At 67.8% G+C, this 52,966-nt stretch carries 46 protein-coding genes and 2 tRNA genes (1 of these 48 running past the window's edge); 35 read left to right on the top strand and 13 right to left on the bottom strand.

Annotated elements, in window-relative coordinates:
- Positions 1 to 228 precede the first annotated feature (228 nt).
- The 3 genes from AB0M01_RS32120 to AB0M01_RS32110 all read right to left on the bottom strand — a co-directional run bounded on the left by AB0M01_RS32120 (position 229) and on the right by AB0M01_RS32110 (position 6,895).
- Positions 229 to 2,121: an ABC transporter ATP-binding protein gene (locus AB0M01_RS32120; protein ID WP_363676211.1), complete on the bottom strand. Its 1,893-nt coding sequence runs from the start codon at positions 2,119 to 2,121 to the stop codon at positions 229 to 231.
- Positions 2,118 to 3,782, bottom strand: coding sequence for an ABC transporter ATP-binding protein (locus tag AB0M01_RS32115; RefSeq protein WP_363676209.1), 1,665 nt, complete (start codon positions 3,780 to 3,782; stop codon positions 2,118 to 2,120). The genes AB0M01_RS32120 and AB0M01_RS32115 overlap by 4 nt, the downstream gene beginning before the upstream one ends.
- A 320-nt stretch (positions 3,783 to 4,102) precedes the next feature.
- Positions 4,103 to 6,895: a hypothetical protein gene (locus AB0M01_RS32110; protein WP_363676207.1), complete on the bottom strand. Its 2,793-nt coding sequence runs from the start codon at positions 6,893 to 6,895 to the stop codon at positions 4,103 to 4,105.
- Positions 6,896 to 7,063: 168 nt separating this feature from the next.
- On the opposite strand from AB0M01_RS32110, the gene AB0M01_RS32105 reads away from it, so the two are divergent.
- The 3 genes from AB0M01_RS32105 (at position 7,064) to AB0M01_RS32095 (ending at position 10,434) form a co-directional block, all read left to right on the top strand.
- A complete protein-coding gene (locus AB0M01_RS32105; RefSeq protein WP_363676205.1) occupies positions 7,064 to 8,125 on the top strand; it encodes a MoxR family ATPase in 1,062 nt (353 codons plus the stop codon).
- Between the two features lie 3 nt (positions 8,126 to 8,128).
- Positions 8,129 to 9,904: a hypothetical protein gene (locus AB0M01_RS32100; protein ID WP_363676203.1), complete on the top strand. Its 1,776-nt coding sequence runs from the start codon at positions 8,129 to 8,131 to the stop codon at positions 9,902 to 9,904.
- A gap of 68 nt (positions 9,905 to 9,972) precedes the next feature.
- The gene (locus AB0M01_RS32095; RefSeq protein ID WP_363676201.1) at positions 9,973 to 10,434 is read left to right on the top strand and encodes an NUDIX hydrolase; all 462 of its coding nucleotides are present in this window, start codon (positions 9,973 to 9,975) and stop codon (positions 10,432 to 10,434) included.
- Here AB0M01_RS32095 and AB0M01_RS32090 read toward each other — a convergent pair.
- Entirely contained in the window at positions 10,431 to 10,733 is a 303-nt protein-coding gene (locus AB0M01_RS32090; protein ID WP_363676199.1) for a hypothetical protein, read from the bottom strand. The genes AB0M01_RS32095 and AB0M01_RS32090 overlap by 4 nt on opposite strands.
- 57 nt (positions 10,734 to 10,790) lie before the next feature.
- Between AB0M01_RS32090 and AB0M01_RS32085 the strand changes: the two genes are divergently transcribed.
- The 4 genes from AB0M01_RS32085 (at position 10,791) to AB0M01_RS32070 (ending at position 12,591) form a co-directional block, all read left to right on the top strand.
- Complete coding sequence (locus AB0M01_RS32085; RefSeq protein ID WP_363676197.1) at positions 10,791 to 11,060, top strand: hypothetical protein; 270 nt, start codon at positions 10,791 to 10,793, stop codon at positions 11,058 to 11,060.
- Positions 11,061 to 11,076: 16 nt separating this feature from the next.
- Positions 11,077 to 11,580, top strand: coding sequence for an NUDIX hydrolase (locus AB0M01_RS32080; RefSeq protein WP_363676195.1), 504 nt, complete (start codon positions 11,077 to 11,079; stop codon positions 11,578 to 11,580).
- 174 nt (positions 11,581 to 11,754) lie between these two features.
- Positions 11,755 to 11,886, top strand: a complete 132-nt coding sequence (locus AB0M01_RS32075) for a hypothetical protein (protein ID WP_363676193.1) — start codon at positions 11,755 to 11,757, stop codon at positions 11,884 to 11,886.
- A gap of 288 nt (positions 11,887 to 12,174) precedes the next feature.
- Entirely contained in the window at positions 12,175 to 12,591 is a 417-nt protein-coding gene (locus AB0M01_RS32070; RefSeq protein ID WP_363676191.1) for a nuclear transport factor 2 family protein, read from the top strand.
- Between the two features lie 187 nt (positions 12,592 to 12,778).
- Here AB0M01_RS32070 and AB0M01_RS32065 read toward each other — a convergent pair whose 3' ends face one another.
- Positions 12,779 to 13,882 carry a tyrosine-type recombinase/integrase gene (locus AB0M01_RS32065; protein ID WP_363676189.1) on the bottom strand — a complete coding sequence of 368 codons (1,104 nt, stop codon included), beginning with the start codon at positions 13,880 to 13,882 and terminating at the stop codon, positions 12,779 to 12,781.
- 290 nt (positions 13,883 to 14,172) lie between these two features.
- Between AB0M01_RS32065 and AB0M01_RS32060 the strand changes: the two genes are divergently transcribed.
- The 18 genes from AB0M01_RS32060 to AB0M01_RS31975 all read left to right on the top strand — a co-directional run bounded on the left by AB0M01_RS32060 (position 14,173) and on the right by AB0M01_RS31975 (position 31,269).
- Entirely contained in the window at positions 14,173 to 14,361 is a 189-nt protein-coding gene (locus AB0M01_RS32060) for a helix-turn-helix domain-containing protein (RefSeq protein WP_363676187.1), read from the top strand.
- A 38-nt stretch (positions 14,362 to 14,399) separates the two neighbouring features.
- Positions 14,400 to 16,604, top strand: coding sequence for a DUF3854 domain-containing protein (locus AB0M01_RS32055; RefSeq protein ID WP_363676185.1), 2,205 nt, complete (start codon positions 14,400 to 14,402; stop codon positions 16,602 to 16,604).
- Between the two features lie 264 nt (positions 16,605 to 16,868).
- Positions 16,869 to 17,144: a hypothetical protein gene (locus AB0M01_RS32050; RefSeq protein WP_363676183.1), complete on the top strand. Its 276-nt coding sequence runs from the start codon at positions 16,869 to 16,871 to the stop codon at positions 17,142 to 17,144.
- A 262-nt stretch (positions 17,145 to 17,406) separates the two neighbouring features.
- On the top strand, positions 17,407 to 19,122 hold the full coding sequence (locus AB0M01_RS32045) for an HNH endonuclease (protein WP_363676181.1): 1,716 nt from the start codon (positions 17,407 to 17,409) through the stop codon (positions 19,120 to 19,122).
- 56 nt (positions 19,123 to 19,178) lie between these two features.
- Positions 19,179 to 20,402 carry a phage portal protein gene (locus AB0M01_RS32040; protein ID WP_363676179.1) on the top strand — a complete coding sequence of 408 codons (1,224 nt, stop codon included), beginning with the start codon at positions 19,179 to 19,181 and terminating at the stop codon, positions 20,400 to 20,402.
- A complete protein-coding gene (locus AB0M01_RS32035; RefSeq protein WP_363676177.1) occupies positions 20,395 to 22,104 on the top strand; it encodes a hypothetical protein in 1,710 nt (569 codons plus the stop codon). The genes AB0M01_RS32040 and AB0M01_RS32035 overlap by 8 nt, the downstream gene beginning before the upstream one ends.
- Before the next feature lie 14 nt (positions 22,105 to 22,118).
- Positions 22,119 to 22,448 (top strand): SAP domain-containing protein, encoded by a 330-nt coding sequence (locus AB0M01_RS32030; protein WP_363676175.1) that lies wholly within the window; start codon positions 22,119 to 22,121, stop codon positions 22,446 to 22,448.
- A 44-nt stretch (positions 22,449 to 22,492) separates the two neighbouring features.
- Complete coding sequence (locus AB0M01_RS32025) at positions 22,493 to 22,813, top strand: hypothetical protein (RefSeq protein WP_363676173.1); 321 nt, start codon at positions 22,493 to 22,495, stop codon at positions 22,811 to 22,813.
- A complete protein-coding gene (locus tag AB0M01_RS32020; protein WP_363676171.1) occupies positions 22,813 to 23,151 on the top strand; it encodes a hypothetical protein in 339 nt (112 codons plus the stop codon). Before AB0M01_RS32025 ends, AB0M01_RS32020 begins: the two co-directional genes overlap by 1 nt.
- Positions 23,151 to 23,558, top strand: coding sequence for a hypothetical protein (locus AB0M01_RS32015; protein WP_363676169.1), 408 nt, complete (start codon positions 23,151 to 23,153; stop codon positions 23,556 to 23,558). Before AB0M01_RS32020 ends, AB0M01_RS32015 begins: the two co-directional genes overlap by 1 nt.
- A 7-nt stretch (positions 23,559 to 23,565) precedes the next feature.
- Positions 23,566 to 23,919 (top strand): hypothetical protein, encoded by a 354-nt coding sequence (locus AB0M01_RS32010; RefSeq protein WP_363676167.1) that lies wholly within the window; start codon positions 23,566 to 23,568, stop codon positions 23,917 to 23,919.
- 100 nt (positions 23,920 to 24,019) lie between these two features.
- Positions 24,020 to 24,442 carry a hypothetical protein gene (locus AB0M01_RS32005; protein ID WP_363676165.1) on the top strand — a complete coding sequence of 141 codons (423 nt, stop codon included), beginning with the start codon at positions 24,020 to 24,022 and terminating at the stop codon, positions 24,440 to 24,442.
- A complete protein-coding gene (locus AB0M01_RS32000; RefSeq protein WP_363676163.1) occupies positions 24,435 to 26,447 on the top strand; it encodes a hypothetical protein in 2,013 nt (670 codons plus the stop codon). Before AB0M01_RS32005 ends, AB0M01_RS32000 begins: the two co-directional genes overlap by 8 nt.
- Positions 26,448 to 27,248 carry a hypothetical protein gene (locus AB0M01_RS31995; RefSeq protein WP_363676161.1) on the top strand — a complete coding sequence of 267 codons (801 nt, stop codon included), beginning with the start codon at positions 26,448 to 26,450 and terminating at the stop codon, positions 27,246 to 27,248.
- Positions 27,245 to 28,390, top strand: a complete 1,146-nt coding sequence (locus AB0M01_RS31990) for a DUF5047 domain-containing protein (protein WP_363676159.1) — start codon at positions 27,245 to 27,247, stop codon at positions 28,388 to 28,390. The genes AB0M01_RS31995 and AB0M01_RS31990 overlap by 4 nt, the downstream gene beginning before the upstream one ends.
- A gap of 56 nt (positions 28,391 to 28,446) precedes the next feature.
- Positions 28,447 to 30,141, top strand: coding sequence for a hypothetical protein (locus tag AB0M01_RS31985; RefSeq protein WP_363676157.1), 1,695 nt, complete (start codon positions 28,447 to 28,449; stop codon positions 30,139 to 30,141).
- Positions 30,142 to 30,151: 10 nt separating this feature from the next.
- Positions 30,152 to 30,796, top strand: a complete 645-nt coding sequence (locus AB0M01_RS31980; protein ID WP_363676155.1) for a hypothetical protein — start codon at positions 30,152 to 30,154, stop codon at positions 30,794 to 30,796.
- Positions 30,796 to 31,269 carry a hypothetical protein gene (locus tag AB0M01_RS31975; RefSeq protein WP_363676153.1) on the top strand — a complete coding sequence of 158 codons (474 nt, stop codon included), beginning with the start codon at positions 30,796 to 30,798 and terminating at the stop codon, positions 31,267 to 31,269. The genes AB0M01_RS31980 and AB0M01_RS31975 overlap by 1 nt, the downstream gene beginning before the upstream one ends.
- 401 nt (positions 31,270 to 31,670) lie before the next feature.
- Here AB0M01_RS31975 and AB0M01_RS31970 read toward each other — a convergent pair.
- Positions 31,671 to 31,744: transfer RNA gene (locus tag AB0M01_RS31970), tRNA-Gly, on the bottom strand.
- A gap of 157 nt (positions 31,745 to 31,901) precedes the next feature.
- Here AB0M01_RS31970 and AB0M01_RS31965 point away from each other — a divergent pair.
- Positions 31,902 to 31,974, top strand: a tRNA-Pro gene (locus AB0M01_RS31965).
- Positions 31,975 to 32,049: 75 nt separating this feature from the next.
- Positions 32,050 to 33,435, top strand: coding sequence for a trigger factor (tig, locus tag AB0M01_RS31960; protein WP_363676151.1), 1,386 nt, complete (start codon positions 32,050 to 32,052; stop codon positions 33,433 to 33,435).
- Positions 33,436 to 33,493: 58 nt separating this feature from the next.
- Here the strand turns inward: tig and AB0M01_RS31955 are convergent, their stop codons facing one another.
- On the bottom strand, positions 33,494 to 33,958 hold the full coding sequence (locus AB0M01_RS31955) for a GNAT family N-acetyltransferase (RefSeq protein ID WP_363676149.1): 465 nt from the start codon (positions 33,956 to 33,958) through the stop codon (positions 33,494 to 33,496).
- A 118-nt stretch (positions 33,959 to 34,076) separates the two neighbouring features.
- Here AB0M01_RS31955 and AB0M01_RS31950 point away from each other — a divergent pair, with 118 nt between their 5' ends.
- The 4 genes from AB0M01_RS31950 to AB0M01_RS31935 all read left to right on the top strand — a co-directional run bounded on the left by AB0M01_RS31950 (position 34,077) and on the right by AB0M01_RS31935 (position 38,800).
- Positions 34,077 to 34,700, top strand: a complete 624-nt coding sequence (locus AB0M01_RS31950; RefSeq protein ID WP_077012984.1) for an ATP-dependent Clp protease proteolytic subunit — start codon at positions 34,077 to 34,079, stop codon at positions 34,698 to 34,700.
- 31 nt (positions 34,701 to 34,731) lie between these two features.
- Positions 34,732 to 35,343: an ATP-dependent Clp protease proteolytic subunit gene (locus tag AB0M01_RS31945; RefSeq protein WP_363676147.1), complete on the top strand. Its 612-nt coding sequence runs from the start codon at positions 34,732 to 34,734 to the stop codon at positions 35,341 to 35,343.
- 228 nt (positions 35,344 to 35,571) lie between these two features.
- The gene (gene clpX / locus AB0M01_RS31940) at positions 35,572 to 36,867 is read left to right on the top strand and encodes an ATP-dependent Clp protease ATP-binding subunit ClpX (protein ID WP_363676145.1); all 1,296 of its coding nucleotides are present in this window, start codon (positions 35,572 to 35,574) and stop codon (positions 36,865 to 36,867) included.
- A gap of 178 nt (positions 36,868 to 37,045) precedes the next feature.
- Complete coding sequence (locus tag AB0M01_RS31935) at positions 37,046 to 38,800, top strand: alpha/beta hydrolase (RefSeq protein ID WP_363676143.1); 1,755 nt, start codon at positions 37,046 to 37,048, stop codon at positions 38,798 to 38,800.
- A 57-nt stretch (positions 38,801 to 38,857) separates the two neighbouring features.
- On the opposite strand, the gene AB0M01_RS31930 is transcribed toward AB0M01_RS31935, so the two are convergent.
- The 3 genes from AB0M01_RS31930 to valS form a co-directional block, all read right to left on the bottom strand.
- Positions 38,858 to 39,358, bottom strand: coding sequence for a hypothetical protein (locus tag AB0M01_RS31930; protein WP_363676141.1), 501 nt, complete (start codon positions 39,356 to 39,358; stop codon positions 38,858 to 38,860).
- A complete protein-coding gene (locus AB0M01_RS31925; protein ID WP_363676139.1) occupies positions 39,355 to 40,185 on the bottom strand; it encodes a hypothetical protein in 831 nt (276 codons plus the stop codon). Before AB0M01_RS31925 ends, AB0M01_RS31930 begins: the two co-directional genes overlap by 4 nt.
- A 1,542-nt stretch (positions 40,186 to 41,727) precedes the next feature.
- The gene (gene valS, locus AB0M01_RS31920; protein ID WP_363676137.1) at positions 41,728 to 44,271 is read right to left on the bottom strand and encodes a valine--tRNA ligase; all 2,544 of its coding nucleotides are present in this window, start codon (positions 44,269 to 44,271) and stop codon (positions 41,728 to 41,730) included.
- A gap of 235 nt (positions 44,272 to 44,506) precedes the next feature.
- Between valS and AB0M01_RS31915 the strand changes: the two genes are divergently transcribed.
- Genes AB0M01_RS31915 through ndk form a run of 3 tightly spaced genes read left to right on the top strand, consistent with a single transcriptional unit; the run spans position 44,507 to position 46,658 of the window.
- Positions 44,507 to 45,865 carry a folylpolyglutamate synthase/dihydrofolate synthase family protein gene (locus AB0M01_RS31915; RefSeq protein WP_363676135.1) on the top strand — a complete coding sequence of 453 codons (1,359 nt, stop codon included), beginning with the start codon at positions 44,507 to 44,509 and terminating at the stop codon, positions 45,863 to 45,865.
- Positions 45,862 to 46,197, top strand: a complete 336-nt coding sequence (locus tag AB0M01_RS31910; protein WP_363676133.1) for a DUF4233 domain-containing protein — start codon at positions 45,862 to 45,864, stop codon at positions 46,195 to 46,197. Before AB0M01_RS31915 ends, AB0M01_RS31910 begins: the two co-directional genes overlap by 4 nt.
- 50 nt (positions 46,198 to 46,247) lie before the next feature.
- Positions 46,248 to 46,658, top strand: a complete 411-nt coding sequence (gene ndk, locus AB0M01_RS31905) for a nucleoside-diphosphate kinase (protein ID WP_363676131.1) — start codon at positions 46,248 to 46,250, stop codon at positions 46,656 to 46,658.
- 66 nt (positions 46,659 to 46,724) lie between these two features.
- Here ndk and AB0M01_RS31900 read toward each other — a convergent pair whose 3' ends face one another.
- The 3 genes from AB0M01_RS31900 to AB0M01_RS31890 form a co-directional block, all read right to left on the bottom strand.
- A complete protein-coding gene (locus tag AB0M01_RS31900) occupies positions 46,725 to 47,813 on the bottom strand; it encodes a hypothetical protein (RefSeq protein ID WP_363676129.1) in 1,089 nt (362 codons plus the stop codon).
- A 12-nt stretch (positions 47,814 to 47,825) separates the two neighbouring features.
- Complete coding sequence (locus AB0M01_RS31895; protein WP_363676127.1) at positions 47,826 to 49,244, bottom strand: MBOAT family protein; 1,419 nt, start codon at positions 49,242 to 49,244, stop codon at positions 47,826 to 47,828.
- A 110-nt stretch (positions 49,245 to 49,354) separates the two neighbouring features.
- Positions 49,355 to 52,063: a BTAD domain-containing putative transcriptional regulator gene (locus tag AB0M01_RS31890; RefSeq protein WP_363676125.1), complete on the bottom strand. Its 2,709-nt coding sequence runs from the start codon at positions 52,061 to 52,063 to the stop codon at positions 49,355 to 49,357.
- A gap of 368 nt (positions 52,064 to 52,431) precedes the next feature.
- Between AB0M01_RS31890 and AB0M01_RS31885 the strand changes: the two genes are divergently transcribed.
- A protein-coding gene (locus AB0M01_RS31885; RefSeq protein WP_273481446.1) for a rod shape-determining protein crosses the window boundary here: on the top strand, positions 52,432 to 52,966 show its 5' portion. It continues 494 nt past the right edge of the window; only the first 535 of its 1,029 coding nucleotides appear in the window; the start codon lies at positions 52,432 to 52,434; its stop codon lies off the right edge, out of view.

Genomic DNA, 52,966 nt, shown 5'->3' with positions numbered 1-52,966 from the left:
GCCAGCGTCTCGGCCTTCACCTGCTCGGGCCGGCGCCAGCGTCTCGGCCTTCACCTGCTCAGTCCGGCGCCAGCGCCTCGGCCTTCACCTGCTCAGTCCGGCGCCAGCGCCTCGGCCTTCACCTGCTCAGTCCGGCGCCAGCGCCTTGACCTTCACCTGCTCAGTCCGGCGCCAGCGCCTCGACCTTCACCTGCTCAGTCCGGCGCCAGCGCCTCGACCTTCACCTGCTCAGGCCAGCGAGTCCTCCCATGCCTGGTGCAGTCCCGCGTAGTGCCCGCCGTGCGTGATCAGCGAGTCCGGTGAGCCGTCCTCGATGATGCGCCCGTGCTCCAGCACGATCACCCGGTCCGCGGTTTCCACCGTGGACAGCCGGTGCGCGATCACGATCGCGGTCCGGTCGGCGAGGATCGTGCGCAGCGCGCGCTGGATCAGCCGCTCGCTGGGGATGTCGAGGCTTGAGGTCGCCTCGTCCAGGATCAGCACCGCCGGGTCGGCCAGGAACGCCCTGGCGAAGGCGACCAACTGCCGCTGACCAGCCGACAACCGCGAGCCGCGCTTCTCGACCGCGGTCTCGTACCCGTCCGGCAGCCGCACGATGAAGTCGTGGGCGCCGATCACCTTGGCGGCCTCGACGATCTCGTCCATGGTCGCGTCCGGCTTGCCGAAGCGGATGTTGTCGGCGACCGTGCCGGTGAACAGGAAGTTCTCCTGGGTCACCATCACCACCCGCTCGCGCAGGTCGTCCTCGGTGAGTTTGCGCAGGTCGATGCCGTCGAGCACGACCTGGCCGCCGGTCGGGTCGTAGAACCGGGCGACCAGCTTGGCGATCGTCGTCTTGCCGGCGCCCGTCGTACCGACCAGGGCGAGGGTCTGCCCGGCCGGGACGTCGAGGTCGAGCCCGGGCAGGACCGCCACGCCGTCGACGTACGAGAACTTCACGTCCCGCAGCTCCAGGTGTCCGCTCGCCTTGCGGGCCGGCTTGGCCGGGTCCTTCGGCTCGGGGACGTCGGGAGACTCGTTGAGCACGCCGGACAGCTTCTCCAGCGCGGCGCTCGCGGACAGGAACGTGTTGTAGAACTGCGAGATGTCCTGCAGCGGCTCGAAGAACTGCCGCAGGTAGAGCAGGAACGCGGTCAGCACCCCGACGGTGACGTGCCCGTGGTAGGCCTGCCAGCCGCCGTAGGCGAGGATCGCGACGATGGTGATGTTGCCGACGCCCTTGATCGACGGCATGAAGATCGCGTTGATCCGGAACGACTCCAGGTTCGCTTCCCGGTAGCGGTCGTTGACCCCGTGGAAGATCTCCTCGTTGCGCGGTTCGCGGCGGAACGCCTGGACCGCGCGGATCCCGGTCATCGACTCGACGAAGTGCACGATGACCAGCGCGACCGCTTCGCGGCTGCGCCGGTAGACCAGCTGCGACCGGCGCCGGAACCAGGTGGTGAGGAAGAACAGCATTGGGAACGACAGCAGCGCGAGCAGGCCGAGCTTCACGTCGAGCGTGAGCAGCAGCACCGCCGTACCGATCAGGGTCAGCAGCGCCGTCACCAGACCGTCGAACCCGGTCTCGAGCATCTCGTCGATCACGTCCACGTCGGAGGTCAGCCGCGAGATCACCCGGCCCGAGGTGTAGCGGTCGTGGAACGACGGGCTGAGCCGCTGGAAGTGGTCGAAGACCCGGCGGCGCAGCCCGAGCAGGATGGTCTGGCCGAGCCGGCCGGACCGCATCAGGAACACCTGCCGGGCGAACGCCTGGATCAGCGCCGACGCGAGCACCGCCGCGACCACGGTCAGCAGGGTCGTGTTGCCCTCACCGGCCAGGATCGGCGGGATGCCCTTGTCGATGCCGAGGTGGACCAGGTACGGCACGGCGAGCCGGGCCGCGTTCTCGACGACGACGATCGCGACCAGCAGCCAGATCAGCTTCTGGTACGGGCGGAGCAGCTCGCCGAGGAGCTTGCGGGACTGCTCCTTGAGCCGCACGGTGGTGGCCCGGGACAGCTCGTCGTCGCCCTGCTCGGCGTACCCGCGCCAGGACTCCTCGCGGTCGATGATCTGTTCGGGGCTCCGGGTCTCCTCGGGATCCGGCTGAGGCTGAGATGCCTGTTGCGCCGTGCTCATGCGTGCACCTCTTCCTCTTCCGCCGCGAGCAGCTGCCGGTACGCCGGGACCGTCGCCAGCAGCTCGTGGTGCGTGCCGACGTGGGTGATCGTGCCGTCCTCGAGCAGTGCGACCTGGTCGGCGAGCATCACCGTCGACGCCCGGTGCGCGACGACGATGCCGGTGGTCGCGGAGAGCACGTTGCGCAGCGCCTCCTCGACCAGGGCCTCGGTGTGCACGTCGAGCGCGGACAGCGTGTCGTCGAGCACCAATACGGCGGGCTTGGCGAGCACCGCGCGGGCCAGGGCCAGGCGCTGCCGCTGACCGCCGGACAGGGACATGCCCTGCTCACCGACCCGGGTCTCCAGCCCCCAGGGCAGGTCGTTCGCGAAGGTCGCCTGGGCGATCTCCAGCGCCTGCTGGACGTCGGCGTCACTCGCGTCCGGGCGGCCGAGGGTGATGTTCTCCCGGACCGACATCGAGAACAGCGTCGGGTCGTCGAACGCGGAAGCGACCGCGCTGCGCAGGGAGCGCAGGTCGAGGTCACGGACGTCGTGCCCGTCGATGGTGATCCGGCCGCCGGTCACGTCGTACAGCCGGGGGACCAGTGCGGTGAGTGTGGTCTTGCCCGACCCGGTGGCGCCGACCAGGGCCAGCGTCGTCCCGGGGGTGAGGTCGAGGTTGATGTCGTGCAGCACGTCGGCGGAGTCCGGCGAGAACCGGAAGCTGACGTTCTCGAACCGCAGGTGACCCTGCGGGTTCTCGAGCTGCTCCGGCCCGGACTCGATCGACGACTTCGTGTCGAGGATCTCGCTGATCCGGTCCGCCGACGTCATCGCTTCCTGCGCCATCGCGAGGATGGTGCCGAGCGACTCGACCGGCCAGATCAGCGACAGCATCAGCGTGATGAACGCGACCAGGGTGCCGAGCGTGATTGCGTTCCGGCCGACGGCGAGCGCGCCGAGCAGCAGCACGATCACCAGCGTCAGGTTCGGGATCACTTCGAGGAAGGTCCAGAACCGCGACGCCAGCCGGACCTTCTCCACCGAGGTGCCGTAGAGCTTGACCGCGCCGTCGTTGAACTGCGCCTTGACGTGCTCACGCCGGCCGAAGGCCTTGATCACCCGGAAGCCGAGCGCGGACTCCTCGATCGAGGTGGCCAGGTCGCCCTGCTGGTCCTGCACGCGGCGCGAGATCGCCAGGTACTTCTTCTCGAACTTCAGCGACACCATGATGATCGGCACCGCGGCCGCCAGCACGACGACGCCGAGCGGCCAGTACAACCGCAGCAGCAGGATGGTGACGACGACCAGTTGCAGGATGTTGATCACCAGGAACAGCAGGCCGAAGCCCATGAACCGGCGGATCGTCGACAGGTCGACGGTGACCCGGGACAGCAGCTGACCGCTCTGCCAGCGGTTGTGGAACTCCATCGGCAGCGTCTGCAGCCGGACGTACAGGTCGTGGCGCAGGGTCGCTTCGAGGTCGCTGACGGTCCGGGACTGGGCCCAGCGGCGCATCCAGACCAGCAGGACCTCGCTGATGCTGAGCCCGAGGGCGAGGAGGGCGAGCGGGACCAGGAGGCTGAGCTCGCGGCGGGTGACCGGACCGTCGATGATGGCCCGGGTGACGAGGGGAACGCTGAGGCTGACGCCGACACCGAGGACGGCCGTGGAGAACATGATCGCCAGGCGGTGCCGGTGGGGGCGGAGGTAGGGCCGTAGCCGCCACAGATTGTGACTGCGGGCGGGGGCTCGGGTCGAGGGGGGTGCGATCGACGGCGCTTGGGCAGGGTGCTCTGAGGGCATCTGGAGGGGCGCACTTCCCAACATGCTCGGCAGTGAGTGGGGTTGGCTAACCGGAAAACGGCGCGATTTCCAGTATCACCCAGGGCTCAGCGCTTGTCCTGGCAATTCCATTCCCCGGTGATGTAACTGCTGCTACCTGCAATGACCGGGCCCCGGTACTGCGCGGTGACGGGGCTCACAGTCATTGCGGTTCGTTATGGATTGGCCCGGAGAAATGCGATCCCGTCGACCGTGGCCGGGGCTGTGGAAGTCGAGACGATGCGGACTTCGCCGCTCCGGTACGCCGTGACCGGCAGGTAGGTGACCTTCCGGGTCTGGGTGGTCGCGGCCAGCGAGACGGTGGCGATCTTGACGCCCGCGTGGAACACGTCGACCGAGCCCTGACCGGGTCCGTTGAGCGTGACGAGCGCGATCCGGACCCCGGACTCGCCGGTCTTGGTCAGCGCCGTGCCCTTCGCGTTCAGCGTCGAGGTGGTGCCGAGGAACGCTAGTGGGCTGCTGCCGCGGGTCACCGAGCCGACCGAGGTCAGCGCCCGGTCGTCCTGCGGGTACACCGAGCAGGTCTGCGGCGACCAGCCCGACACGTTCCCGATCACGTCCCTGGCGCGGACCTGGAAGCAGCGGTCGGACCCGGCGTTCGCGCCCCAGGCGACCGAGGTGTCCTGCAGCGTCTGCCAGGCCGCCGGGTACACCCACGCGCCGAGCGCTTGACCGGGCGCGGCGTTGCGGTAGGCGACGTCGTACGCGACCGGGTCGAGGTTGTCGGTGAACTGGTAGCTGTACGCCTGCGCCGGAGTCAGGATCACGCGGTCGCCGGGCCGGCTGCTGACGTGCACGGGGGCGGTGCCGTCGGTCTCGCTGCAGTACGACGCGCTCCAGGCGCTCAGGTTGAGCGCGAAGTCGCGGGACCGGACCTGCCAGCAGGTGTCGATCCCCGGGTTCGCGGTCAGGCTGACCTCGGTGATCTTGATGCCCTGCCACCCGGCGATCTCGCGCCAGGCGCCGTACGGGGAGGTCGGGGTCGGGCGCTGCTGGATCCGGAGGTCGTAGCTCAGGACACCGGACGCCGGCTCGTGCGGGTCGTCGGCCGGGTCGCGGAAGGTCCAGTAGAAGCGCGAGGTGGTGAAGTCGCGGATCCGGTCCCCGGCGCTGGCCTCGGTCAGCACCGGCGGGGTCCGGTCGGCGCGCTGCTGCGGATCGGGCTTCAGCCAGTCGAGCGTGATCACCCGGGGCCGCGCGGTCGGGTCGGCGTAGACCAGCTTCGGCTGCCCCGACCCGTCGGCCCGGAAGGTTGCCGGGTGCAACTGCCCGAGCACCGGCCCGTACCGCCGCTGCCCAAGCGCGGGGTCGTTCAGATCGGTGACGAGCAGGTCCTTGGCGCCGACCGCCGCAGCGTTCGTTGCGCCGTCGGCCGATGCGGGAGCGCCGGCGGCGCTGGACTCACCGTCGACGAGCTGGGCGACGAAGCCGTTGCCCAGTTGGGCATCGGCGGGGACGGTGAGATTGCGCGGAGCCTCCGGGCCGGAGATGTCGACGACCTGGTTGCCGCCGGCGCAGCCGGTGAGCAGGGCCCAGCGGCCGTTCGCCGCGTTCGGGCCGACCGTGCACCCACTGGCGACGGTGATCGTCTTGCTGGTCCCCGCGGTGACGTCCTGCCCACGCAGTACGCCGGGCTCGGTCACCTTCCACGCAGTGCTGCCCACGAGCGCGAACGGCGGTTGCAGATCGAGGACCTTCGCCTTGGTCGCGACGTCGTAGATCTCTCCGTTGTGAGCGACGAACTTGCCGCCCTTGCCGAGCACGACGTCGTCGGCCGCCGGGAAGGTCAGCTCACCGACGCGGGCCTGGGTCCCGTCGAAGGTGAGCAGGCTCGACCCTTCGAGCTGGAACGGCTTGCCGGAGCTGCTGCCACCGGTCGCCGTCCAGGCTGCGCCGTTGTTGCTCGTCTCGTACAGCGAGTGCGCAGGTTGCTGGTCTGAGGCAACCACGCGGGAACCCGACAGCCCGACGTACTGCACCTGGGCGTTGAACGCGGGGGTCGCCTTGACGGTCTGGAGCACACCGTCCGAGCCGACCGACGCGATCTTGCTCTGCGCACTGACCAGCAGCCGCCCAGTGGTGAGGTCCGCGGCATCGTGCACCCCGGTAACGAACGGGCGCGTGACCGTCCCGGCGCCGGTGACCTTCACCAGCTCCGACCCGATCCGGACAGCGACGTCGTCGCCGAGCGGCAGGATCGGTTCGCCGTACGGGACTTGGATCGTTCCGGTCGTCGCCGAGGTGCGTTGTTTCCAGGCCAGTGAACGGGTCGTCTCCGTCGCGGCGGTCTGCCACAGGACGCGGTTCGGTGTGAGCTGCGCCCATGCTGGATTCGCGGGCAGCGTCGTCACGGCGGTCCCCGCCCCGGTCGCGAGATCCACGACCGCGATCCGCCCGGACATTCCGAGCAGCAGCGAGGAGTCGTCGCTGTCCAGGATCGTCGGATCGCCGGCGGCGTTGGTGACGGTCTTCTCGGTGTTCCCGATCGCCCGCAACGACATCGTCGACCCGCGGCGCAGCAGGACGCCGCCGGGATAGACGCCCTCGTACACAGCGCCCTCGGGCACGCTCACCTGACTCGTCGCGTCCGTCCCCAGATCGCGAAAGCTGACGACACCGGCGCCGACTTGGACGGCATACTGCCCGAGCAGCGTCGGCGCCTGATCCAGCTGCCCCGGTGGCCTGTCGACCGTTCTCGCAGTCGTCCCGTCGGTCGTGCGCTGGATCTCCCAGGGCTCGGGCGACCGGTCGTCGGGCTGGGCGTACGAAGTCACGTAGTACCGACTCGTCACCGCTCGTAGCCTGTACGGCGGATCGGCCACCACCCGGTTCCCGACGGCCTGCCCCTCGCCGAGGTGCGGTGGCGGCTCCGCGGCCGTCGCTCGCCCGGCGCCCAACGGCAGCAGAACCAGTGCAATCCCGGCCGCGACCAGTCGATTCCTGTTCACTCCAAGCCCCCTCACGAAGTTCGGCACGCTAGTCGTTTTCGACGAGCAAAGGAAGTATGCAGTCGGAATGCGGTGACGCTGCGTGCTCGTTGTCCGCTGTGGAAAACCCGGTGACAAGGCTGTGCAGGCTGCGGGACCCTCGAATCCCGAACCGCGAGAAAGGACCCGATGCAGGCTGCAGTCACCGTGACGCCGAAGCAGTTGCCCGAGGTGTTGCTGCACGTCGCCGTCGTCCGCCCGGTCTTCCTCTGGGGAGCGCCCGGGATCGGCAAGTCCAGCCTGGTGCGCGCGTTCGCGGACTCGCTCGGCCTGGAGTGCGTCACGCTGCTCGGGACCCAGCTCGCGCCGGAGGACCTGATCGGCGTACCGCAGATCGTCGACGGCCGGAGCCGGTTCGCGCCGCCGATGAGCATCGCCCGGGACGCGCCGTACTGCCTGTTCCTGGACGAGCTGAACGCGTCCTCGCCGGAGGTGCAGAAGGCGTTCTACTCGCTGATCCTGGACCGCCGGATCGGCGAGTACGAGCTGCCTGAGGGATCGGTCGTGATCGGCGCCGGCAACCGGGCCACCGACAACGCGCTGGCCCGCCCGATGGCGTCCGCGCTGCTGAACCGCCTGGTGCACGTTCACCTGCGCGCTTCGGCCAGCGACTGGCTGACCTGGGCCGGCGGCGCCGGGATCCACCCGTGGATCCTCGACTACCTGCGCAACCGCCCGGACCACCTGTGGACCGCGCCGCCAAAGACCGAGGAGCCGTTCTCGTCGCCGCGCAGCTGGCACATGCTGTCCGACGCGCTGCACTCGTACGGCGACGACATCGACGACGAGATGCTGCGCGTCCTGGCCTTCGGCACCGTCACGGCCGCGCACGCCTCCGGGTTCCGCGCGTTCGTGAAGACGGTCCGCAACGCGTTCGGGCTCGAAGCCGTGCTCAAGGGCGAGGTCGGCTGGCCGAGCGCTCCGGGTGATCGCGACCTGCTGTACTTCCTGGCCGAGACGTTCCGGGCCCGGCTCGTGAAGGAGCTGCCCGCGGACAAGACCGGCGGCAGCGCGGCGTCGCGTCAGCTCGCACACCGCGGCAAGGCGCTGCTGGTCGAGCTCGCGGAGATCTCGCTGGAGATCGCGCAGGTCGTGATCGCGTCCGACGAGGACGGCCGCGCGGTGCTGCCGACGTGGTTCCTGGTCGAGGTCACCCGCGACCTGCCGCGCCTGGTCGCGGCGCGGAACTGACCGATGCCCCGGCGTCCACCCCGCAAGGATCCAGCGCTGGAGGCGATCCACGCCGGCTGGCAGCGGGTCGCGGAGCACCCGCTGTTCGCCGCGCTGGCCGGTCAGCCGCCACGTCGGAGCGACACTGTCGCGACCGACGGCTGGGCGCGGATCGGGAGTGCTCGCGAGATCCTGGTTCACCAGACGCGGCGGGCGACCGCCGACGAATGGGCGTGGGTCTTCGCGCACCTGCTGATCCACCTGGGCCTCGGGCACGCCTCGCCGGACCGGCAGGCTCCCGACCGCGCAGCGTCCGCGGCGTACGACGTGGCGGTGAACCGCTTCCTGCAGGCGCTCAAGCTCGGTCGCCCGGTCGTCGACCTGCCGGTTGCGCTGCCTTCGACCGATGAGGACGCGCTGGCTCGCCTGTGGCGCTCCAGCGGCGTACCGGACGAGCACACGCGGTGCGGAGTCAACGGTGGCGAGGCTGACGTCACCAACTCGGCCTGGACCGGGTGGGGCAAGCCGCCTGACTGGCCTGCTCGCTTCGCTGTTGGCCTGTCGGCTGCAGCGACTGCGGCAGTGGACGTTGCGGGCGGCGTACGGTCGTCGCTGTCCGACTCCAAGGGGCGGGTGGACGATTGGACGGCCGCGCTGGGGTGGTTCGTTTCGTCGTACCCGCTGATGGGTGCGCTGGCAGCTTCGATGACTGTCGTCGCTGAAGTGGAGCTGGCGCGCAACTGGGATATCCGGGTGGCTGCGGTAAGTGCTGTCGCCGGGGAGATCTACGTGAACCCGCTGGCCGGGCTGACGCCAGGGGAGTGGCGGTTCGTGATGGCGCACGAGATGCTGCACGCCGCACTGCGCCACGGCGAACGCGTCGGCGGGCGCGATCCGTACCTGTGGAACGTCGCGGCCGACCTGGTCATCAACGGCTGGTTGCTGGAGATGGGTGTCGGCACGATGCCGGAGGGTGCGCTGTACGACGCGGAGCTGAAGGGCCTGTCCGCGGAAGAGGTCTACGACCGCATCGCGCGCGACCTGCGCCGCTACCGCAAGCTGGCGACGCTCCGCGGCGTCGGGCTGGGCGATGTACTCGGGCAGCCGCTGCCGCATCCCGGCGAGGGCCAGCGGGCTGCCGGGCTCGATGACATCTACCGGCGGGCGCTGAGCACGGGACTGGCGTACCACGACGAGTCGCGCGGGCTGCTGCCTGCCGGACTGGTCGAGGAGATCCGGGCGCTGGACCACCCGGCGCTGGAGTGGGACGCGCAGCTTGCGCGGTGGTTCGAGGAGCACGTGCCGTCGGTCGTGCCGACTCGGTCCTACGCTCGGGCCTCGCGCCGTCAGGCGAGTACGCCGGACATCCCGCGGCCTGGTTGGGTCCGGCCGGAGCGGCCGGAGCTGCTGCCGACGTACGGGGTGGTGCTGGACACGTCGGCGTCGATGGACCACCGGTTGCTCGGCAAGGCGCTGGGGGCGATCGCGTCGTACTCGCATGCACGGGATGTGCCGGCTGCCCGCGTGGTCTACTGCGACGCGGCGCCGTACGACGCCGGGTACGTGCCGGTGGACGAGATCGCCGGCCGTGTGCAGCTCCGCGGACGCGGCGGGACGGTTCTGCAGCCTGCGCTGAACCTGCTGGACCATGCAGACGACTTCCCGCGGGAGGCTCCGGTACTGATCATCACGGACGCCGACTGCGACGTGCTGCGGGTGCGGCGTGAGCATGCGTATCTGATCCCGTCGGGGGCGACGCTGCCGTTCAGGGCACGGGGGCCGGTGTTCCGGATTCAGTGAGGGCTGATCGATGTTATCGCTGTTAGCAACGAAGCGGCTGCGGCCCTGAGCGGTCGTAGGCTCGCCGGATGCGGGAGTACGTAGGCGTTGTCGCGCGGTACGGCGACCAGATCGCACTGGTGCGGGAGCAGTACGACACCTGGGATCGGATGCACTGGAACCTGCCCAGTGGGGCTGTCGAGCCTGGTGAGGACCCGCTGGCGGCTGCTGTGCGTGAGCTGCGGGAGGAGACCGGTCTGCGGGTTGCTGCGTCCGCGCTCGCTCAGGTGTGGACCGCTGTCGTCAGCCACGACGGGGTGCTGGTCAACCGGTCCTTCAACTACACGGTGACGGTCAGCGATCCGCGCTTTGCGCCCGACGACCAGGACGGGGCGGTGCTGGAGGTCCGCTGGTTCTCGGTCGCTGAGGCGGTCACGCACTTGAGCGCTGTCCCGTACCCGCCGCTCAGTGCACCTGCGGTCGCTCATCTGACCGAGGCGGCGCGCACCGAGTGGTCGTTCAACCTCAGCGATGGCGGTTGGACGTACTAGTCGAGCGGCTCGCGGTCGAGCACTTCCACGTAGACGACCAGGCCGTCGACGACGTCCAGCACCAGCTCGCCGTCCCAGCCGGGGGAGTCCTCGGCGTACCAGTTGCGGTGTCGTTCGAGCGGATAGCCGCCGTCCGGTGGGGGCGCGGTGTGGAAGCTCTGGCAGAAGTCGTCCCCGCACTCGCACCTCTGCACCACCGGCAGCCCGTCGATCTGCGCCGCCAGCTCGTGCTCCCCGTCCCGAGTCAGCGCATCCCGTACCTGGCCGGCGAGCCGCGGCCACGCTTCACCCAGCAACATGCGGGCAGCCTACGACCCGTGCCGTCGCCGCGCCCGGTCCTGTGGAACCATCCGCGCATGAGTCTCGGATATCCCTGCAAGTCGTTCTCGATCGGTCTCCCCACCGCCGACGAGGACCAGTCGCTGACTGCCTTGTTCCAGCACGTCGGGCGGGCGTTGGCCGAGCACGAGCCGATCAGCATGGAGGACATGCTCACGATCGGATTCGAAGCAGTCCTCGAGCCGGACGGCGTCACCCGCGGGACCTTCACGATCGTCTTCGCGGACAACGACGAGGATCTCGACGAAGACCTGGACGCCGCCGCCTCGGCCGGATCGGCTGGTTGATCGAGGGGTGCCCGGGATGACGCGGCTCCTCTGGTCCGGCACGCTGCCCGACCTGGAGCTGCCGCACCGGAGCAAGCTGTTCCTGGCCGACGAGCTTCCGGCGTACGAGCTGGTGAGCTCGGCGTTTGTGCTCGTGTTCGACAGTCTGGGGCGCTTGCTGCTGCGGTACGCCGAGTTGCCGGCTCGTGGGGGCTGGGATCTGCCGGGTGGGCACGTGGAGCCGGGGGAGACGCCGCAGCAGGCCGCCGTTCGCGAGCTGCAGGAGGAGACGGGCTGGCGCGCGGCTGAGGCTGACCTCACCGTACTGGGCTGGAACCGGATCACCCTCGACGGGCCGAAGCCCGCGGGCTTCAGGTATCCGCATCCGGTCGGCTACCTCGTCTACGTCACCACCCACCTCACAGAGCCCGGTCGCCCCACCACTCCCGAGGCCGACTCCGAGTGCTCCCAAGCGGCCTGGCTGACCCGCGCGGAGGTCCAGACCAGATGCAGCGCCCGCCGCTGGCTCCCGCTCGTGTAAATCCCAGGCGCCGGGCGGGCTTCCTCTGGAACCATTCATCCCATGGGACCCTGGGAGGCAGACGGGCAGATCTACGAGCCCGCCTCGGGCTACGACGTGCAGCGGTCAGGCTGATACGACGAACTGCAGGCGCTCCGCGGCCGCCCGGGGGACGGGCCATTGCTGTTCGTCTTCGTGCCGGACGATGACCCGTCGGCGGCGACGTTCGAGTGGCACGGCTCGGTGCGGTCGATCCCGCTTGCGATCATCCGCCGCTTTCTCGCCGAGCTCCCGGAGTACGAAGCCTCCGGCCGCCCCGGAGAATGACTTGCATGTCCCAGAGCGCTTCTCAAGCCGCTGCCTTCTTCAGGGAGATCACCGCGACCGCTGGCTTCCGGGGCTGCGGCGGGACGGGTTCCTGGTGGGTATCAACTGGACCGGTCCCCGCGCGACGGGCTACGACTTCACGCCGGACGAGGTCCTGAATCGTCTGTCAGCCGCCTCGCCGCTTTGAACAACCTCCGACGGGTCGAGTCGGCGTCCCAGCCGGCGCGCACCGTCAGCATGACCTACGAGGTCATCGACGGTCCGCGCCGACTCCGGCAGATTCGTCGCATGACGATCTCCACCGAGGACGCCACCCGTGCCACTGCCCAGAGGTTTCTCGAGCTTCGTCTCGCCGGGGACATCGAGGGGCTGGTCGCGCTGTTCGCCGACGACGTCGACTGGATGCTCGCGGAGAACCCGGCGGTCCCGTGGATCAGGCCGTGTTCCACCGGCGCCGAGTGCGCCGCGTTGTTCACCGAGCTGGCCGCGCACACCGTGCCCGAGGACGCCCGCGCCTCCATCGACGCGTTCCTCGTCGACGGCACCGAGGCCGTCGTGACCGGCCACCTGTCGGGAAGAGTCCGGGCGACGGGCAAGTCCTTCGCCGGTCCCTTCGCCCTCCGCCTCACCGTCGCGAACGGCCGGATCACCCGGCACCATCTGTACGAGAACAGTCTGTCGATCGCCGAAGCCTGCACGCCGTGAGGCAACCCACCGTCAGAGTGGATGTGCACCAGCGAGCCGGCCTGAAACAGCAGAAGGCCCGGTTCGCACGAACCGGGCCCTCTCAGCTGAGCGGGTGACGAGAATCGAACTCGCGTAGTCAGTTTGGAAGGTTGCGCTAAACCGCAGGTCAGAGCCGATTCGGGGCTCTGCGTGTCCTGCCCGTGGCCTAGCCACCCGTGATGGCTGCGTTGAGGGCGTCGGCGATGGTGCGGTCGCGCAGGGACGCGGCGTGCTGGTAAATCTCAGACGCCCGCCCGCTGGCGTGACCAATGCGCGCCATGAGCTCGGCCTTTGTTGCCCCGCTCTGGGCCGCCAGGGTGGCCCCGGTGTGGCGGAGCTCGTGCGTTCGGATTCGGGGCAGCTTCTCGTGTTCAAGCGCGCGGTGAAAGACCTTCGCCCAGTTCTGACTAGCCAGGAACTTGCCCGAGCTCGTGCCGAACAGCAGGTCGTCATCGTCCGGCCCGGTGAAGTGCGCCAGGTGATACACCAACGCGTCGGCTACGAACTGCGGGGCCGCCACGTCGCGGAAGCCTGCCTCTGTCTTGGGCTCCGAAATGCGTCCCTTGCGCTGCGACCGCTCGATGTGAATCGAAGACCCGTCGGGCTTCACATCTCGCCGGCGAAGTGCAGACGCCTCTCCGAACCGGGGCGCGCAGTAGGCCAGCACCAACACGAACGCCCGGTACTTGTCCGGCAGCTTGGTCGAGTTGGCCACTCGGTTCACTTGCGGGATGGTCAGAATCTGAACCGGCTTCTGTCGCTTGGCGGTGCTGGCTCCTTTGATACGGCACGGGTTGACGTCAATCACCTCATCGGCCACGGCCAAGTTGAGGCAGCCCCGGAGCATGCGGTACGCCTGGGCGAGAGCGCTGCTACCGACCTTGGCCCGCTGCCTGCCGGTGCGCCATTCGCGGACGCTGGCGGTGGTCACGTCGGTAACGAGTACGTCGGCCCAGTGCTCCTCAAGGTGGCTGCGCCACACCTGCGCGTAGAGGTCTTTGGTGTTGGGGCGCACCTCGTCATCTGGGCGCGTCATGTACTTGGTGGCGTAGTCGCCAACGGTGGCCTTGCTGGCGCTGGGTGCCCGCCAGACGCGTCGAACCTGGTCGGTCTGCGTAGTGGCCAGGAACACCCTGGCGTCGGTCTTGGTGCCGAACGTACGGCTGCGCCGCTTGCCGTCTGGGCTGACGTACCGCGCCCGCCACTTGCCCGAGGGCAGTTGGTTCACCGTGCCGTAGCTGCTGCTGCGTGTCCTGCTTGAACTGGTCATACCTCGAACGCTACAGACTTCGTCACGGTACGTGACGGCTGCTCGCAGGGCGTAACGGTGTGTAGTAGGCGCTCTTGGTTAGTCATGGGCGTTGAGGTGGTGAGCAAGAACACAGGCAATTACGGAGTGCGAGCAATGGTGACAAACGGCTATTGCCGTGGGTGGGCTTTAATGGGCTATAGTTGCCGCACGGCCCAATCGGGCTAATACCGCTAGCGGGCATTCGCCTTCCGAGCTAGCTGAGCAGGCGTGAGACGCCGGGTATAACTTCTGACTTACGGAGTTATGCCATGAGTTCAAACCTCCTCAATGGAGAAGAAGCCGCGGAGTACCTCGGTGTCACTCCACGCTGGGTCCGCCGGGCCGTTGCCCAGCGCATCCTTCCGTTCGTGAAGGTCGGGCATTATGTCCGATTCGAAAAGCACGAGCTGGATAACTACATCCGCGCGAGCCGAGTTCCTGCTGTCGACAGAGGTTGAGCCAACACCAATCCACCTCTATCGAAGCGGGGAAACGCATGCCTAAGCTCAGCGGCAAGCACGCCAAGGAACTTGGTGCCAGTGCCATCGGTGACGAGCAAATCGCTAATCGAGGCTACAAAACCGTTGGCAAGAACAAGAAGCTGAGGGAGCTGGAGCTGGGCTTCAGCAGTGTTCAGCTGAGAGCGCCTGGACTGCTGATCCCGTCATATGACGCGGCAGGGAACGTCACCACCTATCAGTTCAAGCCGGACAAGCCTCGTCTCGGTGACAATGAGAAGCCAGTCAAATACGAGACTCCGCGTGGTAGCCGTACGCGGGTCGATTGCCCTCCTGGGTTAGGCCTCCGCCTGAAGGATGCCGACGAACCGCTCTGGATTACCGAGGGGGTCAAGAAGGCCGACTCTGCGGTGTCTGCTGGCCTGTGCTGCGTCGCGCTTACGGGGGTGTGGAACTGGCGGGGCACCCGGGCAGACGGAAAGAGCGGCCCACTCGAGGACTGGGACTCCATCGAGCTGACCGGCCGAAAGACCTACATTGCGTACGACTCAGACGTCATGGTCAACGAGGGTGTGCAAGCTGCCCTTCATGACCTGACCAGATTCCTCTCCCTGCGCGGAGCGGTGGTGTGGTGGGTGATTCTCCCTCGCTCTGCCACCCTCGCCGGTGAGCCCTCGAAGACGGGCCTCGATGACTTCTTTGCGGACAACGGCACCGTAGAGGAATTGCTCGGCTATGCCGTCGCCCCCGAGAGGTCCGTTCGGGTCGATGGCAAGGAGTTGCGGGACCTCACTCGGGACGCCCTGGCGGTGCTGGCCAGTGCTAACCAACCTGAGCCGAGCCTGTTTCAACGAGACAGTGCGCTTGCGGAGGCCAACGGGCAGGGCATCACCAAGGTCAGTAAGGACCGAATGAGGCACCTGCTTGGCGAGGCTGCGGACTGGTACAACCTCCGAAAGGTAAAAGACAAGGTCGTGCGAAAGGCGATCAATCCACCTTTCGACGTCATCAGTAATGTGCTCGTGGCACACGAGCTGTGGCAGCCGTTCCCGGCCCTGGAGCGGGTCGTGACCACGCCGGTATTCGCCGCAGACGGGACGTTACGCACCCAGCCTGGATACCACCCGTCTTCCCGTTCTCTGTATCTGCCGCCTGCGGGGTTGGTGATCCCGGACGTCTCGCCGGCTCCCTCGAAGACTGAAGTCAAGGAGGCTAAGCGGCTCATCAAGGAGCTGTTTCAAGACTTCGTGTTCGTGGGCGATTCGGACCGGGCGCATGCCTGGGCGCTGCTCTTGCAGCCGTTCGCCCGTGAGCTCATTCGGGGTTTCACGCCGATGTACTCGACTCAGGCTCCGAAGCAGGGCACCGGTAAGACGCTGCTCGTTCGGTCGGCCCTGGCTGCCTCGGTTGGGTACGTGGACAGCATCTCTGCTCCACACGGAGACGATGAGATGCGAAAGACGCTCGGGGCAACGTTCATGGCCGCAGCCCCGGTGCTCTTCATCGACAATCTGGACAGGCAGCTCAACTACCCGTCGCTAGCCAGCGCGCTCACCTCTCCTATCTGGACCGGCCGCGTGCTGGGCAAGAGCGAGAACAGCAGCAATGTCATCAATTGCACGTTCGTGCTGACAGGCAACAATCCTCGCTTCAGTGCCGACATGGAGCGCAGGGTCGTAAAGATCCGGCTGGACACTCTCCTAGAGGACCCAAGCAAGCGGGAGGGCTTCAAGCTCAGCCTGCCCGGCTGGGCATTGGAGAATCGGGGCCGTCTCGTCTGGGCTGCGTGCACTCTCATCAGTTCGTGGATCGATAAGGGGCGACCGGGGCCAGGCAAGGCCGTGCCATCTCTCGGATCGTACGGCGCGTGGCGGCGAGTCATCGGCGGGATTCTCGAAGCCCACGGCGTACCTGGATTCCTGGAGACGCCGGAGGAAGAGGAGCAGGACATCTCTCCTGAGAGGGAGACGCTGGAGGCCATCCTCGAAGCCGTGGTGACGAGTGACTCCAAGTTCAACGAGCACTCCTGGTTCATGGCAAAGGACCTCGCCTTGCATCTCTTCACCAACGAGGTAGAGACGCCGATGGTCTCCGGCAACACGAAAGAGCAGTACGCGCAGAGCCTCGGAACGTTCCTCGGGTATCGAAAAGGGCAGGTAATCAACGGTTATCGGCTCGAACGCAACACCAACAGGAGTCGAGGTGGGTACGCATGGCGATTTGCGGTGCTAGACGAGGGGTGAAGGTACACAGGTACACAGGGGTGCACTCCCCGCCCCACCTGGGGATTCATGTACCTGTGCACAGATGCACCCCGATGCGGGATTGCGGCCCTATATAAGAACTTCTGTTAACAGAAGAGTCATACGTATAAACCGCAAAAGGGTACAAAGGGTACACAGGTACACGATTCACCGATCTACCAGGGGATATGTCTGTGTACCCCTCTGTGTACCACCCGTGTACCCCAAGTTCGAGGCAAAATCAGGCTAGAGAGGCAGTTCGATATGAAGGTCAACAGGGCTATTGATCAGGTTGTCCCCGGCAACGGTGCGTGGGTCATCGAGGACGGGCAGGCGTACGCCGTGAGGAGCTTCCTCTACTGGCATGAGGTGGCAGACAACGACACGCTCTTGCACTCGTTCACGGTGACCTACTACGGGAGATGCGACGGGGATGAGACCTACCTGATCCCGTTCACCGGTTGGGTGTTCGCGAGCAAGAAGGAGGCTCGTCGCTGGTGCAACCTCAACGGGCGCGAGTTCAACGAGGGGGAGCTCTAATGGACTGGGATCTCGTGTGGGTGTTCCTCATCAGTGGGGTGCTGGGGGTGGTGGGGTATGTGGCCGGACAGGCTGGCGTACATCTGCTGTGGCTGCTGCTGAGCTGGGCTACGAAGGGTCGCGGGTAATGGCCAGGGGTAGGCCACGCAAGGCAGGCGTAGACCGCAACCAGTGGCGCGGCCCACGGGTCACAGCGGCCAGACTCCACATGGCTCAGTACCTGCCTGCTCCGTGTGCCCGGTGCACCAAGACGGTTAGCACCATGGCTGAGATGGTGGTCGGCCACATCAAACCCAGGTGGCAACATCCCGAGCTGACATGGGAGCCCACCAACTGGCAGGTGGAGTGCAAGGACTGTTCGAACAAGTCGGGGCAGCGTGCGGTCATCGAGAAAGCGATGGCAGCAGGAGCAGCAGCCGAGCGAGCTCGACTTTTTTCTGATCGAGGGGAGGCACCTAAGGCTCGGCCGCTGACTATTTCTCTACACGAGACCGATCCCGTCGAGTTTGAAGTACCGGACCGTCTCAAGTGGGACAACCCAGCGCAGCACGAACCGGAGTGGATGCGCGGGGCAATCAACGTTCCCGACGACGCATCTCCGCCGCTGGCGATGACCCCACCCCATCCGCGGGCTGTTGGCTCGTACGGCTTGGAGGCCATCAACTGGGTGCGAGAAGAGACGGGCGTAGAGCTGCGCTGGTGGCAGAAGCTCGCATTCATGCGCCAGCTCGAACACGACGAGGACGGCGAGCTTGTTTGGAAGATCATTCTTGAGTCTGGGCCGCGCCGTGTGGGCAAGTCCGTACGCCTGAGGGCTGGAGCGCTGTGGCCCATCGACCAAGAAGAGCTGTTCGGTGAGCCGCAGCTCGCTATTCACACCGGCATGAACGTGGCCATTGTTCGCGAGATCCACCAGAAGGCTTGGACCTGGGCGACCATGCGAGACGGCTGGCGGGTGACGCGGGGTGCGGGACAGCAGGAGGTGATCAAGGGTGACAATCGTTGGCTCGTGCGAGCTGCTGACGCGGTTTACGGGTACGACGTGTGCCTCGGCATGGTCGACGAGGCGTGGGGCGTCAAGCCCGAGTCGTTCACCGAAGGGCTTGAGCCGGCGACCCTCGAACGTATTTCACCTCAGCTCCTTCTGACCAGTACGGCGCATCGGCTGGCCTCGGGCCTGATGCCGAACAAGTTGTCGGCGGCATTGAACGTAGAAGACGGAGAGACGCTGGTTCTCCTGTGGGGTGCGCCTCCGGGCAGCGATGTGGGCGACCCGGCTATCTGGCGGGCGGCCTCACCTCACTGGTCCCCGGGGCGGGCCAAGATGGTGGAGGCGAAATACCTGGCTGCACTCGCGGGGGTTGTAGACCCAGACGCTGAAGACTCGGATCCGATGGCGGGCTTCATTGCGCAGTACCTCAACATGTGGACGCTCAAGGTCACGAAGCAGGAGAAGGGCAACACGGTCGTGACCGAGGCGGCGTGGGAAACCCTCGCTTCGCCGCTCCCGCCCACTGCGCCACAAGCCGCCGCGATTGAGTCGTGGTATCAGAGCGGCGTCTCTCTCGCCCTTGCCTGGCCGGTACCGGGCGGCGGGGTGGTGGTCTCAGTGACCGACCACGCAGACCTGTCAGAGGCCGCCCTGGCGCTGAAGACGGCACGATTCCGGCGGGTGGCCACGGTGGGGGCGAGCTTGCTGGACGACCCGGCCCTCAAGGGGGTGCGAACCAAGAAAGGGCAGGTTCGAACTGTGGCAGCCGTGCAGGATCTCGAACGACTCATTGCTGACGGCACCCTTCGCCACGACGGAGGGGCGCACCTCGGCGGCCAGGTGCTGGCGGCGCGCACGCTCCCATCGGCGGACGGCCTGCGAATGGCTTCGACAGAAAGGGCAGACGCGATCAAGGCTGCGGTATGGGCGATTGCAGATTGTCGGAAGACGCCCGTGGGTCGACCAAGGATCATCGTGGCCAGTTAAAATAAAGATGCCGAGGGCAATTGTTAGCGTCCCGAAGCATTCTGTAGCCTGCGCCTATGGGGTGGCTGGGAGCGCTTTTCGGGAAATCGCCGGTCGTGGCCGATGCGATGACTCTCGAAACGATTTCACCGAGAAATGAGGGGTCAATCTCTCCTCGTTTCTCGGTCGATATCGATTCGGGTGTTCTGTACGGAGTGCCCAGTTTCGATGACTACATCTTCGCTCGCGCCAAGATCAGTAAGGAAGAGGCGCTGTCCGTCCCCGCCATCAAGCGGGCTCGCGACCTCATCTGCGGCGAGATCGGGCAGTTCCCCCTTCTCCTCCTCGACCCCAACGGAAAGCCGACCGACTGGTCGCTGCTGAGCCAGCCGGAATCCGGCGTGGCCCGTTCGGTGACCATGACCCGAACGATTGAGGACATGCTCCTGTCGGAGCGGGCCTGGTGGCGTACGAGTCACTACGGCTGGCATGGCCGCCCGGCTGAGATCGTCCGGCTGGACGCCGAGACGGTTACGGTTCAGCCGAACTTCGTGTACTACCCCGAGGGCTCTGCGACGGTTTGGCCGGACATCCCCGGCATGATTCGCATCGATTCCCCGAACAGCGGTCTCCTGTCTTCGCCGGCCATCCGCACCTACATTGCGCTCTCGCGATTCGCGGCACGAGCTGCGACCGGGATGCCTCCGGTGGACTGGTTCACCCCGACTGAGGGCGCGGACCCGGTTGGCATTCCCGAAGGTGACGAGACCCAGGAGGAAGCCGACGAGAGGGAGATTCGCTCGCTGCTCGCCGCTTGGTCCCTGGCTCGGCAGCTCGGCAACACCGCCTACATCCCGGCCGCTCTCAAGTACAACCGGGACGGATTCAACCCCGAGCAGTTGCAGCTCTCGGAGTCCCGCGAGTTCGCCATCACTGAGATTGCCCGACTGACCGGGATTGACGCTGAAGAGCTGAGCGTCTCCACCACGAGCCGCACCTACTTCAACGCGCAGGACCGCCGTCGTCAGCGGATTGAGTCGGTCCTCGGCCCGTACATGACGGCTGTCGAAGACAGGCTGTCCATGGAGGACGTAACGCCGCCCGGTTTCAAGGTTTCGTTCGACACCTCGTCGTACCTGAGGCTGGACGATCTGGCGGCTGCTCAGGCTGACCAAATCCTCATCAGCTCCAACGTCCTCATCCCGGATGAGGCGCGGGAGAAGCGGAGCTTGGAGCCGTTAGGGCTCCCCGCGCCCGCCCGTCCGGCTCTGCCCGCCCCACAGGAGGCGACCAATGGGTGACACCACCATCTCCTTCGAGGCAGCGGAGTTCTCCGTCGACCAGGAGAGCCGCACTCTCACGGGGATCCTCTTGCCGTTCAACGAGGTCTCTCGCCCGGCGCGGGACCCGCACACCGGCAAGGTCGCTCGCTTCTCGTTCGCCGAGGGCACCGTCACGCTTCCGCAGGACCCGAGCGATGTAGTCCTGAACTTTGCTCACGACAACAAGTCGCTCTACATGCAGGTCGGAACGGCGTACGAGCTGACCCCTCAAACCCAGGGCGTTCTCGCGAAGTTCCGCATTGCCAAGACCCCGGAGGGTGACCGCGTTCTGGCGCTGGCCGATCCCGAGGTGCGCGTGCTCAAGTCGTTCTCCGCCGAGGTGGAGGGCAGCTTCGAGGCAGACAGAGAAGGCGTACAGCACGCCAAGACGACCACGCTCACGGGGGCTGCGGTCGTCCGGGTGCCTGCATTCGCTGGCGCTCACATCACGGCTGTTGCGGCATCCGCCGCGCCGAATCAGGAGGAACCGATGGGAGACACGAAGGTCGGCGCGGACGAGACTGTCGCGTTCACCAAGGCCGAGGGCGAAGCCCTCATGGCGAAGGTCGAGGCGCAGTCGGCCGAGATCGCCCAGCTGAAGGACATCAAGATCCCGGTCGGGCCGGGTGCGGCCCAGTTCGAGATCAAGGAAGAGCCGATCTACCGGTTCGCCGGCTCCGAGGGTGCTCCGTCCGGCTTCGACTTCGCGACGGACCTCCTTGCCGCTGGCAAGGACGGCGACCAGGCCGCGCTCGCCCGGCTGCAGAAGTTCACGGCCGACCAGCTCAGCCCGCAGTTCCTCGCCACCACCGACGTCAACGAGGTCAACCAGCCGACCTACCGGCCGGACATGTTCCTCGGTCAGGCCCCCACGCCGACGTCGCCGCTGTACGACACGTTCTACAAGGGCGGTCTCAGCAACGTCACGCCGTTCTTCTGGTCCAAGCTGGACCGGGTCAACACCGACGTCGGCGTGCACGACCACACCGAGGGTGTGGAGCCGTCGCCCGACGATCTGCTCACCGTCACCGGCACCACGGTCACCCCGACTGCGGTGAGCGGCAAGGTGCACATCACGCGAGAGGTGGCGGCCCAGGGCGGCAACCCGGTCGTCTCGGGCCTCGTGAAGGCGGAGTTCGACCGGTCGTTCAAGATGGCGCTGGAGGCCAAGACCGCTGGTCTGCTCTCGGCGGCTGCGTCGGGCGTGACCTCCCTGGCCACCATCGCGGCGGGTGCCGCTGGTGACGTCGCTGGCAAGGCGATTCAGCGGGGTCTCATCAAGGTTCAGTTCCTCCCCGACGGCTTCCGGTTCACCAAGATGTTCGGTCACGAGGACCTGTACACGGCGCTCGCCGAGTTCGAGAACGAGGACGGAGAGCCGCGCTACCCGATCATCAACCCGCAGAACCGATCCGGCATCAGCGGTGACAAGTACTCGTTCATCGACATCGCCGGCTGGCGGATGAACCCGACCGCGAGCCTCGGCGCGACGAGCACCAGCGCGAGCAACTCGTGGCTCGCCGACCCCACCGCCGTCCACGTCTGGGCTTCGGGTCTGCAGTACCTCGACAAGCTGCAGGAGAAGGTCGAGGGCTGGGACATGGGCGTCTTCGCCTACTTCGCCGGGGTCGTGTACGACCCGACCGGCCTCCGCAAGATCCCCTACGACCCGACCGCCTGATCGGAGCGACTGACATGAGTGAGCAGGTGAAAGTCGGCGACACCGTCGACCTCGGCAAGAACGGCTACGTCCGTCTCCCGGACGGGTGCGTGGTCACCTCCGGTCGTACGTACGTCGTCCGCCACGAGGGCACTCACGCTCTCGTTGTCGACGGCAACGAACGGGAAATCGTGGCTGTCGACCCGAACAAGCCGAGCGACAACGGCGACGACGAGTCGGACGACTACAACGACTGGAAGGTCGAAACCCTCCGGCAGGAGCTGCGGGAGCGCGAGCTGCCCACCTCCGGCACCAAGCCCGAGCTCGTCGCGCGTCTCGAAGCCGACGACGACAGCGACGACTGACCAACCCAAACACTTCCTCATTGCTCTGAGGGAAGGAGGCGACCATGGCCGCACCAGACGTAAGCCTTCTGAAGGCTTACCTCGGTGAGTCGTCATACACCGACGAGGACCTGAGTGTGGCCATGGCCGCCGAAAAGATTGCGCAGAAGCGACGCTGCCGTGTTCCTGCTGACGATGCCGATTGGCCCGAGGACCTGACCGAGGCGCTCTGCCGCCGCGTGGCCCGCAACCTGGCCATGCGTGGCATCCCGCTGGCTGTGCTTCAGGGAGACGCAGAACTGGGTTTGCCGGGCCTCAGGCTGCCAGGCCAGGACCCGGAAGTTCGGCGTCTAGAAGGCCCGTGGCGGCGGATGGTGCTCGGCTGATGGACACCACCCGCGAGACCCTCGCTGCCGCCCTCTCGACCGTAGAGGGCATCAAGGGTTACGAGAAGCGCCCGAAGGCTCTGAGGGCCGGCGACTCGTGGTCGCTAGTAGACGTGGTGGCTCGTGGCCCTGGGCAAGCGTGGCAGACCACCTGGCGCATCGCCCTCGTCATCGGCCCCGACGAGGCAACCGCAGTAGACCAGCTCGACAAGTTCGTACCGCTGGTGGTCGATGCCCTCGTCGAGCTGGTGTATGTCGACTCGGCTCGCCCGCTTCTCATCCCCGTCGAACAGGGCAACAACCTGTACGGCATCGAATTCGTAGCAAGGAGTGAGTGATGGCTGCACCTGCTGGCGCGTACGTTCTGAGGGACGCGCTCGTGAAGATCGAAGCAACGGACTACGCCGCGCAGTGCACGTCGGTGGTCCTGACCCCGGACCAGCCGGTGCAGACCCTGCGCACGATGGTCCCGGACGGAGTCGTGCAGGACGTCGACTCGGCTGTCTGGACTGCGAGCATCAACGGCATTCAGGACTACGTCGATGCTCAGGGCCTCGCGCGGTTCCTCACCGAGATGAGCGGCCAGGAGATCGACCTGGAGTTCGAGCCGAAGAAGGGTGGAGTCAAGGCGACCATCACCGCGGTTGCCAAGGCCGTCCCGTTCGGCGGCGAGCAGGGCAGCTTCACCACCTTCTCCGTCGAGCTGCCGTGCAAGGGCGCTCCTGTCTTCGCCGACCCGGAGTAGGGGCAACGTGTTCACCGTCAAGGTCAAGCCCGACGGGGCGGACGAGTACTCAGTCACCATCGAGGCTCGCGACACCCTCACGTGGGAGAAGACCACCAAGGGCAACAAGACGTTCCTCGAGTTCATGTCGAACATGGACATGCAGAGCCTCTACAAGATGGCGTACATCGCCTCGTGGCGGCAGGGCCTGTGGTCCGGCACCCAGAAGGAGTTCGAGGAGACCACCGACGTGGTCTTTGAGGCGGAGGACGAGGACCCGGACCCTACCCTGCCGGGTCCCTCCACCGGCTCCTCATCGGACTCGCCCTCCAAACAGGCATCGCCCCGAGCGTCTGGGCGGAAGAAGGCGAACGGGCAGTAGTCACGGCCCTCGCTCTACTGGCCGAAGGCAACGAATCGAGTAACGAACCTAGCAGCGGACAGGGGGTGCCAGAAGGATGGGAGTTAGCCTCCACCTCGGAGTGACGGGGGTACGCGGCACCCTCGCTGCCTTTCGTAAGCTGCCCAAGGATGCGACGGTCGAGCTGCGCAATGCCAACCAGTCCATCGCGGATGAGCTTGACGACAAGATCGCTGTTGCCGCCCGGGCGTCCTCGCGGCAGTCCGAGGTCGTTGCTTCCGGCATCAAGGCGCGTCGCGACCGGGTCCCCAGCGTGCAGGCGGGCGGGAGTCGCAAGGTCGCCAGCAATCGCCGGCCGCTGCACAAGCTCCTGTTCGGAGCGAACTTCGGCGCCAAGTTCCTCCCGCAGTTTCGCCCCCATCGGGGCTCGGGAACCAAGGACTACTGGTTCTACTCGACCGTAGACGACAACCGAGAGAACATCGCGAAGCAGTGGACCGACGCGGCCGACCGGGTGCTCAGAGAGTGGGGCTCCGGTGAGTGACACCTCTCGTACCATCAAGGTCAAGTTCGATGGCGACGCAAAGGGCCTCGCCCGCGCTTCCAAGGAGGGTGAGCGCGAGGTAGACAAGTTCGCCAAGAACACGGAGAAGTCATTCAACAAAGCTGGTGACAAGGCGTCTCGTTCCTTCGGTGCGTCGATGAAGAAGTGGTTCCGCGGCGACGGAGCGGGCCTGTTCGCGGAGGTCGGCAAGTCCGGCGGCACCGTCTTCGGCAGCGGCCTGCTGGGAGCGCTGAAGACCCCAGTGCTTGGTCCTGCCCTTGTGGCCGCAATTGCAGCCGCCGCAGCCGTGGCGATGCCTGCCGCTGGCGCGATTGCGGGCGCGGGGCTGGTAGCTGGCTTTGGTGCTGGCATTGCTGGTCTGGGCCTTGTGTTCGCGGCGAGGTCGGACGCCGTCAAGAACGCTTGGTCGGCCACGCTGTCCGAGATGGGCTCTACGCTCACGACCCTTTCGAAGCCGTTCGAGCAGACGCTCGTAGACATGCTGGCGTCTGCTCGGCGGACCTTCGGCAACTTCGTTCCGGCACTCGGCGCGGCGTTCGCCAAGATGGCCCCGGTTCTGTCCGGGTTTGGGGATCAGATCGGCAAGGCGTTCGACAAATTCGAACCCGCCATCGCTCCGATCACCTCGGCTTTCAACGAGGTCATTCGCTCCCTCGGCCCCGCGCTGGTCGACATGTCAGGAAACATCTCTCAGGGCTTCATCGACCTGGCAGACAGCGTTCGCCAGAACCCAGACGCACTAGCCGACATGACTCGCGGCGTGGGCAATCTGACGCGAGACCTGCTGAGTCTCATTACGACTCTGAACAACCTGAACGGGCAGTTCAAGAGCATTACTGGAGTGTCCGCTGTTACGGCAGTGTTCGAGGGGCTGCGAGGTGCGGTACACCTTCTGCTCGGCCCGTTCGCCGCACTGGGCGGCATCCTCTCCAACGGCTCAAGGGTGTTCGGTTCTCTGAAGGGCTCATCGGACGCGGCGGGCTCTTCTATGTCCTCAGCGGCAGCTCAGACCGTGGCTCTTGCTCGGGCGCACAACGGCTTGCCTGCTTCGGTGCAGGGCGGTGCGAACGCGCTAGAGGATGAGAAGAAGAAGGCCAACGAGGCGGCGGCTGCGTTCGAAGACCTGATTCAGAAGACGTTCCGTCTGTCAAATGCCACGCTGGGTCTGTCCGGCGCGCAGATCAGTTTTCAGGCGGCTATCGATAGTGCTACCGCTAGCGTCAAGTCCAACGGTCGCACGTTGGACATCAACACGGAGAAGGGCCGGGCCAACCGCACGGCTCTGAACTCGGTGGCTTCCTCCGCGAACAGCCAGACCGAGGCGATGCTCCGGGCGGGCAAGGGCAACGTTGCCGCTGCACAGACCGCCGAGAAGTCGCGAGCGAACTTCGTGAAGCTGGCCACTCAGATGGGGCTCAGCCGCTCTCAGGCCGACGCGATGGCGCGGCAGATGATTGCCATCCCCAACGTCGACCGGCGGGCCAAGCTCACGGCTGACAAGAAGGATCTCGACGCCAAACTCGCGGCGGCTCGTCAGCAGTTGGCCGACCCCAAGCTCACGGCCACTAAGCGGGCCAAACTGGAGGCTGAGATCTCGCAACTGCTGCGGCAGAAGGCGGCGGCTCAGGCGGCCATCAACTCGTTGACTGGCAAGACGGTAACGCTCACGTTCTTCCAGAGGGTCATCGGCCAGAAGCCTCCACAGGACATTGGCGTTCGCCTGCCGGGTCGGGCGTCGGGTGGGCCTGTGCAGCCACGGCGGCAGTACCTCGTCGGTGAGCGTGGCCCCGAGGTCCTGACCATGGGCAACACCCCAGGTCGAATCACTAGCGCCGAGGCGACCAAGGCGTTCGCCGGCTCGGACCGGCCGCTCATCGTGGAGAACCACATCGAGATTGGCGGCGAGGTTGTGCGGGTGGTTCGCACCGAGATCAAGAAAGACCACAAGGAGACCAAGCGCACTGTCAACGCGGGGGTGAGGTAAGTGGCACTCGCGATTGAGTTCGACGTCACACTGTGTCGCCAGGTGATGGACTTGACTGGGCTCGGGGCAACCACCGACCACGTCACAGTTGACCGGGCCGTCTCGCCGTTCGTGCGGTGGGAAACGGTACGGGGGTGGAGTGCGCAGCCGGTGAGCGGCAACGCGGTGACCTTCTTCGACTACGAGTTCCCGGAGGGCACCGACTACAAGTACCGGGTCAAGGAGTTCAACGCGTCCGGCACGCTCACCGGCACCACCGAGTACGCCGTATCGGCTACCGAGTTCAACGAGCCGTGGCTAAAGATCCCCGCGGTTCCGGTACTGAACCGGCCGGTGGTGATTGTGGACCGGGGCGACATAACCAACCGCAGCCGTAGCGGCGTCATGGACGTTGTCGGTCGCAACTACCCGGTGCAGATTGGGGACGTGCGGGCAGGGCTGGCGTACACGCTTCAGCTCCTCACCGACACGGCTGCCGAAGAGCGCGACATGGAGTACACCCTCTCCACTGGCGACGTCATCTTTCTGCATCTACCTGCGGCCGTCGAGGTCCTGCCGGGCGGGTACTTCTCGGTAGGCGACGTCCAGCGAGCCTCAACGCTCCGCCGCTCTCCCCGCAGGGTGTGGTCGTTGCCCCTCATCGCCGTTGCTGCACCGGGGTCGGAGGTCATTGGTAGCGCCTACACGATCGCCAGCGTGCTCGCGGAGTACGAGACCGTGACGACGATGCTGGCGGACAACGACACCATCGGCGACCTGATCTCGCGCACCGGCACCCCGTCCGAAGTGCTCGTGCCATGAGGGCCGTAAGCAAGGACTTCCTCGACACTCTGCGGGGGAGCCATGTAGCCGTCTTCCGCGCCCGCGTCTGCGAAACGTACCAAACAGGGGTGGACCCGGTAGGGGTAGAAGTCCCCATTCTCGGCGGGGACGTGCAGGCAGCCTCGACCGCCAAGATTCGCTCGACGCTGAACCTGACGACGTCTCACGAGTGGCCCAAGAACGCCGCTGGACTGTTGGCCCCGTACGGCAATGAAGTCTTCGTGGAGCGGGGCATCAAGTACGGAAACGGGCGCACGGAGTTCGTAGGGCTCGGCTACTTCCGCATCAACAACCCGGAGCAAGAAGAGGCGCCAGTCGGAGAGGTTGATCTCACCGCGACGGACCGCATGAGTGGCATTGTCGACGGACGGTTCTTGTACCCGCGCCAGTTCGCCGGCTCGATGACGCGAGGTGCACTGGTCGAGCTGCTGGTGACTGAGGTCTACCCCGACGCCGAGATCGAATGGGACACCCCTTCCCTAGCGGCGCAGACTCTCGGGCGCACCATCGTGGCCGAGCGAGACCGGTATCAGACCCTTCAAGACCTCGTGACCAGCCTGGGCCAGGTGGGCTACTTCGACTACCGGGGCGTGTTCGTGGTGCGGGCCGCCCCAACTGTGACCGGCTCTCCAAGCTGGACCGTCGACGGTGGCGCTAACGGCGTACTGGTCAAAATGTCTAGGTCGATCACACGCGAGGGGATTTACAACGTCGTGGTCGCAACGGGGGAGGCCACCGACACTGCCCCGCCTTCCCTCGCCGCCGTGGCTGACCTGAACCCCGCGAGCCCAACTCGGTACGGCAGCCGGTTCGGTCCGGTGCCCCGTTTCTACAGCTCGCCATTCATCACCACCAACGAACAGGCTCGGTCGGCCGCCGCGGTGCTGCTTCGCAAGTCTCTCGGCCTGCCATATCAGGTGGACCTTGAGAGCATTCCTAACCCGGCGCTTGAGCCTGACGACGTCATCAAGGTCCGGTACCCGTCGCGAAAGAGGTCCTTCTCGTTGCGGACTGAAAACCACATCATCGACACGATCACGATCCCCCTGGACGCGCAGACCCCCGTGAGCATGCGCACCCGCAAGCAGTACGGCGAGGAGATTGGGGACGTGACCGCATGACCCTCGCTAGCTTGTTCCCCACCGGCCCGGCTTCGACCGGAGCCCTTCGTCAGGGGGTGGTCCGTAGCTGGAATACGTCGACCGGCGAGAACGTCGTTGAGATCGCCGGGGGATCGCTGGCCAACGTCCCTTCGTTGACATCCGAGTCGACAAGCATAGACGTCGGTGACGTGGTCTCCGTCTTCATGGCCGGCGATCAAATGTTGATTCTCGGCAAGGTGACCATCCCAGGAGACCCCGGCACAGTGCCGAGCTGGTCCGCGGATATCTCTGCTCTCGACGCAACGGTCACCACCGTCACGACCGAGACAATCCCGGCTGTGCAGGCGGTAGCCGACGCCGCCCAGGCAGACGCCACCCAGGCCCAGGCAGACGCGGCCCAGGCAGCCTCAGACGCCGCAGCAGCCCAGGCGGCAGCGGAGGCCCTACAGACCGACCTTGACGCCGCAGAATCGGCTGTAGCGGCTGCACAGGGCGAGCTCGACACCCTCACCGGCACGACCCTGCCCGCATTGCAGTCGGACGTCGACGCGGCAGCCTTGGCGGTGGTCGCTGCGCAGGCCGCTGCAGACTCGGCTCAAGCTGATGCAACCTCCGTGCAGGCGGACATTTCGACTTTGACAGGCACGACAATCCCCGCGCTCACCTCTGAACTTTCCGACGTAGCTTCAGAGGTGGCGGGCATCCTGCCGGTTGGCTCGACGGACATTAGTGATGACGCGATCACCACCGCGAAGATTGCGGCCAACGCGGTCACGGCTGCGGAGTTGAATGCGGGTGCCGTCACTACCGCAAAGCTGGCAGCGGGTGCAGTAACCACGAACGAGCTCGGGGCAGGAGCTGTCACTGCCGTCAAGATTGCGGCCGACACCATCACGGCTTCCGAGTTGGCCGCTAACGCGGTGGTCGCAGGGAAGATTGCGGCGGGCACAATCGTCGCCGCTGACATCAGCACTGGCGCAATCACCACAGCGAAGCTGGACGCCGGAGCGGTGACGACGGCCAAGCTCGCGGCCGGTGCTGTTACCGCGACGGAGATCGCTGCCGGAGCCATCACGGCCGCCAAGCTCTCTGCTACGGCAATCGACGGCAAGACCATCACCGGGGCCACCATCAAGACCGCCGGTAGCGGTACGCGATGGGAGCTTTCTAGCTCACCTGGCAACGCGCTCTACGCGTACTCGGGATTGGCGTCGGAAGCCTCCCCCGGTGCACTCACGGTTCGTACCGTCGGGAGCCTGGAGGCGCACACGTCTCTTGAGGCGCCGAGCCTTACCAGTACCTCCGGCGGATACATCGACCTCGTGGCGACCAACAACCTTTCCCCCAATCCGGCACAGTCCCAGGTGTTTATCGGGGCTACTTCGATCGCCCTAGAGGACCCGGACACAGGGGAGACGCTGATTGTCCGCGCTGGGGTTCTCTACAACGTGGACTGGAAAGCCTGGGTCAACGTCAGCTCGTTGCTGAACTCCTGGGTCTGGTACGGCGGCTCAGCCCCGACCCCCCAGTTCCGCTACTACCCAGACGGAGACGTGGGGATTCGTGGCGTTGTGAAGTCCGGTACCGCGTCAACCATCTTCAGCCTGCCTTCGGGCTGCCGCCCGCCGAAGGGCTTCAGCGTTCAGGTGCCCATCAACGGCAGCAGCGCGCGTCTCATCATCCAGGCGAACGGGGACGTACAGGTCCCGGTCACCGCTGCCTCTCAGAACTTCACCGAGTTCTCTTGCCGATTCTCAACCCTCGCTTAGGAGGTCTGACATGGCTGACACCACACCCATCTACGAGCTGCCGTATCTGGAGCTCGGAGATGCCCCCAACATCGCTCAAGGGCTCGAAGACCTCGCGCTGGGGGTAGAAGACGAGCTTCAGCGCATCGACGGCGTCAACAGCTCTCAGGCTGCCGCCATCACCGCTCTTCAGAACGCGGCAGCCCTGCTGGGGATTCAGAACATTCGCAAGACCGCCGACGAGGCCGTCACCAGCAACCCGGCCGTGCAGTGGGACGACGACCTCCAGTTCACCGCCGCCGCAAACACCAGGTACTTGGTCGAGGCGACGCTCTTCGTAACGGTGGAGGGAAACAACTCGACCACTGACTTCCGCGCTGGGTGGTCGATGCCCGTAGGTGCATCGGCAGCGTTCGGAGGTATTGGCCCGGACCCGGCAATGGCTAGCGGGCAGGCGGTGGGCGGCGGCAACTGGGGCGCGCTGTACGGCACCTTCGACGGCACGCTGACCTACGGCCTGTACTCCACCGGCACGACGATGATCACCATCAAGGGAATCCTGACCAACGGGTCGTCGTCCGGAACGGTGCGGTTCGCGTGGTCGCAGGCCAACTCCGCCGCGCAGGCCGTGACGGTGAAGGCGAACAGCTACCTGAAGATCATCAAGGTCGCGTAATGCTCGGGCAGATAGACGACTACGCAGGCTGGATTGTTGGTGTGCTCGGCGGGCTGACGGCGCTCGGCGTCGTCGGCCGCTGGGTCGTGAAGCGGGTGCGACGGTTCTCGCGGAAGGTGAACGACGCGGCAGACACGTTGCTCGGGCGCGATGAGATTAGACACCCGGATACCGGCGACGTGCTCGTGCAGGCCACGCCTGGCCTTGGCCGGCGACTGGCGAGCATCGAGGGTGCCCTTACATCCCTGAGCGACACACGTTCTGAAATGCAGGCGCTGACGGCGCGGGTTGACGGGCTGGCCGCGTCGGTTGATCAGCACTTGGCTGACTCGGCCGAGGTGTGGTCCGCGCGAGCCCACGCGGAGACCAAGATGTGGGAGACCATCAACACCATCGCCAAGGCCCCGGCTGCCGAGCCGTGGGACGGGGTAGATCGGCGCGGTACCGGGGCCAAGAATGCGGAGCAGGGGTAGGGCCTACCAAGGGCCGAACCTTCAGTCTCTGGGGTCGTGCGGGCTGTCTGGCAGCTCAATTACCCCGGCATCGTGCTTCCTGAGCTCGGACGTCATCTGACCGTTGAGATTGGCCAGGAGAACTTGGAGCTCGTTGACGAGGGCGAGCCCCTCGCTAGCCGTCAGGGCCGCGTCTGCCGTCGCCCTTCGTAAACTACTTTCGCTCATTGCCTCTCCTCTCGTGACTGAGAGTCACCATAAGTCACAGAGAGTGATGCTCGAAGAGCGGTGGGTGTCGTGTCCCGTGCGTGTCCTAAGCAGGGGTCACAGGCGGCCCATAGCGGGCAGTGGCGGTCGGTTGGCCGGGGTTCCCCAGGGGGCCGGATTCGGCCCCTGACCTGGGGAAACGCCTCAGCTGAGCGTGGAGCGGGTGACGAGAATCGAACTCGCGTAGTCAGTTTGGAAGACTGGGGCTCTACCATTGAGCTACACCCGCGTGCACCCGGTCGCCCGGGTACGTCGGCCATGATTTCACATCCTGGGGTCGGGCTCAAAACGGGTTCCCGGGGCGGGTTGATCCAGCCCGTTACCCTCGACCGGAGGGGTGGGGGCGCGAGCATGCCTCCGCGTCCACTAGACTCGTTCGGTCACTGCGGGGCGTAGCGTAGTGGCTAGCGCGCCTGCTTTGGGAGCAGGAGACCGCAGGTTCGAGTCCTGTCGCCCCGACAAACCCCTGCAGCACCTGCGGTGCGGCCTGTCCGGGCGTGCCGCGATCGTCATCGACCAAGGAGAACCGCCACCGTGAAGAGCACCGTCGAGTCCTTGAGCCCGACCAAGGTCAAGCTCATCGTCGAGGTGCCGTTCGAGGAGCTCAAGCCGAGCCTCGACGCGGCGTACAAGAGCATCGGTCAGCAGATCGTCGTCCCGGGCTTCCGCAAGGGCAAGATCCCGCCGCAGGTCATCGACCAGCGGGTCGGCCGCGGGCCGGTGCTCGAGGAGGCGATCAACGACGCGCTGCCGAAGCTGTACTCGCAGGCCGTCCAGGACAACCAGGTCAAGGCGATCGGCCGGCCCGAGGTCGACGTGACCGAGTTCAACGACAAGGAGAGCCTGCAGTTCTCCGCCGAGGTCGAGGTCCGCCCGGAGATCGAGCTGCCGGACCTGACCGGTCTGGAGGCCTCCGTCGAGGACATCGCGATCTCCGACGAGGAGATCGACGAGCAGATCGAGTCGCTGCGCCAGCGGTTCGGTTCGCTGAACCCGGTCGAGCGCGCGGTCGCCGACAAGGACTACATCACCCTCGACCTGTCGGCCACCAAGGACGGCGAGAAGATCGAGGAGGCGCAGGCGACCGGCCTGTCGTACCAGGTCGGCAGCGGTCAGCTGCTGGACGGCCTCGACGACGCGGTGCTCGGCCTGAACGCCGGCGAGTCGAAGACCTTCGTCACCCAGCTGGTCGGCGGCGCGCTCAAGGGCGAGGACGTCGACGTGGCCGTCACCGTGACCGCGGTGAAGGAGCAGGAGCTGCCGGAGTTCGACGACGACTTCGCGCAGACCGCGTCGGAGTTCGACACCGCCGAGGAGCTCAAGGCCGACGTCCGGACCCGGCTGGAGCGCGGCAAGCGCCTCGAGCAGGCCGGCGACGCGCGCGACGCGGTCCTGGAGAAGATCCTGACCCTGGTCGAGGTGCCGGTGCCGGACGGTCTGCTGACCGACGAGGTCGCCGCCCGCCGGGAGAACCTGGAGCAGCAGCTCGGGTACTCCGGGATGACCTTCGAGCAGTTCCTCGAGGGCGAGGAGCAGACCTCCGACGAGTTCGACGAGGACCTGAAGAAGCGCTCCGAGGACGCCATCAAGGCCCAGTTCGTGCTGGACCTGGTCGCCGAGCAGCAGGGCCTGAACGTCAACGACCAGGAGCTCACCGAGCACATCGTCCGGCACGCGCAGCGTTCCGGCGTCAGCCCGGACCAGTTCGCCCAGCACGCGGTCGAGAACAACCTGGTCCCGAGCCTGGTCTCCGAGGTCGTCCGCGGCAAGGCGCTCGCGCACCTGGTCGAGAACGCCAAGGTCACCGACGCCTCCGGCAACGAGGTCGAGCTGAAGACCCTGCTCCCGGACGGCTCGTACGCCGAGGCCGAGGCGGAGACCGCCGACGCCGAGTCGGCCGAGGAGCCCGCGAAGGCCTGAGTACGCCGTACCGCTGAACGCCCCGGACCCCACCTGCGGTTCCGGGGCGTTCGCGCGTCTACAGCTCCAGCCGGTACTCGAGCAGCACCGGCCGAGGCTCGTACGCCGACCGCTTGCTGCTCCCCGTCGCGACCCACCCGTGCTTGGCGTAGAAGCGGCGCGCCCGGTGGTTCCCCTCGAACACATGCAGGTGTACGCCGGGCCACTCGCCGCGCAGCGTCCCCAGCGCCGCGTCGTGCAGCTCGGACGCCGCCCCGGAGCCCCAGCTCCGCACCGCCGTCCCGAAGTGCAGCAACTCGTCGTACCGGGTCGCCGCGAACCCGACCAGCCCGGCGTCGTCCACCGCGACCCAGGCGCGGATCGCCGGATCATCCAGCTCGACCGCCCAGCGATCGCGGATCGAGTCCCGGGGGAAGGGGTACTCGGCCTGCGGGAAGACCTCCGCGAGACCCAGCACCGCGCCCTCCTCCTGCAGCACGAGCAGCTCGCCCAGATCCGGCCGTTCCATCGCACGCAGCAACATCCGCCCATGCTCTCCCGGCGTCAGGGCCAGATTCGCTCAGGGCAGACACGATGCGCCGTGAGCGAACACCTGCCCACCGCCCTTAGCTCTGTCGCTGTCGCCCAGTAATGTCGGCTTCGTGAACGAGACATTTGCAGCCAGCCCCACCGCCGCGGGCGGCAACGGATCCGGCGGACTCGACGACCACATCTACCAGCGCCTGCTGAGCAACCGGATCATCTTCCTGGGGTCCGAGGTCCGCGACGACAACGCGAACGCGATCTGCGCCCAGATGCTGCTCCTCAACGCCGAGGACCCCAACAAGGACATCTGGCTGTACATCAACTCCCCCGGTGGTTCGGTGGACTCCGGCATGGCGATCTACGACACCATGCAGTGGATCTCCAACGACGTCGCCACCGTCGGGATGGGCCTGGCCGCCTCGATGGGCCAGTTCCTGCTCTGCGCCGGCGCGAAGAACAAGCGCTTCGCCCTGCCGCACGCGCGGATCATGATGCACCAGCCGTCCGGCGGCATGGGTGGTACGGCCTCCGACATCAAGATCCAGGCCCAGCAGTCGCTGCACATCAAGGCGCAGCTGTTCAAGCTGATCGCCGAGCACACCGGCCAGCCGCTGGAGCAGGTCGAGACCGACGCCGACCGGGACCGCTGGTTCACCGCGGACCAGGCCAAGGAGTACGGCTTCATCGACCACGTCGTGGCCAGCGCCGCCCAGCTGACCAGCGGCAGCCCGAACTCCTGATCTTCCCCCACTTCGTTCTTAAGGACACCGCATGAACTACTTCATCCCGCAGTGGGAGGAGCGCACGTCGTACGGCATGCGCCGGGTCGACCCCTACACCAAGCTGTTCGAGGAGCGCACCATCTTCCTCGGGACGCCGATCACCGACGAGATCGCGAACGCCGTGATGGCGCAGCTGCTGTGCCTGGAGTCGATGGACGCCGACCGCGACATCAGCATCTACATCAACTCCCCGGGCGGCTCGTTCACGGCGCTGACCGCGATCTACGACACGATCCGCTACATCAAGTCCGACGTCCAGACGGTCTGCCTCGGCCAGGCGGCCTCCGCCGCGGCCGTGCTGCTCGCCGCCGGTACGCCGGGCAAGCGGATGGCGCTGCCGAACAGCCGGATCATCATCCACCAGCCGGCCACCGAGGGCACCTACGGGCAGTCCAGCGACATCGAGATCCAGGCCAACGAGATCCTGCGCCTGCGCTCGCTGCTGGAGAAGATGCTCGCCGACGCCAGCGGCAAGGACATCGAAGAGGTCTCCCGCGACATCGAGCGGGACAAGTTCCTGACCGCCGAGCAGGCGGTCGAGTACGGCCTGATCGACTCCGTCCTGGAGTCGCGCAAGGCCCCGGTGCCGGTCGGCGCCTGAGCCCGTACGACGGCCTCCCGGGTCCCGTTCGCGGGGCCCGGGACGTCCGGCGCGGCACCCTAGAATCCGCCGGACGTCTCGTCAAGGGCCCTCCGTTCGCCACAGGCGTACTCGCGACGCTGTGGACAGAGCAGCGGTTGGGCTCGGAGCGGGGTACCGTCGGATGAAGGTCCGAGACCGCTCCTGCGCTCGGCCGTCCTCAGCTAGTGAGAGAAGGGATCTGTCCCGGTGGCACGCATAGGTGACGGCGGCGACCTGCTCAAGTGCTCGTTCTGCGGGAAGAGCCAGAAGCAGGTCAAGAAGCTCATCGCCGGTCCCGGCGTCTACATCTGCGACGAATGCATCGATCTCTGCAACGAGATCATCGAGGAGGAGCTGAACGAGGGCTCCGAGGTCGGTCTGACGGAGCTGCCCAAGCCCCGTGAGATCTACGACTTCCTCAACGCGTACGTCGTCGGACAGGACGTGGCGAAGAAGGCGCTCGCGGTAGCGGTGTACAACCACTACAAGCGGGTCCGCGACGGTCAGGGCTCCTCGAGCGCCGGCCGGCACGCGAAGGACGAGGCCGTCGAGCTGGCCAAGTCGAACATCCTCCTGATCGGCCCGACCGGCTGCGGCAAGACCTACCTCGCGCAGACGCTCGCCCGGATGCTGAACGTGCCGTTCGCGATCGCGGACGCCACGGCGCTGACCGAGGCCGGGTACGTCGGCGAGGACGTCGAGAACATCCTGCTGAAGCTGATCCAGGCGGCCGACTACGACGTCAAGAAGGCCGAGACCGGGATCATCTACATCGACGAGGTCGACAAGATCGCCCGCAAGAGCGAGAACCCGTCGATCACCCGCGACGTCTCCGGCGAGGGTGTGCAGCAGGCGCTGCTGAAGATCCTCGAGGGGACCACGGCGTCGGTGCCGCCGCAGGGCGGGCGCAAGCACCCGCACCAGGAGTTCATCCAGATCGACACCACCAACGTGCTGTTCATCGTCGGTGGCGCGTTCGCCGGCCTGGAGCACATGGTCGAGCAGCGGGTCGGCAAGAAGACCCTCGGCTTCAGCATGAGCAACGAGGCCGAGGCGCCGCGCGAAGCCGGTGGCTACGCCGACGTGATGCCCGAGGACCTGCTGAAGTTCGGCCTCATCCCCGAGTTCATCGGCCGGCTCCCGGTGATCACCACCGTCTCGCCGCTGGACCGCGAGGCGCTGATCAAGATCCTGTCCGAGCCGAAGAACGCGCTGGTCAAGCAGTACCGGCGGCTGTTCGAGATCGACAACGTCGAGCTGGAGTTCAGCGAGGACGCGGTCGAGGCGATCGCGGACCAGGCGCTGCTGCGCGGGACCGGTGCTCGTGGGCTGCGGGCGATCATGGAAGAGGTCCTGCTCAACGTGATGTACGAGGTCCCGAGCCGCGAGGACGTGGCCAAGGTCGTCGTCACCGGCGAGGTCGTGCTGGAGAACGTCAACCCGACGCTGATCCCGCGCGACCAGATCGAGCGCAAGCGCGAGCGTCGCGAGAAGACCGCCTGAGTTTTCGTACTCCGAACCGGTGGTCCGCTGCTCTCAGCGGGCCACCGGTTTTCGTTGCGCCTCCTCCTCCGAGTGGATACGAGCTTCAAGACTCCTGGGGGACGCGGGCGGACGCGGCGGTTGCCTAGCGTCGTGGGCAGGGTGCCGCTCGCACCCGTTCCACGAGTGAGGGAGAACCGTGCGAAGAACCACGAGGACCACTCTGACCCTGGCCGTTGCCGCGACGCTCGCCGTACCGGCGGCGGTTGCGCCGGCTGTTGCTGCACCTGCATCGGCTGGTGCCGCTGCGGCCGGTGCGACCGCTGGCGCTGCTTCCGCTTCGTCCGCCGGTACGGCGAACGCCGCGTCGGGCTCGGCGGCCGACGCGGCGCTCGTCCGGCGCGAAGCGGCCAAGGCCGCGCGGGTCGCCGTACCGAAGCTCGCGTGGAAGAGCTGCGGGACCGACCCGGCGCTCGCCAAGTTCCAGTGCACCTCGGTCGAGGTGCCGACCGACTACGACCGGCCGCGCGGTGGGACCACCACGATCGCGCTCACCCGCCTGCCGGCATCCGGCCAGCGCATCGGCAGCCTGTTCACCAACCCCGGCGGCCCGGGCGGCCCCGGCGTCAGCTTCGTCCAGCAGGCCGCCGAGATCGCGTACACGCCCGAGGTCCGCGCCAAGTTCGACATCATCGGGTTCGACCCGCGTGGTGTCGGCCAGTCCGACCCGGTGACCTGCTTCCCGACCGCGGCCGAGGAGAACGCCGCGTTCGCCGGCATCCCGCCGTTCCCGGTCGGCGCCGAGCAGACCAAGACCTTCACCCGCGCGATGCTGCGCGCCGCCGTCGGCTGCATGACCACGTCCCCGGACCGGCTCACGCACTACTCGACGGCGAACGTTGCCCGCGACATGGACCTGCTCCGCCGCGCCGTCGGCGACAGCAAGCTCAGCTACGTCGGCTACTCGTACGGCACCTACCTCGGTGCGACGTACGCCAAGCTGTTCCCCGGCAACGTCCGCGCGCTGGTGCTCGACGGGACGCTGTCCCCGGAGTGGTACTCCGGCTCCGACGGCGACCGCCGGCCGCTCGGCGTACGGCTGCGGCAGGGCGAGGGCTCGTACGACACGTACCAGCAGTTCCTTGCCGAGTGCAAGAAGGCTGGGGCTGCGAAGTGCGCGCTCGCGGCATTGGGTGACCCGGCAACGGTGTCCGAGAAGCTCCTGCAGCAACTGAAGGCGAAGCCGGTCGAGGTCCCGCTGCCGGACGGTACGACGCTGACGGTCGACTACCAGACGGCGCTGTTCGTGATCTTCCAGAACCTGTACTCGCCGCTCGCCTGGACCGACCTCGCCACGACGCTCGCCTCGCTCGTCACTCCCGCCCCGGCGGCCCGGACCGCGGCCTCACCGGTCGCGGCGAAGGTGCTGGGCGAGTGGAACCGTCGCCAGGAGGAGTACAGCGGCCTCGGCGCCGCTCTCCAGCCGTGCATCGAAGCGGCCCAGTCCGGCCGCCCGCTCGCGTACCCGCAGTTCGCCGCCGACGCGAACCGCCGCGCCCCGCACTTCGGCGCCCTCCGCGCCTGGGTCGGCCTGCCGTGCGAGTTCATGCCGGTCCGCGACACCGACGCCTTCCGCGGCCCGTGGAACCTGTCGGTGAAGTCCCCGGTCCTCGTCTTCGGCACCCGCCACGACCCGGCAACGCCGTACCAGACCACCCGCCCGTACGCCGACCTGTACCCGGACGCCCGCATGGTCACGGTCGAGGGCTTCGGCCACGCCACGATCGGGCTCAGCGCGTGCGTCGACCAGAAGATCACCAACTACCTGGTGAATCTGAAGGCGCCCGCCGACAACTCGAGCTGCACCCAGGACCACAAGCCCTTCACCCCACTCACCAAGTCCCGCGCAGCAGCCGCGGAATCCGCTCTCGACCTGGCGGCCTTCACCTCCTAACCCAAAGACCGCCGGTCCCCACTTGCGCGGGGACCGGCGGTCTTCTTCTCCCTCAGTTCACTTCATCGCCGTGAATGCCTCGTCCGACACCGGCCCGACATCATCAACACTCACCCCGTCGTTGGCCGCCTGCACGATCACCGTCAAGGTGTTCGACCCCCGGTAGCACTGCGTCGGCAACGCATCCGTCGACGCGACACACGTCGAAGCCCCCACCTGCTTCACCTGCTCAAGCTTCGCCCCCGAGTCGCTGATCGTCTTGTCGATGTCGACCTTCCCGCGCAACGCGATCACGACGTACATCCGATCCCCGTCGAGATCCCCGTACGCCTCGACCGTCGCCTGCTTCCCGTCGTTGATCCGGCTCAGCGCCTCCCGCGTCTGATCCAACTTCAACTGCTCCCGCAGCTCCGGATCGGTGATCCGATCCAGCCCAGCCAACGCGGTGGGCGGCGTGATCCCCCGAGCAGTGTTGAGCCGACTCATCGGACCAAGCCCCCCGAAGTACCCGAAGAGCGCGATCACCAGCAGCACCACGAGCACCCCACCGACGGTCACCCAAGGATTCCGCCGCCAGGACCGCTTGGGCCCGTTGGTCGGGGGCTTCTTGCCGCCGCCACTGGTCTTCTTGGCGGGCGCCTGGGGCGCCTTCTTTCCGTCAGCCTTGGTTGCAGCACTTCCAGCTCCAGCCGCTCCGCCTGCACCAGCGGCCGGCCCACCTGCAACTCCAGCCGCCGCACCAGCCCCAGCCACCGCGCCGCCAGCAGCCCCAGCCGTGACCCCGGCACCGGTAGACGTGCCGCCTGTACTGGCAGCCGCTCCGCCCGCAGCTCCAGCTGCAGTACCTGCAGCCGCGCCGCCTGTGCCAGCCCCCGGGCTGCCTGCGCCGGCCGCCGAGCCGCCCGCAGCTCCAGCCGCTGCACCGGCGCCGGTAGACGCGCCGCCTGCACCGGCAGCCGCGCCGCCTGCGCCCGCGGTCGTCCCAGCTCGCTGCGCCGGGCTCGCGGCAGCACCACTACCTGCTGATCCATCCGCGGCAGCTCCTGCGCCGGGCTTTCCATCCGCAGCTGCTCCGCCACCTGCACCGGCGCCAGCCGACTTCGCACCTGCACCGGCCACACCAGCCCCAGTCGTGTCAGACAGGGTCCCACCGGTAGCCGCGCTCGCTGCGGTGCCGCCACCAGCAGCTGCCCGCTCACCGGTGCCGCCAACAGCAGGTGCACCCGCCGGAGCTCCACCAGCGGCCGCGCTCGCTGCGGTCCCACCACCGGCTGTCCGCTCACCGGTGCCACCGGCAGCTCCACCCGCCCCAGCGCCACCGGCTGCTGCAGCTGCGACGGGATCAGGTGCCCCCGCAGGCCGCGCCCCACCGCCTCCAGCGCCAACCGTGCCGCCTGTACTGGTGCTGGCACCTGTGCCCGCGCCCGCGCCTGAGACCGAGCCTGTGCCCGCACGTCCGTCCGTACCTGTGGCCGAGCCTGCACCTGTTGCAGGGCCTGCACCTGCCGTCGTGCTACCTGCTCCTGCGGCGGCGCTGGTGGTTCCTGCGGTCGCGGAAGCTCCTCCGGCTGCGGTGCTGCCCGAGGCCGCAGCCGTCGTGCCCGCGCCCGCCGCGGTGCTGCCGGTGCTCGCGCCCGTGCTAGCGCTGCCTGAGCCCGCGCTCGCGCCCGTGCTGCCGGTGTCCGCTCCTGTGGCGCCCGAGCCCGCGCGGCCGGTGCTCGCTCCTGCGCTGCCAGCGGCGGTGGTACCGGAGCTTGCCGGGGTGGCGGCCGAGGCAGGAGTTGCTGGCGTTGCCGGTGCGCCTGTGGTCGCCGCGGTCGCGGATCCGGTGCCGCCGCCCGTGGAGGCGTCAGCTGCTGCCGGGTGTGTTGCTCCGGTCGGCTGTGTAGCCGGCTGGTCAGCGGCGGCGGCCGGGGGAGTGGATCCAGGGCCGCCAGCCAGTGTCGTGCCCTGGGACGCCGTTCCACCTGCGGCGGTGGGTGGGCTCGACGGAGTGCCACGGGTCACCGGGGCTGCTACCGGAGGACGCCTGATCGCTGCTGCGTCCGTCGTACCGGCGGGAGGCGTTGAGTCGGCTGGCGCCGCGCCCGTGCGGGAGGCGTCTGCGGGCGGTGTCGCGCCTGGGCCGCCTGCGAGGGTGGTGCCGGATGTCTCCGCTGAGCCTGCTGTACGAGCGGTCTCGGAGGCTGCTGTAGCGGGGCCAGAGTCGGAGGGTGCAGGCTTCGGCTGCGAGCCGGTGGATGCCGTCGAAGGGCCGCCCGCGGGTGAGGCGGGCTTGCTGGCCGACGAGGATTCCGTAGCTCCGGTGGATGGCTTGTCTGCCGCCGGGCGGAGGGGAGTCTGCTGGGGCATCGGCGTCTGCGCAGGCATTGGAGTCTGCTTCGGCATGGGGGTCTGACCGGGGCTCGTACTGCGTGCTGAAGCTGAGCGAGACGACTTCCTGGGAGTCGACGGCTTCGCGGAGGTCGGCTCCGCGCCAGCCGGCTGCGAGGACCCCGTTGACCCGGTGGCAGAACCCGCCGCCGCGGACCCAGCGCCCGTCGGTGCGGAGCCAGCACCCGGGCCGACTGACCCAGCGCCCGCCGCCGCGGATCCACCACCCGCCGCAGCAGACCCACCAGCCTCGGCCCCGCCCCCCTCGAACGGCAGCTCCGGCGCCCCAGCCGCGGCCGTCTTCTTCGCCCCCCGCGCCGCCCCCTTCCTCGGCGCACGTCGCGCCGGCCTCTTCTGGCCCCCATCGGGCGAAGGGGAGGCAGCCTGCTCAGGGGGCTGGTTCTCGTCGCTCACGGGTGCTCCTTCGGACGGCCTGGGGTCGGGCCGATGGTTCCACATCGGGGTGACTGGCTTCGCAGCGTAGTCGTTGGGGTGAAAAAGGTGACGCCCGCCTCCGGACGGCGGAGGCGGGCGTCGGGTGACACGGAGTCCGGTCAGAGGGTGGCGACGACCGTGACGGTTTCGGCGGTGTCCTCGGGGCTCCAGAGGATCTCGCCGGTGATGCGGCCGGCGGCGCGCAGGTCGTTCTCGGCCTGCTCGGCGAGGGTGAGGCGGGCGGCGGGGCCGGTCACCTCGACCTTGGAGACCTCGGTCTTCATCGAGACCTGGGCGGTGGACTTGGCGCCGCGGATCCCGGTCAGGACCTCGCTGACGGCGTCCAGGACGGCCGGGTCCTGGTCGGCGACCGCGATGTCGACCTCGGCGACCGGCCAGCTGGAGGTGTGGATCGAGCCCTCCTGCCACCACGACCAGACTTCCTCGGTCGCGAACGGCAGGTACGGCGCGAGCAGCCGCAGCTGGACCGACAGGGCGACGGCCAGGGCCGCCTTCGCCGACGCGGCCGGGCCGTCGCCCTGGCCGCCGTACGCGCGCTCCTTGACCAGTTCGACGTAGTCGTCGCAGAAGGTCCAGAAGAACCGCTCGGTGACCTCGAGCGCGCCGGTGTAGTCGTAGCGCTCGAACGCTGCAGTCGCTTCGTCGACGGTCTGGCGCAGCTTGTGCAGCATCGCCAGGTCGACCGGCTCGGTGACGGCGGCGGCGTCGGCCGAGGTCGCGCCGAAGCCGAGAACGAACTTCGACGCGTTCAGGACCTTGATCGCCAGCCGGCGGCCGACCTTCATCTGCGACTCGTCGAACGGCGAGTCCAGGCCCGGCCGGGCCATCGCCGCGCGCCAGCGGACCGCGTCGGAGCCGAACTTGTTCAGGATCTCCGACGGGACGACCGCGTTGCCCTTGGACTTCGACATCTTCTTGCGGTCGGGGTCGACGACGAAGCCGGAGATCATCGACCGCGCCCAGGGCAGCGTGCCGTTCTCGAAGTGGGCCCGGACGACGCGGGAGAACAGCCAGGTGCGGATGATCTCGTGGGCGTGCGTGTTCAGGTCCATCGGGAAGGTGCGCTTGAACAGGTCGTCGTCGCGCTCCCAGCCGCAGACGATGTGCGGCGTCAGCGACGACGTCGCCCAGGTGTCCATCACGTCGGGGTCGGCCTCGAAACCGCCGGGCTTGCCGCGCTGGGACTCGTCGTACCCGCGCGGGCACTGCGAGGTCGGGTCGATCGGCAGCTCGGCCTCGGCCGGCATCAGCGGGTGGTCGTAGTCGACCTCGCCGTCGAGGTCGATCGGGTACCAGACCGGGAACGGGACGCCGAAGAAGCGCTGGCGGGAGATCAGCCAGTCGCCGTTCAGGCCCTCGACCCAGTTCAGGTAGCGGTGCTTCATGTGCTCGGGGACCCAGCCGAGCTCGTTGCCGCGCTCGACGAACTCGGCCTTGAGGTCGGCGCTGCGGCCGCCGTTGGTGATGTACCACTGGCGGGTGGAGACGATCTCGAGCGGCTTGTCGCCCTTCTCGAAGAAGTTCGCCTTGCGCTGGGTCGGGGTCGGCTCGCCGTCCAGGTCACCGCTCTCGCGGAGCTTGCCGACGATCAGCTCGCGGGCGCTGAAGGTGGTCTTGCCGGCCAGCTCCGCGTACAGCTCGGAACCGGCGAGCCACTCCGGGGTGTCGCGCAGCAGCCGGCCGTCGCGGCCGATGACCGTGCGGACCGGGAGCTGCAGCTCGCGCCACCACTGGACGTCGGTGAGGTCACCGAAGGTGCAGCACATCGCGATACCGGCGCCCTTGTCCATCTCGGCGGCCGGGTGCGCCAGGACCGGGACCTCGACGCCGAACAGCGGCGACCGGACGGTCGTCCCGAACAGCGCCTTGTACCGGTCGTCGTCGGGGTGCGCGATCAGCGCGACGCAGGCCGGGATCAGCTCCGGGCGGGTGGTCTCGATGTAGATCGGGCCGTCGGCGCCGTGAAAGGCGATCCGGTGGTAGGCGCCCGGGTAGTCGCGGGCCTCGAGCTCGGCCTGCGCGACCGCGGTCTGGAACGTGACGTCCCACAGCGTCGGGGCCTCGGACAGGTAGGCCTCACCGCGGGCGAAGTTGCGCAGGAAGGCGCGCTGCGACGTGCGCCGGGAGTCCTCGGAGATGGTGGTGTAGAGGTACGACCAGTCGACGCTGAGGCCGACCTGGCGCCACATCGCCTCGAAGGCCTGCTCGTCGATGTGCGTCAGCTCGCCGCACAGGTCGACGAAGTTCTGCCGGCTGATCGGGACCTGCTTCTTCGGGTCCGGCTTCTCCGGCGGCGTGAAGTCGGCGTCGTACGGCAGCGACGGGTCGCACTTGACGCCGTAGTAGTTCTGGACGCGGCGCTCGGTGGGCAGGCCGTTGTCGTCCCAGCCGATCGGGTAGAAGACCTTCTTCCCCCGCATCCGCTGGAACCGGGCGACCAGGTCGGTGTGGGTGTAGCTGAAGATGTGACCGACGTGCAGCGACCCGGAGACGGTCGGCGGCGGGGTGTCGATCGAGTAGACGTCGGCCCGCTCGGCCGTCCGGTCGAACGCGTAGGTCTCCTCCTCGCGCCATACAGCCGCCCACTTCTCCTCGAGGCCTTCGAGGGTGGGCTTGTCGGGAACGCGGGAGATCTCGGTCATGCGCACAATCGTAGTGGTTGTCAAGGGATGCTCCGACCGGATATCCACAGCGCCCCCAGGACCCGGGGCCGAACGTCCTCCGGCGCTTGCGGCGCCCAGGCACGCACCTCGCGACATTTGAGCGGCATCCACGATGCTCCGCATCGAGGACGCCGCTCAAACGCCGCGATGCACGCACCTGGACACCGCAATCACTCGGAGGCCGTTCGGCCCCGGGTCCTAGACTGGACCCCTGATGAGCGACCTCACGTACGCCGAAGTGTCGGCGAAACTCCAGGCCCGCTGGCCGGAGACCAAGATGGATCCCTCGCTGGAGCGCATCCAGCGGCTCACCGAGCTGCTCGGCGACCCGCAGAAGGCGTACCCGGTGGTGCACCTGACCGGGACCAACGGCAAGACCTCGACGGCCCGGATGATCGACACGCTGCTGCGTGAGGCGGGGCTGCGGACCGGCCGGTTCACCAGCCCGCACCTGGAGACGGTCCGGGAGCGGATCACGCTGAACGGCGAGCCGATCAGCGAGGAGCGCTTCGTCGAGGCGTACGCCGAGATCGCGCCGTACCTGGACGTGGTGGACGCCGAGCAGGAGCACCCGCTGTCGTTCTTCGAGGTGATCGTCGCGATGGGGTACTCGGTCTTCGCCGACGCCCCCGTCGACGTCGCGATCATCGAGGTCGGCCTCGGCGGCACCTGGGACGCCACCAACGTCGCCGACGGCGTCGTCTCGGTGATCACCCCGGTCGCGGTCGACCACGCGCACATCCTGGGCCCCGACCCGGTCACGATCGCGGGCGAGAAGTCCGGGATCATCAAGCCCGGTGGTACGGCGGTGATCGGGCAGCAGAGCTTCGACGTGCTGGAGGTGCTGCAGCGCCGCGCGACGCAGGTCGGCGCGCAGGTCGCCCGCGAGGGCCTCGAGTTCGGCGTCACCAGCCGGACGGTCGCGGTCGGCGGGCAGCTGATCTCGATCAAGGGCCTGGCGGCGGAGTACGAGGACATCTTCCTCCCGCTGCACGGCGAGTACCAGGCGCACAACGCCGCGACCGCGCTGGCCGCCGTCGAGGCGCTGCTGGGCGCGACCGAGCAGACCGAGGGCCGGGTCACCACCGAGCTGGTCCAGGCCGGGTTCGCCGAGGTCACCTCGCCGGGCCGGATGGAGGTCGTCCGGACCGGCCCGACCGTGATCGTCGACGCCGCGCACAACCCGCACGGCGCGGAGGCGACCGCGGCGACGGTGTCGGAGGCGTTCGCGTTCAACCCGCTGATCGGCGTGGTCGGCGTGATGAAGGACAAGGACGTGTACGGCGTACTGGAGGCCTACGAGCCGATCATGGAGACCGTCGTGGTCACCCGGAACTCGTTCGACCGCTCGATGCCGGCCGAGGAGCTGGGCGAGATCGCCGCCGAGGTGTTCGGCGAGGACCGGGTCGTGGTCAAGCCGCACCTGGTCGACGCGATCGACGAGGCGCTGCGGCTGGCCGAGCAGAACGCGATCGCGTTCGGCAGCGGCGGCGTCCTGATCACGGGCTCGGTCATCACCGCCGGAGAGGCCCGTACGCTGCTGGTCCGCAAACCGAAGGAAGCGAACCGATGAGGTCCCTGGCGTCGATCGTGCTCGGCTTCGAGTCGATCGTGCTGATGCTGTCCACGATCGTGATGATCTCGGTCGCCGACGTCTCCACCGGTACGGCGCTCGGCGTGTGCCTCGGCCTCGCCTTGCTGGCCATCGTCGCCGCCGGTCTGCTGCGGACCAAGGTCGGCTACGCGCTCGGCTGGGTGGTCCAGCTCGGTGCGGTCGGGCTCGGCTTCGTCGTCCCGGTGATGTTCGTGCTCGGCCTGGCCTTCGCGGCGTTCTGGGTGATGGCGATCGTGCTCGGCCGCCGGATCGACGAGGCCAAGGCGGCTCAGGCGGCGGCCGCCGGTTAGGCTCGCCGCCCCGAGACTTTTCGTCAAAGCCTTCGAGAAAGAGATGTGACATGTCGCAGCGCACCCTGGTCCTGCTGAAGCCCGACACCGTACGCCGCGGCCTGGTCGGGGAGATCCTCGGCCGGTTCGAGTCCAAGGGCCTGTCGATCGTGGCGATGGAGCTGCGCACGATCGACGGCGAGACCGCCGACCAGCACTACGCCGAGCACGTCGAGCGCGACTTCTACCCGCCGCTGCGCACGTTCGTCACCAGCGGCCCGCTCGTCGCGCTGGTGCTCGAGGGCGACGAGGCGATCGAGGTCGTCCGCGCGCTGAACGGCGCCACCGACGGCCGCAAGGCGCTGCCGGGCACCATCCGCGGCGACCACTCGCTGTCCAACCGCGAGAACCTGGTGCACGGCTCGGACTCCCCGGAGTCGGCCGAGCGCGAGATCAAGATCTGGTTCCCGGACCTGCCGTAGTACCCCGTACGCCGTACTGCCCGGCCCCGGTGCGACCGCCCTCATGATCCGCACCGGGGCCGGAGCTTATTTCAGCGCCGCCGCCACCTTGTCCCGGAACGCCTTCGTCGCGAACACGTGCCCCGGCGTGAGCGACCGCTGCACGAGCTGGATCACCACCGTGTCCGCCTCCTTGATCCCGGCGATCAGCTCCTCCTCGCTGACGTGCCCGGTCCACAGGAACGTCCCGTCGGCGAACAGCGGTCGCAGGTTGCCCAGTGCGAAGTAGCTGAACGAGTCACCGATCAGCACCGACTTGCCACCGACCAGCCCGGTCGCCGGCGTCGTCTTCCACTTCTCCACGCCGTACAGCACCTTGGTGGCGTCGAACGCCGCGTAGCCCGGCTGCGGCGTCACCGTCGTACCGGTGGACACCTGCAGCGACGGCGGTGTCTCGGTAGCGGTCAGCCCGAGCAGCACGTTCAGGTCCGCTGTCTTCGTCACCTGGTCGGGCGTAGTCGTCAGCCGCGCCTGCAGCCCCAGCTTCTCCGCCAGCGCCTTGGCAAAGACAGCAGCGCCGGCGCCTGACCAGTGCGAGTCCGTCCGCCAGTAGGTCTGCGACCTGGTCATCGCTGCCCGCAGCGGAAGCCAGTTCGGGTGCTGGTAGGAGTCGAGGACCCGGTTCTGCTCAGCGATCCCGTCCAGCGCGCACTGCCCGTCCGGTACGGCGTCCGGTGGGTCCACCACCGACGACTTGTTCGGCCCGAGGCTGAACACCACGCGCCGACCCGACCGCTGGATCACCTCGGTCAGTGCCGCGAGTCCGTCCAGCCCGGCCTGGAACCCCGGCGTCTGCTTGCACGCCTTGGTGAAGTCCTCGCCGAGGAACAGGTACCCGTCGTCCCCGCGCACGACCTTCCCCGACGGCGGCAGCTCCCGCAGCACGTTGAAGTCGAACCACGACTTCCCCCGGACGGCGGTCGACCGCCCCGCCAACCGATCCGACGCCCACGGCCCGACCGCGTCCAGCGCGTCCCACCCCGCCGACGTCTTCGGCGGGGGCGCGATCGCCCGGTTGTCGACCGGCGCCTGCCGGAAGCCCACGGCGTACCCGAAGGCCGGCCCGAACACGAACACGAACGCGACCACCCCGGCGACGACCTGACCTCGTCTCACCACATCCCCCTGTCAGAACTGGAAGTACAAGAACGGGCTGAACGTCCCGGCCACCGCCACCATCGCGGCGTACGGCGAGAGCACGAGCGCGGCGGCCTTCAGCGACCGGCGTGCCCAGCGCGGTGTCTCCTCCAGCCCGTCGATCACCCGGCCGGTCACCCACGTTGCCGGGAGCAACACGGTGGCCAGGACGAGCACGAGCAGCGCGACCCGGTGCCCGGACAGCAGCATCGCGACGTCGGGTGCGACCGACCAGCCGTGCCAGGGCATGATCATTGCCTGCAGCATCTTTCCGGCGGCCGGCAGCGACTCGGCCCGGAACAGCACCCAGCCGAAGACGACCAGCAGGAACGTGATCGCGCGCCGCGGCCCGGCCCAGCGGTCCGAGCGGCCGAGGCCGGTCGCGCGCTCGATGATCAGCAGTACGCCGTGGAAGGCGCCCCAGACCACGAACGTCCAGGCGGCGCCGTGCCACAGCCCGGTGACCAGGAAGACGATGCTGAGGTTCCGGTACGTGCGGAAGGTGCCGCCGCGGTTGCCACCGAGCGGCACGTACAAGTAGTCGCGGAACCAGCGCGACAGCGACTGGTGCCAGCGCCGCCAGAAGTCGGTCACCGAGATCGCGGAGTACGGCCGGGCGAAGTTCTCCGGCAGCCGCAGGCCGAACATCATGCCGAGGCCGATCGCCATGTCGGAGTACCCGGAGAAGTCGAAGTAGATCTGCCCGGCGTAGGCGAGCGCGCCGATCCACGCGGTCGCCGTCGACGGGTCCTCGGCGGCGAAGGCCGCGTCAGCCAGCGGAGCCAGCGAGTCCGCGATCACCACCTTCTTGAACAGGCCCCAGGCGAACCGCGGGAAGCCCTCGGCGAAGTCGGCGAACCGGTCCCGGCGGGAGTCGCGGAGCTGGTCGGCGATCTCGTGGTAGCGCACGATCGGGCCGGCCACCAGCTGCGGGAACATCGCGATGTAGGTGACGAAGGTGAGCGGGTTGCGCATCGGCAGCCGGACGCCGCGGTAGACGTCGACGACGTACGACAGGTGGTGGAAGGTGAAGAAGCTGATCCCGATCGGCAGCGCCAGGCTGACGATCCGGGTGTCGCCGAGGCCGAGGCCCTGCGCGATCGAGTGCACCGCGGTCGAGGCGAAGCCGGCGTACTTCCAGACGGCCAGGACGGCGAGGTCGGCGACCACGGTCGCGACGACGACGGCCTTGCGGCGCCGGATCGGCAGCGCGCCGATCGCCAGCCCCGCGGCGTAGTTGACCGCGATCAGTGCCAGCAGGAGCAGCACGAACTCCTTGCCACCGACGGCGTAGAAGCCGAGCGAGAACACCGCGAGCACACCGTTGCGCGCCCGGTGCGGCAGGATCCAGCTCGCGAGCAGCACCGCGGGCAGGAAGTACCACAGGAACAGTGGCGCGGCGAAGGACAAGGCTGATCTCCCCCCAGGTCGAAAGCAGCTGCGGCACCGCTAGATACGGACGTACGCCGTCCGAGGACGCCTCTAGTGCCCTAGATGGCTTGGGGAGCGAAGAAGTTGCGTCAGCCGAGCCGGGCCTGCAGATCGTCGGCGGTGGGGTGGTCCAGGTCGGTCAGCAGGGTCAGAGCCGACTGCCACGAGCTACGGGCCGCCGGCTGGTCGCCCAGCTCCTGGTGAACATCGCCGAGGTTCTGCAGCATGAGGGCTTGGTAGTAGAGGTCGTTCAGCTCCCGGTAGAGCGACAGCGCCTTGCGGTAGCAGGCGATTGCTTCGCCGTACGCCGACTGGCAGCGGTAGGCGTAGCCGAGGTGGTCCCAGGTCGCTGCCTCGCCGAGCTTGTGGTCGACCTGCTGGTAGAGCCGCTGTGCCTGCAGGCAGTACTGCAGCGCCAGCTCGTACTCGCCGAACGTGTTGGCGTGCAGCAGGCCCAGCGAGTTCAGCGCGAGGGCCTGGCCGGTCCGGTGCCCAGCCGCCTTGAACAGGTCGGACGCGACGAGGTCGTGCTCGTACGACTCCTTCAGGCGGTCCTGCTCGGCCAGTACGAACGCCAGCATGCGTTCGCACCAGGCCTGTGCCACCGGGTCGCCCTTGGCGAGGTCCAGCGCGCGCTCAGCCTCGGACTGGGCTTCGGGGAGTCGCTGCTGCCGGGCCAGGGCATGGGCGCGGTAACGGCGGGCCATCACCTGCGCTGCTGCGTCACCCGAGCGCTCGCAGGCGTAGACCGCCGTACCCATCACGTCGACCCAGGTGCTCCAGAGGCCGCGGCGCTCCAGGTAGCCGGTCATGGTGCGGGCCAGGTGCGTGGCGTGGCCGTCGAAGCCTCGGCGTACGGCGTGCTCAACCAAGGCAACCAGGTTCGGGCACTCCTGCTCGAACCAGTCGAATGCCTCCTGGTATCCGCCGAAGCTCAGCGCGTACGGCGTACCGGCGGGTGCGGGCAGCTCGTCGGGGTCCCGGTGCGGGCGGAGCCACTGGTCGCCGGCGTCCGCCGTACGGAGGTAGTGGTCGAGCAGGCGGTGCAGCGGGGGCCCGTCCTCGGCGGCGAGCTCGGCTGCGTAGGTGCGGAGGAGGTCGTGGGCGGTGTAGCGGCCGGGGGAGTGCTGGGTGAGGAGGTGGGCTCGCTCCAGCTCAGCGAGGGCAGGTGCGATGCGGTCAGGCGTCGTACCGGCCAGGGCGGCTGCTGCGTCGACTGACAGGTCTGGGCCGGGGTGAGCGCCGTAGAGCCTGAAGACCTGCGCTGAAGTTGCCTTGACGAGCTGGTACGACCAGGAGAAGACAGCGCGGAGGTCCGTGGCCTCGTCCTCTCCGGCGAACGCGTCCAGACCCTGCCTGGTACGCCGGAGGTCAGTGGCGACCGCTGTGAGCGACCAGGTCGGGTGCGCTGCGGCGTGGGCGGCGACCAGCGACAGAGCCAGGGGGAGCCGGGCGGCGAGGCCGATGAGCTCCTCTACGGCGTCCGGCTCGGCCCGCACCCGGTCGCTACCGACTGCGCCGGTCAGGAGAGCTGCTGCTTGGTCCCAGTCCATCAGGTCGAGGTTGACCGGCGTAGCGCCCTCTGTGGCGAGCAGGCCGGGCAGGGCGTCGCGGCTGGTGACCAGGACTCGGCAGGTGTTGCCGCCGGGAAGCAGCGGCCGGACCTGCGCGGCGCTGCGGGCGTTGTCGAGGACGATCAGCATCCGGCGGTCCTTGAGCAGCGTCCGGTAGAGCGCGGACTGCGCTGCCTCACCGGCGGGGATCCGGCCGGGCATGGACTGCAGCGCGTCGAGGAAGCCACGGACGGCGTCGGCAGGGTCGACCAGCTCGCCGGACGGGTCGAAGCCGCGCAGGTTGACGTAGAGCTGGCCGTCGGGGAAGTCGGCGCGCTCGGCCCACTGGACCGCCAGCGAGGTCTTGCCGACTCCCGCCGTACCGGAGACGACCGCTATCGACCCGGTCGGGCTCAGCAGGGCTCGGTCAAGCGCCTCCAGCTCCTGCGTGCGGCCGATGAAGGTACGCCCGACTGCGGGCAGCTGGTGCGGGACGGTCTGGTGGCTCGTACGAGCGGCTGCTGCGCGGGCATCCGTCGCCAGCACGGCCTGGTGGAGGCGGCGGAGCGCTGGGCCGGGGTCGAGCCCCAGCTCGTCAGCCAGGTGCCGGGAGGCCTCGCTGTACGTCGCCAGCGCGTCAGCGGGCTGACCGGCCGCGATCTGGCTCTGCATGAGCAGCGCCCAGAGGGACTCGCGCAGCGGGTAGCGGCGGGTCAGGCTGCGCAGCTCGGCGCCCACCTGGTCGCCGTGCTCGAGCTTGGCGGCCAGCAGCAGCTCGGTGGCGTGCAGGCGCTCCTCGGTGAGGGCAGGGACCGCATCACGGATCAGCGCTCCGGCGGCGAGGCCGGCGAGCGGCTCCCCGCGCCAGAGCGCCAGCGACTCGGTCAGCAGCCGCATGCGCTCGTCCGGGTCGGCGGTCGTCGTACTGGCCTCGACCAGGTCGCGGAAACGGGTCAGGTCGATCTCCGCCGGGTCGACGGTGATGACGTAGCCGGCGGCCTCGGTACGGATCAGTGGGCGGCCCAGGAGGGTGCGCAGGCGGGACATGTAGGTCTGGAGCGCCGCCCGGGGGCGTGCTGGGAGGTCCTCCTCCCACAGCGTGTCCATCAGCTCCTGGCCCGCGACCACGCGGTTGGGCTGCAGGAGGAGAGTCGCCAGCAGGACCCGGAGGCGGTTCGCGGCCAGCTCGATGCGCCGGCCGGAGTCGTCGAGGACCTCCACCGGACCGAGCAGCCGGAATTCCATGGCGCCATTGTGGCCCCCCGACGGGCGTGAAAGCGCCACGAAAGCGTCATGAATGCGCCAACCGTCATGCTCGCCGGACGAGCGGCCGAGGTGCTGACCGGCCGCTCACCGGGTTCCGAGGGAGGAGCGCTCGCCCGTCAGGGGAGGGGCGAGAGTCTGGGGGCGCGTGGTGCCGCCGGTGGTTGCCGGCGGCACCACCCGGAACGGCGTACCGGCGGGTTGTCCACAGCCGAACCCCGAGTTCTGGCCGCGAGTGAGCTTCCCGATACGATGCGTGCTGGACAGGCGGAGTCGTGTCGGTCCCTGGGAGGCGACTGGTCCGCGCTTAGCCTGAGAACCCGGGACCCGAGCGGCGGGAGGGGGCCTGCATGGCGAACAGCATGCTCGGCCGAGACATGGCGGTCGACCTCGGTACGGCGAACACCCTGGTCTACGTCCGGGGCCGCGGCGTCGTGCTGAACGAGCCGTCCGTGGTCGCCACCCGCACCGACGAGCCGCGCGAGGCGGTCGCGTTCGGGCACGAGGCCAAGAAGATGATCGGCCGGACGCCGGGCAACATCACCGCGATCCGCCCGCTCAAGGACGGCGTGATCGCCGACTTCGACGCCGCCGAGCAGATGCTGCGCTACTTCATCCAGCGGGTGCACCGGCGCCGGTACTTCGCCAAGCCGCGGATCGTGGTCTGCGTGCCGTCCGGGATCACCGCGGTCGAGCAGCGCGCCGTCCGCGACGCCGGGTACATGGCCGGCGCCCGCAAGGTCTACATCATCGAGGAGCCGATGGCCGCCGCGCTCGGCTCGAACCTCGAGGTCCGCGACGCCACCGGCAACATGGTCGTCGACATCGGCGGCGGCACCACCGAGGTCGCGGTGATCTCGTTCGGCGGCATCGTCACCTCGCAGT

The sequence above is a fragment of the Kribbella sp. NPDC051770 genome, from assembly GCF_040681455.1.
Classification (GTDB): Bacteria; Actinomycetota; Actinomycetes; order Propionibacteriales; family Kribbellaceae; genus Kribbella.
Note: the sequence above shows the minus strand (reverse complement) of the source record. Positions and strands in the feature narration are given on the sequence as shown.

Bases quoted from the DNA above. Each gene is read 5' to 3' on its own strand.
- AB0M01_RS32020 (WP_363676171.1), top strand. From the start codon at position 22,813: ATGGACACCACCCGCGAGACCCTCGCTGCCGCCCTCTCGACCGTAGAG.
- AB0M01_RS32040 (WP_363676179.1), top strand. From the start codon at position 19,179: ATGGGGTGGCTGGGAGCGCTTTTCGGGAAATCGCCGGTCGTGGCCGAT.
- AB0M01_RS32045 (WP_363676181.1), top strand. From the start codon at position 17,407: ATGGCTGAGATGGTGGTCGGCCACATCAAACCCAGGTGGCAACATCCC.
- AB0M01_RS31945 (WP_363676147.1), top strand. From the start codon at position 34,732: ATGAACTACTTCATCCCGCAGTGGGAGGAGCGCACGTCGTACGGCATG.
- AB0M01_RS32095 (WP_363676201.1), top strand. From the start codon at position 9,973: ATGCGGGAGTACGTAGGCGTTGTCGCGCGGTACGGCGACCAGATCGCA.
- AB0M01_RS31915 (WP_363676135.1), top strand. From the start codon at position 44,507: ATGAGCGACCTCACGTACGCCGAAGTGTCGGCGAAACTCCAGGCCCGC.
- AB0M01_RS32120 (WP_363676211.1), bottom strand. From the start codon at position 2,121: ATGAGCACGGCGCAACAGGCATCTCAGCCTCAGCCGGATCCCGAGGAG.
- AB0M01_RS32015 (WP_363676169.1), top strand. From the start codon at position 23,151: ATGGCTGCACCTGCTGGCGCGTACGTTCTGAGGGACGCGCTCGTGAAG.
- AB0M01_RS32105 (WP_363676205.1), top strand. From the start codon at position 7,064: ATGCAGGCTGCAGTCACCGTGACGCCGAAGCAGTTGCCCGAGGTGTTG.
- AB0M01_RS32060 (WP_363676187.1), top strand. From the start codon at position 14,173: ATGAGTTCAAACCTCCTCAATGGAGAAGAAGCCGCGGAGTACCTCGGT.
- AB0M01_RS31990 (WP_363676159.1), top strand. From the start codon at position 27,245: ATGAGGGCCGTAAGCAAGGACTTCCTCGACACTCTGCGGGGGAGCCAT.
- AB0M01_RS32115 (WP_363676209.1), bottom strand. From the start codon at position 3,782: ATGTTCTCCACGGCCGTCCTCGGTGTCGGCGTCAGCCTCAGCGTTCCC.
- ndk (WP_363676131.1), top strand. From the start codon at position 46,248: ATGTCGCAGCGCACCCTGGTCCTGCTGAAGCCCGACACCGTACGCCGC.
- AB0M01_RS32025 (WP_363676173.1), top strand. From the start codon at position 22,493: ATGGCCGCACCAGACGTAAGCCTTCTGAAGGCTTACCTCGGTGAGTCG.
- AB0M01_RS32030 (WP_363676175.1), top strand. From the start codon at position 22,119: ATGAGTGAGCAGGTGAAAGTCGGCGACACCGTCGACCTCGGCAAGAAC.
- AB0M01_RS31975 (WP_363676153.1), top strand. From the start codon at position 30,796: ATGCTCGGGCAGATAGACGACTACGCAGGCTGGATTGTTGGTGTGCTC.
- AB0M01_RS32100 (WP_363676203.1), top strand. From the start codon at position 8,129: ATGCCCCGGCGTCCACCCCGCAAGGATCCAGCGCTGGAGGCGATCCAC.
- AB0M01_RS32065 (WP_363676189.1), bottom strand. From the start codon at position 13,882: ATGACCAGTTCAAGCAGGACACGCAGCAGCAGCTACGGCACGGTGAAC.
- valS (WP_363676137.1), bottom strand. From the start codon at position 44,271: ATGACCGAGATCTCCCGCGTTCCCGACAAGCCCACCCTCGAAGGCCTC.
- AB0M01_RS32090 (WP_363676199.1), bottom strand. From the start codon at position 10,733: ATGTTGCTGGGTGAAGCGTGGCCGCGGCTCGCCGGCCAGGTACGGGAT.
- AB0M01_RS32055 (WP_363676185.1), top strand. From the start codon at position 14,400: ATGCCTAAGCTCAGCGGCAAGCACGCCAAGGAACTTGGTGCCAGTGCC.
- AB0M01_RS32050 (WP_363676183.1), top strand. From the start codon at position 16,869: ATGAAGGTCAACAGGGCTATTGATCAGGTTGTCCCCGGCAACGGTGCG.
- AB0M01_RS31955 (WP_363676149.1), bottom strand. From the start codon at position 33,958: ATGTTGCTGCGTGCGATGGAACGGCCGGATCTGGGCGAGCTGCTCGTG.
- AB0M01_RS32085 (WP_363676197.1), top strand. From the start codon at position 10,791: ATGAGTCTCGGATATCCCTGCAAGTCGTTCTCGATCGGTCTCCCCACC.
- AB0M01_RS31980 (WP_363676155.1), top strand. From the start codon at position 30,152: ATGGCTGACACCACACCCATCTACGAGCTGCCGTATCTGGAGCTCGGA.
- AB0M01_RS32035 (WP_363676177.1), top strand. From the start codon at position 20,395: ATGGGTGACACCACCATCTCCTTCGAGGCAGCGGAGTTCTCCGTCGAC.
- AB0M01_RS32080 (WP_363676195.1), top strand. From the start codon at position 11,077: ATGACGCGGCTCCTCTGGTCCGGCACGCTGCCCGACCTGGAGCTGCCG.
- AB0M01_RS31910 (WP_363676133.1), top strand. From the start codon at position 45,862: ATGAGGTCCCTGGCGTCGATCGTGCTCGGCTTCGAGTCGATCGTGCTG.
- AB0M01_RS32070 (WP_363676191.1), top strand. From the start codon at position 12,175: ATGACGATCTCCACCGAGGACGCCACCCGTGCCACTGCCCAGAGGTTT.
- AB0M01_RS31890 (WP_363676125.1), bottom strand. From the start codon at position 52,063: ATGGAATTCCGGCTGCTCGGTCCGGTGGAGGTCCTCGACGACTCCGGC.